Consider the following 57,671-nt stretch of genomic DNA (forward strand, 5'->3'; position numbering starts at 1 on the left):
TGACCACTTCATTGGTACCCTTCCGGATAACTGTAATATCAAAGGAATGACCGAAAGCTTTAATATTTTTCAGTGTCATAAAGTTCCAGTCTTTTGGTAATCTGGGGCATAGGGTAAATGAATGAAATCCGGTAGGTCTGATACCAAATAAGCCTTCGGTGAATATCCGGCAGTACAAACCACTTTCGGCAGAAAGATGTCTTTGGTTTCCTTCGGGATAGGCTTCAACAGGGTAGGGTACATGTTCGCCCAAAAGCCTGCGGTGTGAATAGTAACGTAAAAAAGTCATAGCTTGTTCAGTTGCCCCGGCCTGCAACACGCCGCGGAGCGCATAAAGCGTGGAGCGGTCCCAAAAGGTTTCCTGACCGGCTTGAGTGGCCAAACCGTCGGCAGTCCATAGCTGAGGTGAAAACAGGGCATCAATGGTGCCTTTGCTCCGGTCATATATACCCATAGTAAGCGGCATACAGATCCAGGCGCGCAAAACGTCATTGGTTTCGTAATATTTGTAGGTATGAAACCCTGCTATATCGGCACCGAAATATTTTTCAATATTTTCCTTAAGCCGAGCTGCTTGTTGGTTGTATTGGTCAGTTTGTTGTTTAGGTAATTGTAATTGCCGGCCAAGTACAGCCGATGATATCAACGCATCATAATAAAGGCAGTTGGTTGATAGATTGGCTTTGCCCGAGGGGAATCGGCCTTCTAATTCGTCACTTTTTGACTCTACAACGCCTTGTGAATTAATGTGTCGGCGACTATACTCCAGGCACCAGGAGATGAGTGGCCACAGGACTTTGGCTGAATCTGCATTACCATAAGTAAGGGCATACCTGGATGCTCCGTAGGCTATCATAGCCTGATCTCCACGATCACCGGCGCCTTTCCAAACGGTATCGCCCTCGGCCACGATAGAACTTGGCAAGGCATTATAATCCGAGTTCATATACCGTGCAAACATCCGGTAAGCATTCATCGCGGATAGATTCCCAATCTTGTCACCAGAAATGGCAAAATAAGGGTTGATATATTCTGCCTGGTCATTGGCCCAGATAGCTGCATAATAAGATAAGCCGCCAGGACCGTGCATATACCCTCCTTTGGTTTTAAAAATGCTTTCTGTAGCCCTGATCTTGGCAAAAGCAAACATGGCATTCAGTATGCTGTCAGGTGTTTGCAGCTGTAAAGGCGCCTCGATTTCATCTATACGGCTTTGACGTGCTTTTTCTTCCAATTCAGGATTAACAGGCCGAAGCGATGAGGGATGATCTGTAGCCCGGTAGCAAACTGAGAATGTGTACGATTGCCCCGATTGCAATACCCTGCTGCCATCATTTACAGATTGCATAATAATGGTGTGTGGTGCACCCTTACTTCTGATAGTATCGGTAGTAGCCTCGCGCTTCAAATGCTCCACGAAAATCGTCACCGGTTTATTACCGATATTGGTGAATTTATACTTTTCAATGGCCAGGGGTTTATCTACAGATGGGAAAAAAGCACGTTCTATCTTAACAGATTTCTGATCGCCGACCTGTTCTTCAATGCGCATGATACCATGCTGATTAATACTTTTTACTCGTATACCAATACTTGCTGCCGAAGGATCTGATTGTAACAACATGCCATCCACATACATTCTGGGCAAAGCGTTATCGTCAAATGTATAAGCGATATGACTGCGCGTATCATCAGGAAGCATACGAAAGGTAGGGAAAACTACAGTGCGGGTAATATGGCAAATTTTGGAAGTGTCTACACTATAAGCTACCCAGAGAGACACTTTCTCTCCAGACATTTCTATATGATCGGCATGTGGTAAATGGTTACTGATAATCCAGGTAATGCTGCCATCTGGTTGTAAAAGCCATCTGTCATCTTGCCGGGGCAATGATAGTTGCTGAGCGTAGGACTGGGATGCCTTTATAAGGAATGCTAACAGGACAAGCAAAAGTTTATGCAAGGAAGATTTCATTAAATGTTTTTGTATGAGGTGACTGATGTTTTATTATTTCACGCTGACTTTTACCTGCTGACCAGGTTTAACAACTACTTCTGCAAAGGATATTACCTTCCCTTGCGGATCTGTTTCTTGTTTGATCGTTACAGGTTTGTGGTCGGCATAAGCTTGATGATAACTGCCGTAAAACATGGCTTTCCATTTTAGTGGCTGTTTCCCGCTATTGGCCAATGCAGATTGATGTCTGTCAAGATGTGTGACATTTATTAGCGTATTCAACAGAGGCAGGTTACTGATAGCGGCGGTACCTATTTGTTCCGTTTTATAAATAGTGCTAATACTATGTGTACGCGCGTCCGGCGTAACACCCATCAGTCCCTGAACAATACCTTCTATCACTCCAAAAGAAACCTCCGGATATTCTCTCCTGGCAGTACTTTCATCTGAAAGGTACAGGATATAATTTCTTGCTTTATCCCAGGAGCCTTTGTTATAAAATATTAAAGGTAAATACGAGGTATTCTCCACATTCCAGATTTTGGAACTGAGGTGTGTTAATGTTTGTGCTACACGGGCATTATCCTTTAAAGCATCAAACCAAAGTAAAAAGGCTTCTCCTTCATCTTTACCAAAACGACCATCGTTGCTGTAATAGGTATAATATAATTTATCTTTTTCATCCCACCAGTTAGCCTCCAGTTGTTGCCTGTATTTTTCGGCTTTATTACTATATAATGCAGCTTCTTTAAGCCGGCCTTTTTCTGTCAACATAGCTGCGTAGGTTAGCAGACCTCTATATAATGCGGCTACCAGATCGGCACCTGTTTTTAAGTTAGGAACTCCTTCTGAATAAGAAGGTAAACCACGGCAGCGATGAAACGAGTCGCTTTCATTAAAAGGCACCGGTGCATTGGGGTGAGCGGGCCTGGTTAACATAGAATCGGCAGATAACACCCAGGTGTTTATATAATCATTTACCGTTTTTTCCTGAAAGTGCACAAATGCGGGATTGTTGATATAATACTTGTCGCCTGTCCATAAATAAAGCCTCCAGCTGGCATTCAGTACATCAAAATTGGCAGGCAGATTATACCAGAATTCGCGGTCGTTCCTATAGTCTTCTGGGGCTGGCTTTCCCGATTTATTGATTTCCCAGTAGGAACACCAGTTTTTTGATGCTGATATATTGCTCACAAACAACGTCAGCATGTTACGGTTCTCCTGTTTCAGTCCTAATACTTCAGCGCCAATACTTTGATGTGATACATCGCGCATGCAAAAAGCATCCCGGGGTGGCAATGCCGATTCATACCATGGACCTACTGGATCTGAAGCGTGGCCTTTATAGTGCAGGGCCATACTTTTAGCCCACACAAAAGCCTGCTCCATTTTTTTATCAGATGAAGTAAATTTGACACCATTATCCTGAGCCGTAGCCGGTGAAAAAGAAATGATGCCAAGCAACGCTGCAGAAGTAAATATTCTGTTAAGCAAGGAAACAGTTGAACTCATGTTAAATTAGATATGTTCTGGTCTATTCTGGTCTATTTTATAAAAATAGATATTTTTCTTTATTGTCCAAACTTATTTTGCAAGTACAAACGGAGAAAATAAAATAAACATCAGCACCATCAGCAATAATAGTATTCCGCTATAGATGTGCCGGTTCTCCCAGGGTTTCATATCTACTACATTATTAAGCTTTTGCCGGTAGGGTACAGGCATGGGATAAAGTTTACCTATAACCAGCATGAGTCCGCAGGTTATTACAAATAATATAGCCAGAATGTGCAGGAAATGAATGTGCATATCAAATACCAATTGAGTAAGACCATAGGCAACTATAAAAAATAACAAACCTATTTTGGCAGCTATAGCCGGGACTCTTTTAGTTACAAAGCCCATAAACATGATGGTAAAAATGGGCACATTGAAAAAACCATTGACAATTTGTACATAGGTATAAAAACCATTCTTAACAAAAATAATGAAAGGGGCTATGAACATGGCTGTTAAGCAAATGATGATCTCAAACCTCTTAGCTATGCTGATCATGCTTTTTTCGGTAGTTTGCCTGGAGCGCTTTTCCATCCAGGGCTTATAGATGTTTAGTACAAATAAGGTGCTTGAGCTGTTTAAACCCGCGTTGAAAGTGGTAAGTGCAGCACCAAAAATAATAGCCGCTATATATCCTGCTATAAAAGGAGGCGATACCAAACTATCCAGCTTGGGAAATACCTCGGCCGAATTATCCAGATGCGTAAATATATGTACTGCAATTAAGCCGGGTACATTTAAAAGTAATGGCGATATCAATTTGCCTAAACAGGCTACTGCTATACCTTTTTGGCAGCTTTTAAGATCTTTTGAAGCCAGAACCTGCTGAACTATATATTGCTCGGTGCCCCAATAATACAAGTTCACCAAAAGCATACCGGTAAACAGGGTAGCAAAGGGAATAGGATCAGATTTGGAACCTATACTGTTCAGATGTTCCTGATGAGTATGCAACAGGATATGTAAACCTTGCATGATACTACCTTGTCCAAGATACCTGAGACCGAAGAAAGGTAGTAAAAGCCCGCCAGCAAAAATACCCAGACCCAGTAGGGTATCCGAAATAGAAATAGCTTTTAATCCCCCTAGCAAAGAGTAGAGGCAACCAACAGTTCCCATGACCCAGATGAGTATCCAAATAGTTGTCCAGTAATCTGTATGCCAGATCTCCGAAAAATGAAATAACCCGTTAAATGCAACCGCCCCGCTATACAATACAGATGGTAACAAATTAATGATATAGCTGATCAAAAAAATAAAGGAAACCAATTTTCCTATTCCGGGGCTATACCTGGCTATAAGATAATCAGGTGTGGTGGCTATGCCCAGTTTAAGATACATCGGCATCAAAAATTCAGAAACCAGCAGCATGGCCAGTACCGATGTCATTCCCCAGGCCATTACCGACATGTTGTGGGTATACGTAAGTTCGTTTTCGCCAATAATGGTAGCCGTGTTGATATTAGTAAATAACAAGCCTCCACCCACCAGCAAAAAGCTTAAGCTACGATCGGCCAAGAATAAACCGTTTAGTGTATTGAGCTTACTTTTTCTTGATTTATACCAGGACACCAGCCCCACGATGCCGGTAAAAAAAAGAAAGCTGGTTAAAATAAGCCAATTCACCTTTGCGTAATTTAAGTGCTTTAAAGTGTATTCCGTTCAGATAAAATCATCGGAACCGTTAAACTGATCTTTTCTTTATTCAATATCGCTTGTCCAGCCAGTTTTCCCATATTCGAAAAATCGGCAGAGAAAGTAGTGATCCCTATGATCTCTTTAGCCGGTTCATCGTTGTGGGATAGTATACCCAGATCTTTCCCGGGGATTAGTTTTTGACTATTACAATCGCGCATGATCTGCCAAAGTGCAAAGTTGTCCAACGTAAAATAAACCTTTCCTTTTTCCACGGTACCGGGTGTATATTCATTTACGATACGGCCCTTGATATTAAAATCCTTCAGGAATTTTTTGAAAGACTTAACCATCTCCTTAGGATCCAATGAGGTAGGTGAGTGATAGAATATCATTTCATCAAACCGGCTTATTTTAGGCGCTAGCTGCGAAAAGATCTTATAGGATGATTGACCAAACTCCTGGGTTATATGGTTAAAATCGCCTTCCAGCGGTTCGTAACGGTCAAACATCAGGAACTTGTTACGTGGGATAGTATCCAGCAACTCTTTGGTTTTGGGATGGGGGATAGGTGCTATCACATACATCCCATATTTTCCTTTGATCTGGGTGAGGATAGTTTCAAATATCTCGATATCACCATGATGAAAATACGGATTTAGGCGAATGTTTTGGCCCAGCTCATGACGGAAATTACGATAAAATTGCTCTTCAAAAGTATCCAGGTTATACATGAGTAACGCCACATTCAGTGTCTGCTCCGTATTGCCATTGCCCACAAAGTATCCTAATCTGTTTTTAGATTCTACAATACCGCGACTAATCAGATCTTTATAGCCTTTAATAATCGTTTCCCTGGAGAAACCTAACTCTTTGATCAATCTGTTTACCGAGGGTAGCATCTCATCCTGCGCAATAGCTTTTTCGTTAATGGCATTGATGATTCCCTGTACAAACCGGTCATGTTTTGAATAAGATGGTATATCGGTGAGCTTTTTTATTTCTTGAAAAATTCTATCCATTTCACGTGTAGATTTTAGCCAAAGTAAGAAAAAGGCGACAAGCGGGTTACCCTTTTTCTTATTAATTTAATTGGGTTAGATTTAATTTTTTGTTCAACAATAATTTTAGTATAGCCGGTAAAATGATGAACTAAACGGTTCCAACAAATAGTTTAAAAACTTTTTAAACCCTAAATTTTAACACTTTTCGGTTCAAAAACTGGGTGAAAACTGCTTAAAAACGCGTGCAAAACATCGATTTTAACACTTTTTAACAAATTTTAACGCGGTTTTGATGTGTTTTCAAAACTTTAAAAAGTATTAATTTATTGATTGTCAAATAACTAAGTTTAAAATGGTCTGTTTTTGACCCTGTTTCTTCTTAAACTAAACAGCCCGCTTCTCTGATTAAAAGAGAACCGGGCTGTTTTCATATAAATATACGAAATATTTGCCCGTGTTACAATTTACATCGTATGATCATATTCTTTCAATCACTAAACACGTTGTTATTTTAATTAATAGCCAGGATTCTGCTTCAGGCTTTTGTTTAAATCTATCTCTGTCTGCGGGATTGGCCACAGGTAGTTTTTTGCCGGGTCAAATACGCGTGCGGCTCCTACTTTTATGGTTGTTCCAGGTGTTAGGGTAAGTGCGCCGGTTGTTTGGTTCACAGTGCCCAGTAAACTGCCTGTTACCTGCCCGTTCATTACCTGCTGGCCAATCTGCCAGCGTTGTATATCAAACCAGCGAAGACCTTCAACAGCCAGTTCAACCCTTCTTTCCCTGCGCAGTAATGTGCGGAGACTGTTCTGGTCGTTGTACCTGGACTGATCTACAGCGGGCAGGTTTACATCTGGTCGCTGCCGTACAGCATTGATGTCATCATATACCGAAGCATCTATTTTGTTACTTTCAATTTTGGCTTCTGCATCCATCAGCTTTATTTCGGCATAGCGTATCAAAATAACATCCATACCTACCTGGTCCAGGTTCGGGAAGTCGGCAATAAAAGGAGTGTACTTACGTAAGCCATAAGCCGAAGGACTGCAGTTGTTATCGCCCCAATGATCCAGGGTTTTGGGGCTGGATGAAATCGGGTCATAATAAAAACCATAAGGCAGTTTGCTGCTGTACTGTGCGCCAGGATAAAATACAGTTGCGGTAAGCCGGGGATCTCTGTTTTGATAGGGCTGGGCAGGATTGTATCCCGATGCCGGATCATCAATAGTTTTACCATTGGTTGTTTCATAAGCATCTACCAGGTTTTGTGTAGGAGCAATGGAGTTATAACCGCCTAATGAATTGATGGTCATATTTCTGGCCCAGCCAAAATTATTATCGCTTGCTTTAAACTGAACATCCAGTATTACTTCCTGATTGTCGGCAAAAGGCTGACGGAAAAGGTTAACATAACTAGGGTAGATGCTGTAAGTAAACGGCGCGGTCATTAGTTGCTGACAATCGGCTATACATTGCGGGTACATTTGGTTAAACAATTCTATCCTGGCTTTTAAAGCTATAGCGGCGCCGCGGGTAATACGCCCGATGTCTGAACCGGAATAACTAACCGGCAAATCCGGAGCAATAGCGGTAAGCTCGTTTAATATATACTTAACCACATCGGTTTTTGATGATTGAGTTACTTTGTTAGCCGCATCCGGTGTTAAATTATGCTCAACCAGCGGAACAGATCCGTATAACTGGCTCAACGTAAAATACTCATAGGCCCGTAAAAAACGAGCTTCGGCAATGGTACGGGCTTTAAGTGTTGCATCCATAGTGGCAGCGCCTACATTATCTAAAAACCAGTTACAGGTTTGTATACAGCTATAGTTCCATTTTGTATAGCCCGGATTGGTTGGCGTAGCGATACCTGCGGACAGGGCCAGCCAGTTTTCCCAGGGAAACTGGTCAAAGGTGTTATCGGAATTATTATCAGCAAAAATTCCGTAATAGCCGTTATTGCCGCCCCCCCATTTGGAGTAGCAGCCATTGAGCGCCGCGAGCACGTCGCCAGATGATTTCCATAATACGGTATTGGTATAAGAATCTAAAGGAGCCCTGTCAAGGAAATCCTTTTTACAGCCCGATGATGCCATCGTGGCTAAAATAATTATGGTTATGAATAGATATTTCATTGGAGTAATTTTTTAATAATTAAAATGTTACCTCAACACCCAGGGTATTTGTTTTTAGCTGCGGGTATGATCCGTAAGCGTTATTCCCGGCATTGGTTTCGGGGTCAACCCATTTGTAGAAGCTGGTGAATGTGAGGATATTTTGCCCGCTGTAATAAATCTTAACGCCTTTTACACCCAGTTTGGCAAGCGTGTTAGCCGGTAGCGTATAACTCACCAATAAATTCTTTAATCTTAAATAAGAAGCATTTCTTACCCAAAAGGATGATACAAAATTTTGCGGGTTATTTTGCGTATAGGTTGACCACAGACGCGGGAATGTGGCCGATGTATTGGTTGGTGTCCAGGCATTTAGTAAAGCTGTGGTTGGGTTGCCAATGTTAGCTTGTTGTAATGAACCCAATTCAAAACCCTGTACATAGTTCTTCACGCCTAATGCGCCCTGGAAAAAGCCGCTCACGTTAAATCCTTTCCAGCCGGCCCCCAGTGTAAAACCAAATGTGGTTTTTGGGAAAGGCGATCCCAGGTATACGCGGTCGTTACCATCAATAACGCCATCTGGCTTGCCATTTGGCCCGCTGATGTCTTTGTACATCAAATCGCCGGGGCCAATAACACCGCCGCTTTGTTTGGCGTGGTCATTCACCTGTTGTTGTGTCTGGAAAATACCTTCTACCTGGTATCCGTAAAATGCCTGGAGCGGGTAACCCACAACTCTTCCGCTTGAAATAGAGCCTGTACCTGCCAGATCGGTTATTTTATTGGTGATGAAGGATGCGTTAACAGCAATATTGTAGGATACATTACCAATTTTGTTTCTGTACGCCGCGGAGAGTTCCCAGCCTGAGTTACGTACCGCACCCGCATTTTGATAAGGTGTAGTAAAGCCATAAACACTGCTGGCAGGTAATTGCAACAGTATGCCATTGGTGTTTTTTACAAAATAGTCGGCAGTGAAACTTAAATTACTATTCAGAAGCTCCATATCTACTCCCACATCTGTCGTAGTCGTTTTTTCCCAGGTAATAGCCGGATTGGCGCCGTTGTTTAAGGCGATACCAGGGGCAAGGGTTTGGTTGAACGAGTAATTCTGCCCGCTTGATATAACCGAAACCGCCGGATAAGCAAAAGGGACATTAAGGCCGTTTGTAGTACCGAGCGTTTGATTACCTAGTTTACCCCAGGAACCCCGTAGTTTAAGCAGAGGGATAACATTTGATAAGGAACCGAAAAATGATTCTTTCGAAATATTCCAGCCGGCAGAGAATGATGGATAAACGCCCCATCGTTGTCCGTTGGCAAACCGGGACGAACCATCATCGCGCAGATTGGCTTCAAACAGGTACTTGTCATCATAAGAATACCTGGCACGGCCAAAATACGATAGGAGGGCTAGCTGACTGGAAGTGCCTGCATTTTGCTGCCCTAAGGATGGTGCCGCGTTTATTTGCGATAAAGAGCTGTTGAGGAAATTTTGCCTGTACGCATATAGATACTGATAGGTTGTTAATTCCTGTGAGCTACCGGCCAATATATCAATGCTGTGTTTGCCAAAATGCCTGTCATATTCTAATAATGCCTGCAGGTTGTAGTAGCTATTGATGGCATTAGTATTGGCTATAGAACTTTGGCTGATAGTTGCTTGCACCACGCTTGGATTCTTGGGGTCATAATAAATATCTGCGGGTTTAAACTCCTGGGCCGGGTTTGTGTTATAGCGGTAGGAGAATGATGGTTTAAAATGGAGTCCTTTAACAGGTTCCCAATCAGCCCCTGCGTTGCCGGTAAAAAGAGAGTTTTGGTTATTGTTATAGCCTGGTGAATTAAGCCAGGAAATTGGGTTACCAAAAGAAAGGTAATTATAAACACCATTTTTATATTGATTGACAACCGTGCTGCTCATGGCTGCTGTTGTACCAATAATACCGCCTATATCCCCGCCGCCTAAACCATCTGGTGCCTGGGTAGGGGCATATAAAAACGACAGGTTGGCATTTACACTAAAGTTTTTGGTGAGGGCCGAATTGAGGTTCATACGGGTGGAGTATCTTTTATAGTTTGATTTTTGTATGATACCATCCTGTTGAAAATAGCCCATAGAGAAAGCATATTGAGTTTTCTCATCTCCACCGCTGATGTTAACAGCGTGATTTTGCTGAAACCCGCTCCCTTTATACAAAAAGCCCTGCCAATCGGTATTAGGATGTGTATCCGGGTCGGTTTGGTTTTTAAATAAGGTAATGTCATTCGCCGTCCAGTACGGTGCCTGACCTTCGTTTGCCAGTGCCTGGTTATATAGGGTAGCTGCCTGCCAGGAAGGTAAAAAATCGGGCAGATTGGTAGGCTTTTGCTTGCCTGCGTAGGCGGTATAATTTACCTGCATTTTGCCGCCTTTGCCTCGTTTGGTAGTAACCAATATAACCCCATTGGCAGCCCGTGATCCGTATATCGCCGCCGAAGCCGCATCTTTTAATACAGAAACAGATTGTACATCATTGGGGTTTACATCTGATAAATTACCGATAATACCATCAATAACTACCATAGGGGTGCTGTTATTCAGTGTACCTATACCGCGTATATTAATGTTTCCGGTTGTACCAGGCTGTCCGCCTGTTGTGGTAACCGTAACCCCGGCCATAGTACCCTGTAACGCATCGTTCAGGTTGGTAACCGGCCGGTCCTGCAATTCTTTTGCCCCAATTGCCGATACGGAGCCGGTAAGGTTGGCCTTTTTTTGCGTGCCGTAAGCCACTACCACTACTTCACTCAAATTTCTGGTTTTTTTATCTTCTGTCATCACCACATTGCCATCCCAGCTGCCCGTAACCTTTATTGTTAGTTTTTCATAACCCAAAAAGGAGAACACCAGGGTAGCGTTTTCAGGTGCGCTGATTTTGAAAGATCCATTGACATCGGTAATGGTGCCTTGAGAGGTGCCGGCAAGACTCACGCTGACAGAAGGCATAGGCAGGCCCTGTTCATCTTTAACATGGCCCGAAATGGTTTTAAGTTGTTGGGAGAAACCTTGTTGAAAGCTGAGCAGCAAAACACAGCAAAGCATAACAAGTCCCAGGGTTTTAGGTACTTTTCTTTTCATAACAAGTTTAAATTAAGTGGTCTATTCTGGTCTATTCTAAAATAAAAGTAGTAACTTTTTAAATACAAACAAATTTATTTTTGAATGCTTTGGAGTTTTGACCCTGAACTCCATAAAAGAGGGCTTCTGAACGGGGCTTTTTTGCGCAAAAATGAAGGAGATATAAGCTGGTTATCTGCCCCAATAAGCTAATGGATTAACTTTTTACGTTACCTGTAAGGCATTACGTTAATATAACATCAACAGGGTGTTAGAAATTTGTAATGATTTGTTGAAATGAATAAAACCTTCATTATATTAGATAAAATTTTTTATCACTATTAACCCTATAAGACTCCTGCTGCTGATTTAATGAAAAGCGATATCCCGAAAACATATTCAGAGTTTGAATTCAGACGGGTATTTGAAACATACAACCGCCAGGTTTATGCCCAGGTTTATGCTTTAGCAAAATCGCATTACGCAGCAGAGGAAATTACCCAGGAAATATTTATCAGGATCTGGCAGAATCGCGAAGTACTTAATAGCGTAAAAAACCTGGATGGATACATTTATACTATTGTTCGTAACTACTCTTTAAATTATTTAAGAAAGGCCGCAAGCGATATGCGGCTCACCAACCACTTAATGCAGGTTGCTGTGGCTGGCTATAACGATACCGAATCGGCGGTGCAATTGTCTGAATGCCAGCAACTGATTCATGCGGCGGTGAGCAAATTATCACCGCAGCGCAGGTTGGTTTATGAACTGAGCAAAAACAACGATCTGAGTTATGACGATATCGCGTCGCAGTTAAACTTATCAAAACATACCGTCAAAAATCATCTGCTATCTGCATTAGCCTCTATAAAAGGATATCTTACGCAGCATGGTATCGATCCAACACTTATCCTTATTTTCATGATCGTTAAGTTATAGCTATCAAAAAAGAATAGATTTATTGATGGGTATGATTGCTTTTTTATTTTATCGGGAAGTAATTATGGATAGGTTATATTCTCTTGTTTTAATGCAGGGGGGAATAACATTTTTAGAATGTTAAAATAAAAAAAATAAAATTTTCATTTTGATTAGTCTGTTTGTGAGTTTGCTGTGTCTTTAATGTAATCACACCGTTAATGATGAACACTAAGCAAAGAAAAGCATACTTATTAAATCAATATATCAACAATGCCTGCACCCCGGAGGAGTTTGATGAGCTGATGCTGGCCATCAAAGCTTCGCCCAATAATGATGATTTTGATGAAGCACTGAAAGCCAATTGGGAAAGATCGGCACATTCGCCTGTTGAAAATAAATTAAAGTGGGCCGATATTTCCGCACGTATCAAAGAAAAAACGCCTAAACGTTATCATACACAAGTATGGTTAAAGTATGCCGCCTGTATTGCTCTGGCGCTCCTGATTTGTACCATCAGTTTTTATAAAAAAACAGATACCGGTATCCAGTATTTAACCGCTCAATCTTTGCCTGCTAAAACCAAAGTGATCATTTTAGCCGATGGCACCCATGTTACCCTGAACGCCAATAGCTCTTTACGTTATCCTGAAAAATTCAGCAACGGACAAAGAATTGTTTATTTAAAGGGAGAGGCTTATTTCGATGTGGTACATGATAGCAAGAAACCTTTTATCATCTACTCCGGAGCATTAAGAACACAGGTTTTGGGTACAACATTTACTGTTAGTGCTTACAATGAGCAAAAGCCCCAAAAAGTAACGGTTTTAACCGGCAAGGTTGGTGTTGTTGATGAAAGCAGCAAAGCCCATGCTTTACTTACACCAGGCTTATGTGCAATAACTGACCAAAAGAACCAAAGCTTAATAGTTAGCAGGATGGCCGATCCAACGGATGCTATAGCCTGGATGGATGATAAAATGATATTTGAGGACGCCACCCTAGCGGATGTGGCCGTTGCGTTAAGCAATAAATATGCAGTGAAGATAGAAATCAATAATCGGCGGATAGCCTCCAGGCATATTACAGCAATATTCCAGAATCAAAGCCTGCCTGATATTTTGAATGGAATTACCCGGCTTACGCATGCGCGGTACCATGTAGATAAAAGTGTATACACCTTATTTTAATAAACAGAATAATAACCGTTAAACCCGATTGCCTATAGAAATATACAACGACGACATAAAAAAGGTTGAATGTGATTCCAGCACATCCAACCCTACCGAGCCAAGGCTCAGATAATTCATAGCTCCCGCAAGGGCATTTAATTACTATAAATTTTCTTCAAATATATGACAAAAAAAATATTGTCCTCTAATCGGCTGCGTAAAGCTGTAAACAGGATAGTCATAATTACAGGTTTCCTATCTGTCTGTTTCTTCAAAACCAGCGCGGTTATCCACTCTATACAGGACCTGGACACTCCCATATCGCTAAAGGTGACAAACATGCCTGTAAAAAATGTACTAAAGCAAATAAATAAGGCCATTAAGCTGAGTTTTGTTTTTAGTAACGAAATAGTTACAGATCAAACGGTTACCATCGATGTAAAAAACGAAAAACTGAGCCTGGTATTATCCAAGATATTTGATCCCCTGGGCATGGAATATCAACTATCGGGCAATATGATCCTGATCGAAAAAAAGCAGACCTCAGCTATTCAGGTAATTCAAAAAAACCTGGCCCAGCAAGTGTCTGGCAGGGTTACTGATAATACCGGTCCGCTGCCCGGGGTAACCGTGCGGATTAAAGGAGCCACAATTGCAACCAGCACCAGCGCCGATGGAAGATATAGTATTAATGTACCCGATGGTAATACAGTGCTTATATTTTCATCAATAGGGTACCTGACCCAGGAAATTGTGGTTGGAAACCGTAAAACCATCGATGTTCGGCTGCAGGAAGAATCAAGTAAGCTCAATGAGGTGATTGTTACCGCTTTGGGTATATCGCGCCAGCGCAAAGCCCTGGCTTATTCTGTTACCGAAGTAAAGGGTGATGAATTTACACAGGCCCGCGAAAACAATGTGGCTAATGCGCTTACCGGTAAAGTTGCTGGTGTAAATGCCACTGGGCTGTCAACAGGCCCGGGTGGGTCAAGCAGGGTTATTATCCGTGGTAATGGCTCTTTGGGAGGCGGCAATCAGCCCCTGTATGTAATTAACGGAATGCCGCTGGAGAACTCGGTGCCTGGTGGCAGTGCCACAACCAATGGCAGTGCCGGTAACGTTGACCGCGGCGATGGTATCGCCGGGATCAACCCCGATGATATTGAATCTATCAGCGTACTAAAAGGTGGTACAGCGGCTGCGCTTTATGGCGCAAGAGCTGCTAACGGTGTTATATTAATTACCACCAAAAAAGGTCGCGCGCAAAAAGGTATCGGCGTTGATTATAATTCCTCTTATACTATGGAAACCCCCGCAGTTTTTCCCGACTGGCAATATGAATATGGGCAGGGCGATAACGGTGTAAAGCCAACTACACAAGGCGAGGCTATCCAAACAGGCCGCCGCTCTTTCGGGGCAAAGATAGATGGCTCACCATACGTTGCTGCGGATGGATTGACACACCCCTATAGTGCGCAGAAAGATAATATCAAAAACTTTTATCAAACCGGCTCTACATTTACCAATACGCTGGCTTTTACCGGCGGTACCGAAGCTATTAATTACCGTTTCTCCGCTTCGGATCTTAATAGTAAAAGTATACTCCCTAATACGGATTATAACCGTAAAACCGGCAACCTGAGCCTTAACAGTAAGTTGGGCAAACGAATCAACCTGGAGGCGCTGGCACAGTACAACGTTGAAAACGCGCATAACAGAGCTACTGCAGGCGATGCTTTAGGAAATCCCAACTGGACACCTTATATGATTGCCAATACGGCCGATATAAGGTGGTTAAAACCCGGTTATGATGCCAACGGTAATGAAATTGCCTGGAACGATGCCTCTATTGCATCAAACAGCTACTTTGTGGTTAACAAGTTTAAGGAAAATGACATCAAGAACAGGTTCATCGGGCAGGCGGGCCTTACCTACGAGATTGTTAAAAACCTATCCTTAAAAGGCGTGGTAAGCCGCGACTTTTATTCCTACAATTACAAATATATCCTGCCTACAGGTACCTTGTATGTCCCCAACGGGCAGTACAGCGAACTGAAAGTTGACGCTTCCGAAACTAACGGATTATTAACACTTAACTACAATGGCAAAGTAACCAAGGATTTTGCTTTAACAGCCTTTGTTGGCGGCAATCAGCAGCGTTCTGTTTATAATGAAAGCAACATCACGGGTAGCAATTATATCATTCCTTATTTCTACAGTTCAACTAATCTTTCAACCATTTCAACTACGCCCACCAATAACAAAACAGCCATCAATTCATTAATGGGATCGGCTGATATTGCTTACAAGAATTTTGCTTATCTAACCGTAACCGGTCGCCAGGATTGGTTTTCAACACTGAGCCCAAAGAATAATAGTCTTTTTTATCCTTCGGTTGGTGGTAGCTTTGTACTTTCGGAGGCATTTAAGTTGCCGCAGGTGATCAGCTATGCCAAACTACGGGCTTCCTATGCACAGGTGGGTGGTGGTGCACCAAGTCCATACCAGATCAATCAGGCATTTATTATGGTGCCAAGTTCAGGTCAGCCCATACAAAATGTTTCCAGTACAACCATTTCCAATTCAACGCTTCGTCCATATACGTCCACCACAACAGAAGGAGGTATTGAGGCACGCTTGTTTAACAACCGGTTAAGTTTTGATGTGACCCTGTATAACCGTAAAACCACCAATGATATTGTTTCAACAGCTATCTCTGGAACCACAGGCTACAACAACGTGGTCTTAAATGTAGGCGAGCTGAGCAACAAAGGTATTGAGGTGTTACTCAGCGGCTCCCCTGTAAAAGCCGGCAGTTTTAGCTGGAATACCAGTTATAACTTTGCTTATAACAAAAATGAAGTGGTAAGGCTGGCCGCGGGTCTTAATCAAATCCAGATGGCCTCATCGGTTAATGGTTGGGCATATATTAACAATATAGTTGGCCAGTCATATGGTTCAATAGTAGGCACCCGTATCCTGAAAAATGCTAATGGTCAAACCGTATTTAATGCTACTACCGGTTTACCTGTTGCCACAGGCCTGCAAACCCTGGGCAAGGGCGTTGCACCGATAACCATGGGTTGGTCTAATGACTTTCGCTACAAGCGGTTCTCCTTAAATGTACTGCTTGACGGTAAGTTCGGCAATAAGATATTCTCATTAATGGAGGTTTATGGTACCCGTTTAGGTTTAATGAAAACAACCTTGCCGGGCAGAGAAAACGGTTTGCAATTGAGCGGTGTTGACCAGGCCGGTAACCCATATTCCAGAACAGTACCTGTATCAAACCTGCGCAGTTATTATGACAATTATAAGTCCTACTCAGAATTGTTTTTGCACGATGGTGGCTTTGTAAAACTTCGTCAGGTTATATTCAGCTATAACATTCCGGCCGATCTCCTGAAAGCTATCAACGTTCAAAACGCCTCTGTATCATTTGTTGCGCGTAACCTGCTAACTATTTATAAGCAAACGGACAATTTCGACCCGGAATCGAGCTTTACCAATGGCTCCAGTCAGGGTTTCGAATCATTCGGTCTGCCCAGAACAAGAAGCTATGGATTAAATCTCATGGTTAAATTTTAATTCAGAAAAACCACCATTATGAAAAAATATTTTATTCCCAGATTGATAGTCTTACTATCGATAGTCTGTATTGGCTTGCAAGGGTGCGACAAAAATTTTGAGGCGATCAATACCAATCCCAACTCATCTGCTAACCCTACACCTGCTTTTGTATTTACCAAAGCCGTATTAGATGGAGCCGGCGATGTTCAGGTGCTACTGCAAGGTACCATGCAGTATACCACTAGTTATAATGATGTGGCCGGATTTGGCGCCAAGTACGTGCTGAGCCAGAGCTCACAGTCATGGGTAGTGTTTAACACTGCTTATCCTAAAGAGATTAACGAGATAAGCCAGGTAATTACGTCGGTTAAAAGCAATCCGGATCAAGTTAATTTGTTGTCTGCAGCCAGGATATGGCGTGCTTACTGCTTTAGCCGCATTACAGATCTGTACGGTGATATTCCATATTCTCAGGCAGGCAAAGGATATACCGATGCTATTTACATGCCTGCATATGATGAACAGAAAAATATTTATGCCGATATGTTAAAAGAACTGGACGAGGCCGCCGCAGCTTTTAATGCCGCTAAACCAACATTTGGCGCCGCAGACCTGATTTATAACGGCGATGTAACTAAATGGAAAAAGTTTGCCTACTCCCTGATGTTGCGCTGCGCTATGCGCATGACCAAAGTAGATATTGCCGGTGCCGAAACATGGGCACGCAAAGCCATCGCCGGTGGTGTGATCACTGCTGATGCAGATATAGCTAAAGTAAACGGTTATGTTTCTGCCGGGCAGGATATCAACAAAAACCCACTTGCCCTCAATATGCTTAACGCTGATTATATAGGCGCAAATGGTACCAGTAACCCCGAAGGCGGCAAATACCAGGATGTGTTTATTAACTATTTGAAAACCAATAAAGACCCCCGACTGGCGGCCGTTTCTGTGGTTTGGTTAAACAAAGTTGCCGATACCACAGCTGCGATACAAAAAGGAATGTCATCAAGCCTGAGCGCTAAACCTGCTGATGCTGTATTCGTAACTTATTCAGAACCTAATCCCAATACTATTTTACAGCTCAATAGTCCATACCTGTTACTCACCAATGCCGAAACCAACTTTTTACTGGCCGAAGCTGCCTTACGTGGCTGGTATACTACCTCCAGTGCCAGTACTTTATATGAAAACGGCATCAGTGCTTCGATGCGGCAATGGGCGCTGTTTGGGGCACAAGGGGTAATCAGCACTAATCAAATCCAAACTTACCTGAGTTATCACCGGTTAAATACCACTGCTTCGTTTAACGCACAGATGGAGCAAATCTATACGCAATTCTGGGTGGGGGTATTTCCTAATTCGCAGGAAGTATTTGCCAGTTACAGGCGTACAGGTTACCCGGCATTGGTGCCTAATAACTACGTAGGCAACGCTACAGGAGGTAAAATATTCCGGCGGATGCTTTATCCAACTACCGAGCAAAATTTAAATACAGCTAATTATAACGCAGCCATCGCACGCCAGGGTCCTGATGAATTCCTGACCCGTATGTGGTGGGATCGCCCTTAATACCAGGCGTCATTCAATTTTAAATTATACATAACCTAAAAAATAACATAACCATGGAAAGAAGATCGATCTTAAAAAAACTGCTGGCTTCGGCGGCAGGTATTTCACTATTTGGCTTTGCAAAAGCCGGAGTTGTAAACAATGATGAAAAAGAAGTGAATAACATTACCACACATCAGGATGTACCCCTGTTTTCGGGCTCAACCAAACTGGGCAATATGATTTTTATAGCGGGTAAAGGTGCCCATGTGGAACCTTTCGAGATCAAGGCACACACCGAAATCGTATTGCAGGAGCTGGAGAAAGAGCTCAAAAAAGCGGGCTCATCAATGGAAAAGGTTTTAAAAGTCAGCGTTTTTCTGAATGATATTGCCGATTACCAGGGCATGAATGATGTTTACAAGGGCCGGTTTGGTAAAAATCCGCCGGTACGCACAACCGTAGCTGTTGCCAAGGGTGGTGTACCAGGAAACTCTCTGGTTGAAATGGATTGCATCGCTTACATATAATCATGTCAGTATATGAAACGCAGAGATATTTTAAAAGGCCTCACTATACTCCCTTTAACCAGTGGATTGATAGGGAGAGCGGCGGCTTTACATACGACACCTACATCAAAACCTGCACCTAAACGCGATTTTTTTAAGGAACTTGATGTTACCCCGGTTATAAATGCCGGGGTAACCATGACCTTTTTATCGGGTTCGCTGATGTTGCCGGAGGTATTGGATGCTATCAATTCCACCTCGCATGATTTTGCCAACATGTATGAGCTGCAGGATAAGGTAGGAGGTAAAATAGCCGAAATGCTGCATGTAGAAGCGGCCATGGTAACTTCAGGTGCATCATGCGCTATAGTCTTAGGTACCGCAGCGGCTATAACGGGCACCGATCAATCGAAAATAAAGCAACTTCCCAATTTACCCGGAGCACGACCAGAGGTGATTATGCAGAAAACGCACCGCTACCTGTTTGACCAGGCCGTAAGTACCACAGGTGCCAGAATTGTTGAGGTTGATGGACCTGAGGGCATGGAAAACGCCATCAACAGCAACACGGTAATGGCCCTGTTCTTTAATGCCAGCGAAAAGAAAAGCAGTATTACCCATGAAGAGTTTGTACGGATCGCTAAGAAACATAACATCCCTACATTTATTGATGCTGCAGCAGACGTGCCACCGGTGGAGAATTTGTTTAAGTTTCAAAAGATAGGCTTTGATCTGGTCACCTTTTCGGGTGGTAAAATGATTCACGGGCCACAGAGCGCTGGTTTATTATTTGGCAGGAAGGATCTGATCACCGCGGCCAGACTCAACCATAGCCCCAATGAGGCACCGATAGGCAGACCCATGAAAGTGAACAAGGAGGAAATGTTTGGCATGTACGCGGCACTAAAAGCGTACCTGGAAAAAGACCATCATAAAGAATGGGACGACTGGCTGCAGCGGGCAAAGCGCATAGGTAATACGTTGGAAACAGTTTCGACGGTAAAAACCGAGGTGGTTGTAAACCCTGGTCCGGCGAATGCTTTTCCGAGCCTGTATGTAAGCTGGGATCAAACCAAAGTAAGAACCAACCCTAAGGATGTACTGGCCGCTCTAAAAAGCGGCACGCCAAGTATAGTTGCCAACAGGCATGATGACGCCTTGGTTATTGGAGTGGTGCTGTTAAGGCCCGACCAGATTGATGTAGTTGCCAATCGGGTAAAGGCTATTTTACAACAGGCGGTTTAAGCTGATTTACAATTATGTATTGCTTTACGGAGTAGGTATTTCTGCTCTGACAGGATAACTATTGCCCCAGGTTTCCTGCATTATTTAAATTAAAAATGATTTGAAATGCAAAAAAGAATATTCCTGGTAATAGCGGCCATGGGCCTGGCTATTACAACATTACAAGCACAGTCCTATAACGTGGTTATCAAAGGAGGCCATGTGATGGACCCTAAAAACAACATTGATGAAGAAATGGATATAGCGGTAAAAGATGGCAAAATAGCGCTGGTAGCTAAAAACATCAACCCCAAACTGGGATTGCAGGTGGTTGACGCTACCGGCATGTATGTTACGCCAGGACTCATCGATATCCACACCCACAATTTTTATGGTACGGAGCCCGATCATCAGTATGAAAACGGTAACCTGGCTTTACCGCCGGATGGTTTTACCTTTCGCAATGGTGTTACTACCGTAGTGGATGCCGGCAGTTCGGGCTGGCGAACTTTTCCAACTTTCAAGGCCCAAACTATTGATCAATCGCAAACGCGGGTATTGGCTTTTATCAATATTGTGGGCGAAGGTATGCGTGCTGGTTACGAGCAAAACGCCAACGATATGGACTCTAAAATGGCGGCGCTGGTTGCCCGCCGTTACCGGAACATTGTGGTTGGTTTTAAAGTGGCGCACTATGAAGGTCATGAATGGACACCGGTTGATCATGCCGTAGAAGCTGGCAACATGGCTGGCGGCCTGCCGGTAATGATAGATTTTGGCGGCAGTAATCCGCCATTGTCTATCGAAGAACTGTTTATGAAGCACCTGCGCCCCGGCGATATTTTTACCCACTGTTTTGGGCAGCTGGATAGCAGGGAGTATATTGTCGACCTTGCCACTCAGAAAATAAAGCCCTTTGTATGGGAGGCCCGCAAGCGCGGTATTTATTTTGATGTGGGCTATGGCGGTATCAGTTTTACCTTTTCGCAGGCTATCCCAGCAGCCAAAGAGGGCTTTTTCCCAAATTCCATCAGTACGGATATCCATACCGGCAGCATGAACAATGCCATGAAGGATATGCTCACTACGATGTCTAAATTCCTGAATATCGGGATGGATCTTTATGAAGTGATACGGGTGAGCACCTCCAATCCGGCCAAAGAAATTAAGCATGAAGAACTGGGCAACCTTTCTGTAGGCTCAGATGCCGATATTGCTATTTTAAGTATCAGGAAAGGTAAATTTGGTTTGTTTGACTATACCGGGTATAAAATTACTGCCGATAAAAAGCTGGAATGTGAAATGACCGTTAGGGCCGGTAGGATAGTATATGACCTGAACGGCATCGCTACACCGATCGAAGCTCCAAGAATACCCAATAACAAGTCACTTGCCAGAGTTCAATAACCAATGATAAACCTATAAACAAATGAGAAACATTTTTAAGATCTGCTTTGCTGTATTATTGTTTTACGCCGGCGGAGCGAGGGCGCAAACCATATCGAAAGAACAACTGATATTTTATACCTCTGAATGGAAAGGTGAGCGTTTTGAAGATGGCCGCCCCAAAATACCTGATGATCTGCTGGAACGGGCTAAACACATCGGTATTGAAGAAGCCTGGACCGTATTACGTAACGAAGGGTATAACAACCAATTTGAGGGTAATTGGAAATTGGTGAACGATGATGTACCCGTAATTGGCCGCGTGGTGACCGCCATGTTTATGCCCAGTAGACCTGATATCGAAAAAAATATCAAAGCACAGGGTGCAAAGGATGGCAGGAAAGGTAATACCAACGCCTGGCCAATTGATGTGCTCAAAAAAGGTGATGTATATGTAGCCGATGGCTTTGGTAAAATAAGAGGTGGCACCCTCATAGGTGATAACCTGGGTAATTCCATATTCAATAAATCGGGCAATGGGGTGATTTTTGATGGCTCTGCCCGCGATTTGCAGGGTTTGAAGAGTATTCCCGGGTTCAATGCCTTTGTTCGTGATTTTGATCCGTCCTACCTGGAAGAGATGGTATTGATGGGTTTGAATACCCCCATCAGAATAGGACATGCTATCGTATTGCCAGGTGATCTGGTTATTTCTGAAAAGGAAGGTGTGCTGTTTATTCCGGCTCATTTGGCCGAGAAAGTTGTAGCCACGTCCGAATTTATTGCCTTGCGTGACGATTTTGGACACGCCATGCTTAAATCAGGTACCTATAGTACAGGAGAAATTGACAGCCAATGGCCACCAGCCATCCGCGAAGCGTTTTTGAAATGGCTTGATCAAAGCGGGAGCAAAGTGAAAATGACGCGTGCCCAGCTGGATGCCTTTATGGAGAAAAGAACCTGGTAAAAAACACCTTAAACCGTAATCAATTGAATAGTTTTAATATCTATAAAATAATGGCAGGCTTATCGGTGATATGCCTGCTTATTTCGGCCATGCTTTTTTTTCAGGAAAACATGGAGGAAACGGGCCCTTTTCTGATCGCTTTTTTCGTAACGCTGGCCATTTCATTCCGGGGCTTTAAACAGCTCAAAGGGTTTTCTTATACGCTCATCATATTTGCGGCGGTTACTACTGCTTTATATTATCCGCAGCATTTTATACAGATAGGCGGGTTTAAGCTGGCCGCACTCATCACGCCGCTCATACAGCTTATTATGTTTGGTATGGGGACGTCTATGAGTATAAAAGACTTTGCCGGTGTTATCAAAATGCCCAAAGGAGTATTCATAGGTGTATTCAGCCATTTTTTGATCATGCCTACGCTTGGTTTTACCTTGGCTAAACTAAGCGGTTTTCCGCCCGAAATAGCGGCGGGCATTATCCTCATCGGTTGCTCGCCAAATGGTATGGCTTCTAACGTGATATCATACCTGGCAAAAGCTAATTTAGCTTTGTCAATCACTATCACTGCGGTTTCAACTATGCTGGCGCCGTTTTTTACTCCTATGCTCATGAAGTTTTTGGGCGGTACCTTTATCCATATAGATATGTATAAGATGATGTGGGATATTACCAAAATGGTGATACTGCCTATAGGCGCGGGTATTTTGTTTAATAAATACTTGCTCAAACGAGCTAAATGGCTGGAGTATGCCATGCCCATGGTGTCCATGTTCGGCATAGCTTTCATCATTGTGATCATTACTGCAGCGGGCAGGACTAGTTTGCTTAACATCGGCTTTATGTTGGTTTTGTTGGTGCTGATCCATAACCTGATGGGATATACGCTCGGTTACTGGGCTGGCCGTTTATTTAAAATGGATGAGCGCGACTGCCGTACTATGGCTATAGAGGTGGGGATGCAAAATGGTGGCCTGGCATCCGGATTAGCAAAAGAGATGGGAAAAATAGCTACCGTTGGTTTAGCCCCGGCTGTGTTTGGCCCCTTGATGAATATTACCGGCTCTTTATTGGCAAATTACTGGCACCGTAAACCAATTCTCAATCCGGAAGTTAAAGAGATAAAAACGATTACCTGAGTTTGAATTTATTCTGAAAGTATATCAAAAAACCTTAGTCATTTTAACAGATTTAAGAATTAAAGGCCTGTAAAGTATACTTTGCAGGCCTTTTTGAGATATGAAAATATATTTTGGGCAATATTATTATTGTTGTTAAATAAAAGGCGCTGTTTTGCTGCTCTCGATTGTTAAAGTCTCTCTTATAAAGCCTTATCTATAGTTTTTATAGATAAATCATTTGTTAAAAATATTGCTTGTTATATAATATTGATTATTTGGTAATATTCTGTATTTATATTGTTAACATTTTTAGTGTTTTTGATCATTTGTTTAAAATTTGTTAACTTTTTGTTGTTGTGCTAACAATGCTTGCATAATATCACGGCGATAGTTTTATGGTGCTAAATCAAAATCGCATTATGAAACAAAGTTTACTCAAAATTTCAAAGTGGTTACTTAGTATTGCAGTTTGCATATTTACTTACAGTAACCTTCAAGCACAAACCTTAACGATAAGGGGTATCGTTTTAGATGATTCCAATCAACCATTGCCGGGCGTGAGCGTAGGCATAAAAGACACCAAACAAGGTACAGCTACAAGTGAGGGCGGCCGTTTTACAATCTCTGTTAGCAAAGGTCAAATATTGGTATTCCGTACCGTTGGCTTCGCTACTCAAGAGGTAGTGATAGGTAATGAAACTAATATTTCCGTTTCCTTAAAAGCCGATACTCGTTCATTAACAGAAGTGGTAGTAACCGCCCTTGGTGTTAAAAAAGAAATACAACGACTCGGTTATTCAACAACACAAATAAAAGGTAGTGATATGACTACTGCCCGCGACGCCAACCCGCTTAATTCATTAGCCGGTAAGGTTGCCGGTTTAAATATAGGTGCCAGTGCCGAGTTTTTTGGCGCACCAACGGTAGTTCTGCGCGGAAGTAAGGATATATTATATGTGGTTGACGGAGTTCCGGTAAACTCAGATACCTATAATTTTAGCGCTGATGATATTGACACATATAACGTATTAAAAGGACCAAATGCTGCCGCCCTTTATGGTTTTAGGGGTATTAATGGCGCTATCATCATAACCACTAAAAAAGGCACAAAAGATAAAAAAGGCTGGTCAATTGATTTTAACAGCACGAATGAATTAGAAAAAGGATTTATTGTTTTGCCACAAGCACAGGTTGAGTACGGTCGTGGTACCAATTATGTATATAATTATGGTAACCAGTTATACGATTATAACCAACGCTTACCAGAATGGGGCCCTCGTTTTGAAGGACAGCCTATCCAACAATATGATAGTCCGTACAATCCTGTTACCAACGTCAGGACACCTACGCCGTGGTTAGCACGGGGAGCCAACAACTTTGAAAACTTTGTTCAAACAGGCGTAACAAGTACCAATAACCTGGCATTGGCTGCAAGTGGTTCAAACTACGATATCAGGATGTCCTATACGCATACTTATGCGGGTGGTTTGTTTCCCAATACTAAATTAAACCTTGACAACTTTAACATAAGCGCGGCATACGATGTAACGCCTAAATTGAGGGTTGAAGGAAATGTAAATACCAACATACAATATTCACCCAACATACCGGATGTAAGTTATGGTCCTAATAGCTACTCTTACATGTTTAAGGTTTATGGTTCAGCTGATTATGATATCAATGACCTGAAAGATATTTACAAAGGGCCGCAGGGTGTTCCGAATCTGGTTCAATATGCTCAGGAATACGGTCGTTTAAACAGCCCCTGGTTTATGGCCGAAAAATGGCTGCGTGGCCGTAATAAAACCGATGTATACGGTTCATTAAAGGCAACTTATAAATTCACAGATGATTTAAGTTTGAGTTTACGCACACAGTTAGATACTTATAATGAGCTAAATACTGAGCAAGTTCCTGCTTCTACCAACTTAAACCAATATACTACCTGGTGGTACGCCGGCTGGTATGGTGATTATAGACAGGATCAAAGAAAATCGTTAGAAAACAATACCGATCTTAACTTAACCTACAGCAAAAGTTTAAAAGGCTGGAATATTGGTGGATTATTGGGTGCCAGCGAACGCTCATTCACTTACAATTCATTCTGGGGAAGTACCAAAGATCTTTCTATTCCTAACGTATATAACTTGAATAACTCCATAAACCAGGGTTTCAATTATAATTTTGATTCAAAAATGCAGGTTTATAGCGGTTATTATTCATTTGATGTGGGTTACAAAAATTACATCAACCTGAACACTACCGGCCGTGTAGATAAACTTTCTACCTTGCCTTCAGGTCATGATACTTATTTTTATCCTTCAGTATCTTTAAGTACAGTTGTGTCAGATTATGTGACATTACCGCAAGCTATTTCTTTTTTCAAAGTCCGGGCATCATTTGCCGATGTTAAGGGTGGTTTAACAGCTACTACCATCGGTTCGGCTTACCAGGCTGTAACCGGGATATCAACTACCACACTGTTAGGTTACGGAACAGAGTTAATTACGCCATACAATGGGCCAACTTATCAAAACTCAAGCCCAATATCTCCATCAACATTTTATAACAGTACACCGTCTGTAACGCTTTCAAATACTATTGCTAACTCCGCTATTAAACCTTATGATGTTAAATCATATGAAGGCGGTATCGACTTAAAGTTTTTACAAAACAGATTAGGATTGGATGCGACTGCATTTTATACTACCAACGGTCCTAACATTTTCCAGTTACCTGTAGCCCCGTCTACAACTTTTACATCACAAATTGTAAATGGTGTAACAACGGTTAAAAAAGGTTTTGAAATCCAATTAAATGGTTCTCCTTTAAGAAGCGCTTCGGGTCTTAACTGGGATGTTAACGTAAACTATTCAACCTATAAAGAAACCTTAAAATCTATTTACGGTAACGAATCATTATTACAAAACGGCCACGTTTACAAAGTAGGTGAAAGATTGGATGCCATATACGGAACTAAATTTGTAAGGGATGGAAACGGAAATATTGTAAATAGCGGCGGCTTACCTTTAGGTGCCGGTGGCGGTGTTGCTCAAAACGGTTTGCTAGGTTACGCCAATCCCGATTTCTCTTTCGGTATAACCAACCGTTTTAGTTATAAAAATGTCACTTTCAGCTTCCAGTTTGATGGCAGGATAGGTGGCAAAATTTATGACAGAACTTATTATCAATCAAATAATGGCGGTACATCAATTGAAAGTGCCAGCGGTGCTTATGGGGTTGCCCGTTTAGCCGACTGGAATGCGGTAAAAGCTACCGGTAAGTTAGGTAATAACGGTGCCGGATCATACATAGGACAGGGTGTGAAACTGGTTAGCGGAACCCCCAAATTTGCCAACGGACAGATCACTAATATGAGTGAATTGACTTTTGCACCCAACGATGTACCTACATCTGTTCAAAGCTATATTTCAAGTGGTATAAGCAGCAATTTTGATGAATACTATATGATTAGCCGTACCTACGCCAAGTTGCGCGAAGTTACCTTAGGTTATAATTTACCGGCTAAATGGTTGCGTGGATCATTCGTGAAAAAGGCATCATTTGCTTTAGTAGGCAGAAACCTGTTATACTTTGCTGCGCGTAAAGATATAGACCTTGATCAATATGCTGCCGGTTATAACGCGTCTGACAGAACATTGGTGGGTGGTGCCGGCAGTGTGGATCTTCAAAGCCAGACAGCCCGTCGTTTCGGATTCAACATTAATGCAAGCTTCTAATCAATTCATTAGATAAAAAGATATTTTTATGAAAATAAGATCAATAATTGCCACAGCCTTAGTTTTATTAACCGGCCTGGCGTCTTTTACCGGTTGCCAGAAAGGCGATCTGGTTAATAACCCAAACGTAGCGAATGCAGGATCATTAACTCCTCTGCCTTTATTATTAAATCACCTTACCGCAACTCTGATCAAATCAAGCGAATTTCCTTTTGCCGATGCTAATAAATATGATCAGTACGATATAGCGAACTATGCTTACTACCGCGGAACCAATAATTATAGCACAGGTTTTACTAATACAATTGACAGCTATGATATTTTTAAGTACGCTCTTGCTTTACAACAACAGTCAATTACCCAGCTAAATAGTAAAACAAACGTGTATTATGCTATCGGCCAGTTTTTTGAAGCTTACGCGGGAATCTGGTTAACTCAAAGGGTAGGTGATATCCCGTTTTCAAGTGTAAACGGCAGTACTACTAATTTAACACCTAAGTATGATACCCAACACGATGTCTACAAAGCCTGTTTATTATTGCTTGATAGCGCTAATAATACGATCAATAATTTATATTCGTCGCCAAACCCTACTTATAAGTTAACACCATCAGCGTTGTTGAGCCCAACCGGAGATATTTTTGGGTTAACAAATCAACAATGGCAAAAGGTAATCAATACGTATAAACTAAGGGTTTTAATCAGCTTAAGCAAACGTGCTGTTGATAATGCAGATTTGAATGTTATCCCCCAATTTACAACGATTATCAATAACCCGGCCCAATATCCTATTATGACCGGCAACGTAGATAACCTGGTTTATAAGTTTAACACGGCATCAAACCCGTACTCATTATTTACATTAGGCTTTAACCCGTATAACAACTTTGCCAACGTAGGATCTACCTATCTTAACATTACTACGGCAACAAAAGATCCGAGAACATTTGTTGTAGCATCTCCGGCTCCTGCGCAAATTACAGCCGGTAAATCTTTAAGCGATTTTACTGCCTATGTTGGTGCTGATCCTGATTTAGCACAGTCTGATCTTTTAGCAAGAGCATCCGCAGGTCCTGATAATACCAATAATGCCTATTCCTTTTCAAATTTTAATCGTTACTATGTAGATAAATCTGGTGCAACCCAGGAGCCATTTGTATTTATCGGCTATCCTGAAATGTGCTTTAGCATTGCAGAGGCCATAAACCGCGGATGGATCAGTGGAGCCTCGGCTACCTGGTATACTAATGGTATTAATGCATCACTTGCTTTATACGGCATAACTGATGGCAAGGCACTAACTATCAATTATCCTGTAAAAGTGGGTACTAATGCCCAGGGAAATGTTTGGGGTACAGTTACCGCCGATGTTGCCACTTTTTTAACTACCGTAAAATATAAAGGTGATAATGCCGATGGCCTTGCACAAATATTGACGCAAAAATATGTTGCCTTAAATAACAACTCCGGATGGGAAGGTTATTATAATTATCGCCGAACCGGGATCCCTGCTTTTGCACAGGGTGGGGTAGGTATAGGAACACCTAATAATTTAATTCCACGCAGGTTTTTATATCCTCAAAATGAGGTTACTTACAATGCAGCTAACAACCAGGCTGCCGTTTCATCGCAATTTGGCGGTACCGACGATATCAGCAAGGATACCTGGTTAACTAAGTAAAAATAATTTTTTAAATGCAGCAGGGGAGACGCAAGCTCCCCTGCTTTTTCAATTTATATTATCATGAAAAAATATTTTTTATCGATCATCTTCATGGGTGTTTTATCTGTATCGCAGGCGCAAGTAGCAGATAGTGTTAAAAGGCATGTCGTTTTACAGGGGGCTTCTAATTTTCGCGATCTGGGCGGATATACTACAGCCGACGGGCATCATGTAAAATGGGGACAAATATACCGTAGCGCCGATATGAGTAAATTAACAGATGCTGATCTGGCTGTTTTAAAAGAACGGAAGATTACCTATGATGTTGACCTTAGAGGAACCCAGGAATCGGCACAGGCACCTGATCGTATTAACCCGGGTACAGATTATATCCTAAGTCCAGCAGGCAGCGATAATATGGACTGGATAAAAACTATAACTAAGCTAAAAGGCAATCAGGGCGACTCTGTGATGAATATGTATTACGGCAATACCCGATTTTTGGCCGAGCGTTATAAAATATTTTTTGATAAACTGCTTAAACTGCCAAATGATAATAGCCTGGTATTTCATTGCACCGCAGGTAAAGATCGTACGGGTATAGGAGCAGCCCTGTTGTTATACAGTTTGGGTGTGCCTTATGACACGATAGTAGATGATTATCTGGCCTCGAATTACTATCGCCGTGCTGATAACGTTAAAATGGTAAATCAGATGGTAAAATACGCGCATATTGATGAAGAGGTAGCTAAAAATATGGCAGGTGTAAAAAAAGAATTCCTGGATACCACTTTTAAGGCTATAACCAGTCAATATGGCTCTGTTGATAATTTCTTAAAAACGCAAATTGGCCTTGATGATCAAAAGATAGGATTACTAAAAAAGAAATTTTTAGAATAAGCAAACTGGTTTAACCAATATGAATATAAGAAATATAACAACCTGTTTTTTGCTGCTATCATCGGCTGTTACCGGGCTTAAAGCACAACAAGCTGATCTGGTATTACTAAACGGAAAGGTTATCACACTGCAGCACAAAGGCGACCGCTCACAAGCTGTCGCTATTAAGGGCGGTAATATAATAGCCGTTGGTACCAATGCCGCTATAAAAAAATATATTGGCACGCATACACAAACTGTGCAGCTGAATGGCCAAACAGTTATACCCGGATTTAATGATGTGCACCAGCATCCGGCGCCCGTTTACGCATTTGAAGAACCTTATGCTACACTGGAGCTTGATACGGTTAGCTCTATGAAAAACCTGATCAGTTTGCTTAAGAGGAAGGCTGCTATTACGCCAAAAGGAATGCTGATACGCGGTGTGGGGTATAATGAAACTCAATTAGGCGGTCAACCCATCAGAGATAGTTTGGATAAAGCTTCAACAGAACATCCTATCATTATAAGCCATGTAAGCGGTCATCTTTCGGCTGCTAATTCCTTTTTGATGAATATCAATGGTATAGATGAAAGCACCAAAGACCCTGCCGGTGGAGCTTTTGAACGATATAAAGGTTCTGATAAACCTGATGGTATTTGCAAAGAAGCAGCAGCAGGGTATTTGCACCATTCCAAAAATATTCAATATCCACCTCAGCCAACTCCCGAACAGGAAATGGCCGGTTACCGTTTATATTTTAACAAAGTACTTGCCAGTGGCTTAACCAGTATTGGTGATGCATGGACTACACCCGAAAAGGTGGGTGTTTACCGTAAGCTTGTAGCCGAGGGTTTCCCGATGCGTTTTAACCTGATTATAGGGTTTGATTACCTGGATCAGGTATTGAGCGGCAAAATACCACAGATGAATACCGACTATTTGCGGATATCAACCATCAAGGTTTTTCATGGCAATTCCTTAAGTGGCAAAACCTGCTGGCTATATCAGCCTTATGATATGATAAACCCGATTACCGGAAAAAAAGATTATTATGGTATACCACCCGCCCGTAGTCAGGCTGGTTTGGATAGTTTGTTTTTTACGATCCACCATGCCGGCTGGCAGATAGCTTGTCACTCCAATGGCGACAGGGAGATAGATATGGTAATCTCCGCGATTGAAAATGCGCAGAAGATTGATCCGCGCCCCGATCCGCGCCACCGGATAGAACATTGCAGCCTTACCAACCAGGGTATACTTGACCATATTAAAAAAGATGGCATCATACCTGTTTTCCATTGTTATATGTATGAGCTTGGCGAAAAAATGCAGGTTTATGGCCCTGAACGAATAAGTATGCTGCACCCTACTAAAACAGCAATGGATATGGGAATTATTTATGCTTTGCATTCAGATGCACCAATATCTCCTTATCCGGCCATGATACGGCTTGGAAGCGCTGTTACCCGCAAAACAAAAGAAGGGGTTGTTATTGGTGCTAATCAACGTATTGATGCGGAAGACGCCATCAAAGCATACACTTATGGTGGTGCTTATACTACTTTTGAGGAAAACAAAAAGGGAAAAATACAGAGCGGGCAATTTGCTGATCTGGTAGTGCTTGACGCCGATCCTACAGCTATAAATCCGGATAAAATTCGTGATATTAAAGTAAATATGACTTTGGTTGGAGGTAAGATCGTTTACAAACGCTAATCTATTGGTGAATTTAAATAATGACGGGGTAGATTGCCGGGGCATTCCTAACAAAAAAACAGAATATGAATTTGAGTCTGGATATTTTAAAAAATAATAACCGGCTTTTTCACATAAGTGAACGAGCCGGTATAAACGAATTTAAACCCAGGCTTTCCCCTTCATATTTTGCCGGAATAACCGGAGATGTGGTCTTTGCCATAACTGAAAACCTATTACATAATTATTTACTTCCTAGGGATTGCCCGAGGGTAACTTATTATGCATCAGAAAAAACAACACCTGCCGATATCGATAAATTTATGGGTAATACAACTGCAGGTCATATGATAATAGTAGAATCGAGCTGGTACGAGGTTATTGCATCCACTACTTTATTTTGTTATGAACTTCCAACCGAAACTTTTTCTTTGATAGATGAATGTGCAGGTTATTACATATCGTATCAGCCGGTTATTCCTTTAGCAGTAAGGCCGGTAGTAAATATTATTCCAGCCATACTTAGCCGTAACATTGAATTACGTTTCGCGCCCTCGTTAACCGAAATTGCGAGGGCTGTAAGCTTATCCAGCCTTAATTTCTCGCTTATCAGGATGCGTAATGCCCAACATTAACTGTATACAGAATAATTTTATAATCTATTTTCTGCGCGCTGTCCGGGTAGCTTTTTAAGTAATAATAAAAATTAAAAATTTGTTAACACAAATATAATACGCAGTAAGTGAACAAATATTAAACATTGTTTAGTTTTGGTAAACAGTGTTTGTATCGTTTAAATGCAATTTCAACCTAACTCCAAACGTCTGCAAAAAGTGTTTGCAAATCCCGCCTGGTCATTGATCGCGGCATTTGGTACCTATTTTTGTATGTATGGATACCGAAAACCTTATACGGCGGCAGCTTTTGCCGATGTTGGTTTATGGGGCTTAAGTTATAAGTTCGGAATGATCATTGCCCAAACGATAGGCTATGTGTTGGCGAAATGGATAGGTATCAAATTCGTTTCGGAAATTAAGCCAGAAAAACGCATCGGAGCAATCCTTACGCTGATTGGATTTGCAGAGGTTATGCTGCTGTTTTTTGCTATGATACCACGTCCCTGGAATTTGGCATGTATGTTATTGAATGGTCTTCCACTAGGGGTAATATTTGGTTTGGTACTGAGCTTTTTAGAAGGGCGCAAGCAAACAGAGTTTCTGATTGCCGGGCTTTGTGCAAGTTTTATTTTGTCAGATGGCGTATCCAAGTCGGTAGGAGCCTTGTTATTAACGGTTGGTGTTGGTGAAAACTGGATGCCGTTTGTTGCTGGTCTGGTATTTTTGTTGCCCCTGCTATTGTTTATCACTATGCTGGCCTGTGTGCCACGACCAACTATTGCCGATGTTAACACCCGTTCGGCAAGGGACCCAATGACGGCTACCGATCGTTGGTACTTTTTTAATAAATACGCGCCAGGTTTAATAGCCATTGTAGCTATTTATCTGTTTGTTACTTTGTTGCGTAGTGTAAGAGCAGATTTTGCCGTTGAGCTATGGGAAGGTTTGGGTTATCATCAAACGCCTGCCTTGTTTACCCAATCGGAGCTGTTTGTTTTATTAGGTGTTATCGTTATTACTGGTTTTGCTGTTTTAATCCCCGATCATTACAAAGCCTTCCAGTTTTCCTTACTTACCAGTTTAACAGGCTTTGTGGTTTTGCTTGCCTCTGTATTAGGTTTACAGAGCGGACTTGGTAAATTCCCTTTCATTGTACTGATTGGTCTTGGTGTTTATATGCCCTATGTAGCAGTTCATGCTGTTGTATTTGAACGCCTTATTGCTATCACCAGGGAGCGGGCAAATGTTGGATTTTTAATGTACATAGTCGATTCTGTTGGCTATACAGGTTACATTGGTTTGATGTTCCTGAGATACCTGGTACCTTCTAATTATTCCATATTATCTATCTTTTTAAAGATCTGCGTTTATCTTGGAATAGCTGGTGTGCTGATCATTACATTTTGTTACTTATATTTTAAAACCAAACTAAAAACAAATGAAGAACGAGTTAACCAGCTTTCCATCGGGCAAAGCAGCAATATTTAACGGTACCGGTATCCCGTTTGAATTTATTGAAAAGGATGTGCCTCAGCTTAAAGATGGTGAAATCCTGGTTAAAAATCTGTATACAACGCTGTGTGGCAGTGATATTCATACCTATTGCGGACACAGAATTGAACCGGCACAGGTAGTTTTAGGACATGAAATTGTAGGCGAAATATTGAGCATGAGTGAGGCCGATATTGTTAATGATTTCAGAGGTGAACCCATAAAAGTAGGCGACAGGATAACATGGTCTATTTTTGCTGTGCCTGCAGGTATAGAAGCACCAAGGCCCGATATGCCTCAAAAAAGTGATCATTTGTACAAATATGGGCATACACTCGCTTCAGAAAATAATATATTCAGTGGCGGACTGGCTGATTATTGTGTACTGCAGCCTAACACTGCTTTTATTAAAATTTCTTCTTCTGTACCTGTTAAAGTAGCGGCAACTATAAGTTGTGCGCACTCAACAGTTATGGGTGCATTGCGTGTAGCGGAACAAATTGAAAACAAAAGAGTGATTGTTTTTGGTGCTGGCTTACTTGGGCTGTCATGCGTAGCTATGTGTAAAGAAGCAGGAGCTCAATGGATCGGTTTAATTGACAATGATCAAGCCCGGTTGCAATGGGGAAGTAAATTTGGCGCGGATGAGGCTTATCTCTCCATAACTGAAGACCACGCCGGCGATTTACCCTGGCCGGAAGCTGATGTGGTTTTTGACATGACCGGAAATCCCGGAGCAATGAAAATAGGTATTGATTCCTTAGCGCTTGGAGGATGTGCGGTTTGGATTGGTGCTGTTTTTCCGGCAAAGCCGGTGCAGGTTGATGCACAAAAAATAGTTCGTAAACTATTGCAGATCCGTGGCTTGCATAATTATAATTATGATGATTTTGTAAATGCTACCAGGTTTATCGAAGATAATTACTCGAAATATCCTTTTGAAGATTTGATAGAAAAAGAATATTCACTGAATGATATTGAAGCAGCTTTCAAATATGCCAGTGAAAGCAAACCGGTAAGGGTGGGTATTAAAATAAGTTAAATGATCACTATATTTTTTCTTTTCACAATTAATTAGATAACAATGAATAGTACAATTAAAATGGTTGTTTTTGATATGGCCGGTACAGTAGTAAACGAAGACAATGTTGTTTATAAAACGCTGCAAAAAGCCATAAATGAAGCAGGATATAATTTCACTTTAGATGAAGTATTAGCACAAGGAGCAGGTAAAGAAAAATTACAGGCTATCAAAAGCATTTTAAGTGTTTATGCCAAAAATGATGATGAGGCACTTGCCGATAGCATTTTTACAAATTTCATGGCTCAGCTTAAAGATGCTTATGCTGAATTGAATGTTTTACCACAGGATAACGCAGCTGAATTGTTTGCGGCCTTAAAAGAAAGGAAAATACTGACAGTATTTAACACTGGCTACAATAGAGCAACGGCTCAATCACTTGTTGATAAATTGGGCTGGAAAAAGGGCGTTGAATTTGATAGTCTGGTAACTGCTACAGACGTATCTGAAAACAGGCCTAATCCTGATATGATATTATTTGCAATGCAGCAGTTTGGAATTACAAACGGTAATGAAGTTGTTAAGGTGGGTGATTCTATTATTGACATTGAAGAAGGCAGGAATGCAGGCTGTATCTACAGCATTGGTATCACTACCGGTGCACATACATTTGAACAGTTACAATCAGCTAAGCCAGATTATATAATTGGTAACCTTCTGGAGCTGTTGCCTGTTTTAGATGATCATATATCGAAATAAGCTATTCAACATTACCAAGTTGTGCAGTGGGCTGATTCAGTATAACTGAAGAGCCCACTGTTTTTGGTATAGCCTCCATCTTTTTTCTGTAAAAGTAAATATAGGACAAGCTTATCCCTGCCATACCAATAATGCTTACCAGGCCTGCGCCGTGCACAAAGAAATTACCCCATGATAAATGGGTATGACCAAATTGTTTGAATAGCAAGATACAAACGCTGCCCAGGTATCCTGTAGAATCGGCCAGATAGATCATAAAACCTACATTACTCTTGTATTTAAATGTGGCGATTAACCGCTCGAAGAAAATAATAGAATAAGGCACATAAGCCAGGTACAGTCCCAAGGTAACTATATACATATAAGCCAAGCCATGGATCGTTCCGCCAATAAATGCCCATGCACTAATACCTATAAGCAAAAATCCAAAACCTATACTACTGTGGGCAAGTGTAAATGCCTTGAAATTTTGCTTTACTAATATAATGAGCGACATCAATATCAATACAACGATAGAAATGGGGATATCAACTTGACTATAGATGGCCGGGTTGTTTTTATAACCAAAATCTGACCAGATCTCTACCTCAAAATTATCCCTGAAATCGCGCATTACAGTCAGCAAAACATAAATGGAGATATTAAAGACCAGGCCGGGCAGAAAATAGTTTACAAAAGCTTTGCGTTCTCCGGCTGTCATAGGCAAGCGCTTGGTTCTTTGTTTGATATCCTCTGCCGTTGGCGGAGGTACCTGCTCTAGCAGATAAACAAAAAACAAAAGGGGTAATACAAATAAAGCCCCTACCATAAATGGCATCCATTTTTCGGATATGTGCCCATGGGCCATCATAAAACGTCCGATGGTTTTAATAACTCCAGATGAGAAAATGAAGCTGGTGCATAAAACAGCGCCAATAAATTCTGCGCTTTTTCTTCCTTCTATGTAGGTGAAAATTAGTCCCCAGATAAGTCCTAAAGGTATTCCATTAATGAATAGACAAATGATATTATATGGGGCCGGAATGATGGCAAAACCAAACATCGCGAACCAGGCTATCAGCAATAAAACAATAATGGCCCTGGCTCTGCCTTTTGGTTGTATTTCTGAAATAAATTTAATGCCGATGAATTTACTCAACGCATAACCGGCAACCTGTGCCATCACCAACCACACCTTAAAATCGATCCCCAATAATGGCGATTCCAGATAAGTGCCCGCTGTGAAACCTTTACGAAATGCATAAGTACATACGTAAATACAAAACGTAGCCATTGCGCATAATACCGCAGTATAGGCCTGTGGCAGTTGCGTGAACTTAGTTTTAATCGGGCTTGTTTTTTTCATAGCGTTATTTTATTGACGGGTGGCAGGATTGTTTATGACTGTAGCTTCAGCAGGTAACTGTAGGTCATGTCCTTCATTTGCTGAATGTCTGAGGCAAGTACGGGCTTATCAGTATCTTTCCCCAAATCGTCCCATTTGCGTATTTTAACATACATGGGAGCCAGAGGATCCTTTTCAAATTCTGCAGCTTCTTCCGGTGTCATCTTACCTCCTTGAAATTCAAGTGTTTTTTTGCTTGCTTCAGATAGCTCATTATAATAAGCAGGCTCGGCATAAACGAGGTATTTTTTAGCAATAACATGGCTTGATACCAGGTTGGCCATTCTTTGTGGGAAACCCATATCCATAAGGCATTTACCGCCCAGGTCGTCGTGATTTTGCGTTCCGTATATGCCCATTTTTTCCTCATTTTCGAAAAAATGACCAATATCATGAAAGAATGCAGCCAGTACAATCTCATCGTCTTCGCCAGCTGCCTGAGCTAATTGAGCGCATTGCATCATATGCATGAGCATACTCACCCGTTCGCCATATTCCTGTGCTCCATGAGCTTCATATAGGCTAAATATGCGCTCTACAGTATCGTATATCCGTTGTTGTTCCATTGCTAATTCGTTTATATAAATATTAAACCAGTTGGGATATTACTTTGCGTTTTAACACGCAGAGTTTGCTTAATAGGCCATCCCTGTCGGCATAGGTGCCTTGTAAGAAACGCTCACCGGCAGATCCGTCATAAGCACTGCGACCATGCATTACCCTTTCGTTATCCACAATGAAAAGGTCAGTAGCTTCCATCTTGAACTGAACAAAATAACGTTCATCATCAATCATCTTAGCCAGTTGCTGGTAGGCGGCATAAAATGCAGGCATGTTATCTTCATCCACCTCAAATGCCTGTACAGATCTGTTGTTAAACCTAATGGCATTTACTTCACCAAAAACATCAAGACCAATAATTGTATCTGTTCTTTCAATCCACTGATCTTGATTTTCAAACCGGAAAGTTACCGGTGTGGTTGACAGCAAGCGGAACATTTGAGGTGAATACGCTTTCAGATCAGCAATAACTTTAAAGCCATCAACCACTACAGAATTACCACCAACGGCACTGGATTGTAAGCAATGTAGCAATTGCAGTGTAGGTGTAGGGTTACGATAGGGGTTATCGGTATGGGCGCTCAAGCCTAGCGATGTAAATGCCAGATTATTAGGATTAACGGTGGTTTTAACATCAAAAAGTTTCCCATAATTAGTTTCGCGTACATAACCAAATAATTCCACCACCTTGCTTACCATACCTAATTCTGCTGGCACATTACGCAAAACCGCAAAACCATACCTGCTTACATTTGCCAGCCATGAGCACAAAGCTTCATCGCTAACCGATATGGCTCCATAATCACCAACCGGAAGGTGCTGATTTAAGGTAGCATTCCATAATTCAACAGGTTCATGTGCCATATGCTGTTGACGGCGTTCGGCAATGGCTGCTTTTGACAAACGATGGTCAAATAACCATTGTGCACTAAATAAGCTGGTATGATCTTCAGTATCCCAATTGATCAGTACCTCCGTACCATTACGCAGTTCGCTGTTTTGGGCGCTTATAGCTGCATTGATGCATGAAGTTTCAATCAATTTCTGCCCATTGCTATGTATAGTTGATGGCGAGGGACAGTTGTCTCTCAGATACAGATATGGATACTTGGATATTTCTCCGTTTTCCCAGTGAACCACCAGGTTACCCGGAGTTTCAACTATTTTTTCGATTGGTGTTTGTGCGCTCATGATCGTACTATTTTATTATTGGGGTATTAAAATTGATAATCTGTTATTTGGCATTGTTTGGATCAATTCCGTATTTGTTTTTTCTTGAGCATGCGTAGTTTACTCAAAAGTCCATCCCTGTCAGCATAGGTGCCCTGAAGGTGCCTTTTTCCTTCTTTGCTGTCAAAACTTGTGCGGCCATGCAGGATCCGCTCATTATCAACTATAATAAGCTGCCCGGGTGTCATTTTAAATTTTACCTGGAAATCCGTATTATCAAGCATACGCGCAAAGGTCTGGTAGGCCTTATAAAACAGTATAATGAGCTGGTTGTCTATCTCAAAAGGTTGAATTGCTCTATTATTGAACCTTAAGGAAGATATTTCTTTTTGCGGATCAAGACCAATAATAGTGGCCTTCCGTTCTATCCAGTGATCTTTATCCCGGAAACGGAAGTTTACCGGTACGGTACTTAATAAGTCAAAAAGATAAGGATATTTTATTCTGAACTCTGCAGCTACCCTAAAGCCATCCACTACGATGGTGTCGCCACTTTGTACCTGGTTATGTAAACAATGTAATAATTGAAGCGTAGGTACAGGATCGCGATATGGATTATCTGTACTTGGGCTCAATGCCAATGAAGTATAAGTGAGATTATTGGGCTGAAGTACTGTTTTTTCATTATAAATACGGCCATAGTTTGTTTCGCGCACATAACCAAATAAACGCGCAACCTCAGCAACAGCGCCATGTCGAACAGGTACATTATTTAAAACCGCAAACCCATACCGGCGTACATATTCCAGCCAAACTGTAAGCGAGGAGTTATCCTCAATAACCTGCTGATATTCTGCCTGCGGCACTCCAATATCGAGGGTGCTGTTCCATAATTCAACAGGTTCAAAAAGTCTGTGCTTCATTTCGCGCTTTTCAATTTCCTGTTTTGAAAGACAGTGATCCCGTAACCATTTTGCCGTGAACTCACTCTGATGCCCGTCTTGTTCCCAGGTAATATTTATCATGTCGTTGTGTACAAGATCAATATGTCTGGGTCTTATATCGGCGTCAAGTTGTGCAGTTTCAGTTATTCTTTGGCCGTTTTGATGAATATTTAATGGAGAAGGGCAGTTATCTCTTAAATAGATGTAGTAAAAGATGCTGGTATGCCCATCTCCCCATAAAATGGTAAGCCCAGTTTTATCAATTGAATAACTAACGATAGTATACTTGTCCATAATGGGCTGATCAACAATATTTACTGGGTCAAAACTGAGTAAACAGTATGATCAAATATTTAACGCTATGTTAAGTATTGGGCCTATTTGTTAACAAAAAGTAATGTACTTAAGATAAAAAAGGGGAGAGTAATCAGGAATAATATCAGAAAAAGAGATTGAAAAGTATGATTATTTAATTATTGAATAATGTTAAAGTAATATTGTGTGTTTTAGTATTGAGGCTTTGTGAATTTATTACAGCTAAATGTATTAGATAAACTAAAAACTGGTACCACCGCTGTGTTATCCGAATGGATTAAATTAACTATAAAGCAGGTAATTGTAAATCTGAAAATACTTATTAAATTTATCAGCCAATTTTTAAACTTTCAACCACTTGTATAATCAGCTCCTATACAAAGAAGATATTAAACGATTAATTGCCGGAGACGAAACCGCATTTAGATTAGCGTATGGTGTTTATAGTGAAAAAATTTACAAGCTAGCTTATAGATTTCTAAAGGATCCGGATTTGAGTGCCGAAATTGTTCAGGAGACTTTTATAACATTTTGGATAAACAGAGACAAACTGGATCCGGATGTAGATTTATGGCCCTATCTACATGTTATCACCAAACGACTTTCAATTAATTCATTAAAACAGATCTACAAATCGACTGATAACCTGAAGTTGTTAATTCAGCGTACTATTCTGGAACATAACTATACAGACGAGCATGTGGCTGCAGATGACCTTAAAATATTTACCCAAAAGATCATTGATCAGCTTCCCCGGCAGCAACAATTGGTTTTTAAGCTGAGCAGGAACGAGGGTTTATCCTACAAAGAAATCGCGGACAGGCTGCAAATTTCACAACATACGGTTAGAAATCATATGATTCAGGCATTAAAAACGCTGAAAACCCACCTGAAATCTGCCGACCTAATTTTCTTTTTGGTCATGATCATCCGCCATTAAATTTTTTTTTCATATTGACTAGACTTACCCCTTGAGTTATTTTGTACTGTATATATAAACCAGCCGTTCCCGGCAAATTATAAACAAACAGAACAATGAATAAAGCAAGGCTGCACAACTTGTTGCATCAATATTTAAATGGCCTTATAAGTGAGGATGACTGTATCGAGTTATTAGATTACATCGATCATGCAGGCACTGATGAAATTGCTGATGCAGTTACCGTTGATCTGGTTGATTTGGAAAAATCTCCTCAATTTGGAGAACAGCAGACAGGTGAAATCTTTCAGCGGATCCAATCTGATTTCCGTTTCAAAGAATCATCTCAGGTAAAGAAAGATCAAACTCCTATAGTCAAACTGTACAAAAACAGATGGCTTCAAATAGCAGCCGCCTGTTTCCTTTTGTTAACGGGAGGGGTATTATACTTTTCGCATCAAAATAAACCTAAAACAGACGCAAGCCAATTAATGGCTTCCCGTAAAACGCTAATTGTACCTGGATCTAACAAAGCGTTCTTAACTATGGCCAATGGCAAAATTATCTTGCTTTCCAATGCAAGCAATGGCGTACTGGCTAAAACAAACTCTGGCAACATATCGAAAATCCGTAACGGACAAATAGTATATAATACGACAGGTGCCGGAAAGATAAATGATGGTCAATCCATCGGGGATAATATATTAACTACGCCTAAAGGGGGCGAATATGAGGTGGTTTTACCCGATGGTACTAAAGTATGGCTAAATGCAGCCTCATCCTTAAATTATCCGGTTGCATTTACTGGCAATGATCGTCAGATTAAATTGATAGGTGAAGCATATTTTGAAGTGGCAAAAAATAAAGATAAACCCTTTTATGTAAACATTAATAATGTACAGGTACGGGTATTAGGAACTCATTTCAACGTTGAGGCATATAACGATGATGAGAATATCAAAACCACTTTATTGGAAGGATCCGTACAGATAAGCAAGAACAATACTCACTCCATTCTTGCGCCGGGTCAGCAGGCAGTTATCAATAAGAATTCCAACAACATTGTTGTATCTACCGCTGATATTGATGATGCAATGGCCTGGAAAAATGGGTATTTTATTTTCGATCATGATAATATCCAGGGTATTATGAAAAAAGTATCACGCTGGTATGATGTTGATGTTACCTACCAGGGGAATTTTACCGACTTAAAATTTGGAGGCACTTTTTACCGGTCAAAAAGTGTCGAAGAGTTATTACAACATCTGGAAAGTGTAGGGAATATTCATTTTGCTATAAAAGGAAGGAGGATAATTGTGATGAATTAACTTATTATTCAACCAACAATTATCTGTTAAAGTTAACCAGGAGCGCTCCAACGCCCCTGGTCATATGCCAGATAATAAAACATTGCAGCTAATACAATTTCTTACTTAATCTAACATTCAAATGTATAAAATTTTTACAAATTTTATTTACAGCAAGCTTCCTTGCGGTATTTATAAACCTCTGCTCGTCATGAAATTAACCCTTATTTTGCTCTCGGTAACCTTTCTACAGGTGTCCGCGACAACTTATGCTCAAAAGGTTACTTTAAAGCTTAAAAATGCAACTATTAAAGAAGCTTTCAAGAAAATACAGGCACAAACCAAGTATGATTTTTTGTATACCGAAGATGAGCTCGTATTAGCAGAACCGGTCACTTTAGATCTGAACAATATAAGTTTAAAGGAAGCTTTGGATATCTGTTTCCGCAACCAGCCCTTGGGTTACAGGATTGTAAATACAACCATTTTGGTGAATAAAAAGCCTGTAATATCAAAAGAAAAGGTAAACCGAAAAACTATTACCGGGCAGGTAACAGATGATAAAGGGGGAGTCCTGCCTGGGGTTACTGTTAGAGAAAAAGGCACCTCTAACACAGTTGTGACAGATACGGAAGGAAAGTACAGCATTTCCGTAACTGATGATAATGCCTTGTTGGTATTTAGTTTTATTGGGTTTGATACACAGGAGGTAACTGCCGGTGGCAACACTTTAATTAATATAAAGCTCAAGGAAAATAACACGAGTCTTAGCGAGGTTGTTGTTGTTGGTTATGGTACACAAAGTAGGGTAAACATAAATGGTGCGGTAAGTACAGTTGGCGCTAAAGACATCGGCAGTAAACCCGTCCTGAATACTTTTCAGGCCTTGCAGGGCGAATCACCCAATTTAATTATCCAGCAAAGCTCGCTTGATCCGGGCGCTGATGCCGTTGTAAACATAAGAGGCGTGGGCACAACCGGCAGCAATGATCCTTTAGTGGTGATTGATGGAATTGTAACCCAGGGCAGTAACAGCTTAAATACAATCAACCCCAATGACATAGCAAGCGTTACTATACTAAAAGATGCCGGTTCGGCCGCCATCTATGGTTCGCGCGCGGCTAATGGGGTAATATTAGTTACAACCAAAAGTGGAAAACTGAACCAAAAACCTACTATAAGTTATAACGGAAGTTACGGCACACAAGTACCTGATATATTGGTGCATAAAATAAGCGCTGCCGATAACGCTTATGATAAAAATATGGCGTTGGTAAATTCAGGCCTGGCGCCGGCCTATTCACCAGAGCAAATACAAGAACTACAGGCCGAAGGCAGAGGAACCTGGGATGTAAATCATTTGGTGTACAATGCTCCTTTACAATCGCACAATTTAAATATAACAGGAGGTGGCGAAACAAATTCTTATTTTATAGGAGCCGGTTACCAGGATCAAATGAACAGTTTTGTTGGTAATGGTGGCTCAGGCAGTAAATTTGGATATCAAAAATATAACCTGCGTTTAAACCAAACTTCAATAATTGGTAAATTTAAATTTAATGTAATACTAAATTATACCAAAACCCGTAACAAAACCACAAGTGGCAGTGAAGGTTTTATTATTGCGGATGCCAATCGTGTGCCTGCAAATTATAACTGGCAGGATGCTAATGGTAACTACCTGACCAATCCGGTATCCTCTCAACTAAATTCATTAGGCTTACTACAAAAAGGAGGGTTTAACCAAAGCGATAATGATGAAATTTTCGGGAACTTGAATGGTACTTTAAGCATTACCAAAGACTTAAAGTTAACCGGTGTATTTGGCGGTACCCTCAATAACAATGGTAGTTTTTATAATGACAAAGTAGTTAACTTTTTACCGGTAGGAGCATCAGCAAATAATGATCTCACGGTTGCTGATGGGAATTACAAAAAGAACCTGTTCAACACACAGCTATATTTAAATTATGGCAAAAGCATAGGTAAGCATACAATTAACGCTACCCTTGGTGTTTCGAGCGAAAGCTATAGCGGAAGAGGGTTTAACTTATCTAAAAGCCTTACAGATCCTACATTAGGAACTCCTACAACTGGTACTACTATAAGCCCTACCGGCTCAAATAATAGTGTTGGTATTGACGCCAATAGTCTGCTTTCGGCCTATGGTCGCGTAAACTATAATTATCAAAACCGGTACTTTCTGGATTTTGTATTTCGGGAAGATGCTTCATCTAAGTTTGCACCGGGTAAAAGAGCGAGTTTCTTTCCCTCTGTAAATGCAGGCTGGCTGTTATCAGATGAGAAGTTTATGAAACAGTTTAGCAATACTCTCAACTATTTTAAATTAAGGGCATCATACGGTATATTGGGTAATCAAAATGTTGGCAATTTTCAATACCAGACAACTTATTTTAACTATACGGCGGCCTATGGGTTTAATAATACATTGGTGGGTGGCGCCGGCACTTATCAATCCAATCCAGATCTGACATGGGAAAGCGCAGCAACATTTAATGTTGGTGTTGATTTTAGTTTATTTAACGATAAACTTACCGGGTCATTTGATTATTTCAACAAAGTAACCCGTAATATTTTACAAACCCCTCAGGATGTACCTTCTATTTTTGGAGCCGGACTTGCAGATGCTAATGTGGCTAAAGTTAGGGATGCGGGATGGGAGGCCCAGCTAACCTATACCTTAAGAACTAAAGGCGTTACCCAAAGCTTTAGTGCCAACATAGCAGATAATCAAAACACCTTATTAAAATTAACTGGAACGGCAACCGAGCAAATTACACAGCCGGATGTTTATGGATTAATAAGAAAAGTAGGTCAGCCAATAACAGAATATTATGGTTATGAAACAAATGGCCTGTACCAGAACCAGGCTGATATCAATGCTTCTCCAAAAATAGCTGGACTCGCAGTGCAGCCAGGGGATTTGAAGTTTAAAGATTTAAATCATGATGGCGTAATAGATTCCAAAGATAAAACCGAATTGGGGAACCCTTTTCCTCGATATACATTTGGATTTACCTACCGGATAGCTGCCGCCGGCTTTGATCTGATGGTATTTATACAAGGAGTTGGCAAAAGAGACGAGTTTTTGAGAGGCGAACTGGTTGAACCCTATCAGGGAGGATATGGAGCTACTCTTTATGATCACCAAACTGACTTCTGGACGCCCCAAAATACAAACGCTAAATATCCACGATTAGCCACCTCAGGCCCTTCAAATGTTAATAACTGGCAAACCGGATCTGATCTTTTTAAATATAATGCCGCTTATGCCAGATTAAAAAATGTAAATATTGGCTATACTCTTCCCAAAAGTGTTACCAGAAGATTGGGGATCGAAAAGTTGAGGGTATCTCTTATCGGGCAAAACCTGGCAACCCTTACTAAGCTGAAATTTGCTGATCCGGAAACATCGGAGTTTAATAGCAACCTGAACTTAAATGCCAGTTCAAACAGCCCCCGGAGTTATCTGCTATCTGCATTTTATGGAGCAGGGATCGATTTAACATTTTAACGATAATATTTAAAAATAGAAATATGAACCTTTTAAAAAAGATCTTCATTGCAGTTTTAATAATAACAGCAATTGCGGGATGTAAAAAATTGGATATTGTTCCAACGGATCGGTTTTCAGATGCTACCTTTTGGAAAGTTGATGCCAATGTGTACAATGCACTATATAACAACTACCACCTAATTTATAACGATGGTTTATATTTTAGCGCCGAAGCCCTGTCTGATAATGCCTATTCGCGGGCCGGTGATGTGGCTATTATATCCGGCGGAAACGCCACTGCCAGCACCGGGAAGTTTGCGGGAGATTGGAGCAACTATTACTCAGACATCAAGTCGTGTAACGAGTTTTTAACTTTTGTAAATCAAAACACAACATTATCAAAAGATGTGTTAAACAGGATGATAGCCGAAACACGTTTTTTGCGTGCTTTTGCACATTTCAATTTAACAAAATGGTATGGCGATGTGCCCCTGGTAACCGACAATATTACTCCTGATGAAGCAAAGGTGATAGCCAGAACACCGAAAGCTGATGTTATTAAATTCATTCTTTCTGAACTGGATGCAGCCCTTCCTTATCTGCCTTCAAAAGATCAACTCGCTGTAAGTGAAAATGGAAGAATCACAAAAGGGGCAGCACTAGCCCTGGAAGCACGGGTGCTGCTATATCAGGGCGATAGGATGGCCGATGTGGTGACCGTTTGCGAAAAACTGATCAATAACCAAACAGCCAATGGCACCTACTCACTAAACCCCAGTTATACTGCCTTGTTTAGTGATAAAGTGGTAAACAAAACCAATAATGAAACGATACTTTCTTTGCAATACGTGCCTACTACGCCCCTTTCCTGGTCAGATTTTTTTGATTTCGCACCTTTATCTGTAGGCGGTCGCGTAATTTCCATGTCGCCAACACAGGAACTGGTTAATGATTATATCATGCTTAATGGTAAAGCCATTACCGATGCTACATCTGGTTATGACGAAAACAATCCTTATGTAAACCGTGATCCAAGGTTTACGGCAACCATAGTTTATGATGGTTACAAATGGGATAACGGGGGTGGTGTTAATGGTACAAGTAAAACCATTTACATTAAACCAGGAAGCGATCCTTCGGATAAAAACGGTATACCCGGCGGACCTGATGAGTATGTTGGAGACAGGGAAAGCTCCTCGCCAACAGGTTACTACTGGCGTAAATATTTTGACCCAAACGCACAGGCCAGCTATGTATCAGGTTTAAACCTTCATTTATTCAGGTATGCCGAAATATTACTTGATTATGCGGAAGCAAAAAACAGCCTGGGTCAAATGAATGCTACTATCTGGAACCAAACCATCGGCGCGTTAAGGGCTCGTGCAGGCTTTACAGATCCGGGTGCGTTAAACTATCCAACCACCGGTGATATGACGGCCATTATCAGGCGTGAAAGAAGGGTTGAACTTGCTTTGGAGGGATTGAGGGTTGATGATATCAGAAGATGGAAGATAGCCGAGGTGGTGATGAACGGTTATGCCCATGGCGCCAGGTTTTCCGGCGATTTTACTACCGATAATGGATATATCAGAGCTCAGAAAAGGCAATTTAATCCATCAAGAGATTATTTATGGGCAATACCCGCCAATGACCTTAGCCTTGATAAAAATCTTACTCAAAATCCTGGTTATTAATTTATTATTATAAATAAGTAAAATGAAGACTTTTATAAAATTAAGCTTCATGATTATTTTAATCATGATAGCTTTTACATCCTGTAAAAAGGATACAAGGGCACTGAATACTGATGTGGCGCCGGTTGCTGCATTGAATGCACCTGCAAATCAGGCGAGTTTTAACTTACAACCCACAACCGGACCGAGCGTGTTGTTTACATGGACTGCCAGCACAACACAAGATCTGGTACTGTATGAAGTGGCATTTGATAAAGCCGATGGTGATTTTAGTAAACCAATCTATAAAGTGCTTTCTGATGGTTCTGGTGTTCAGCCACAGGCCACAATAACCCAAAAGGTTTTAAATACGGTTGCCTCGTTGGCGGGCATCGCCTCATTAAGTACCGGGACATTTAAATGGGCGGTTATTACTTCAAAAGCAACCAATGCAAAAGTTAGTGGCGAGAGTCATACTATTCAGGTCACAAGGCCAGCTGGTTTTGCGGTGCTTCCTAACACACTTTACCTTACAGGTACCGCTACAGAGCAGGGTGACGATATCACAAAAGCCATCGCTTTCAAAAAAACCGGCGACGGAACTTTTGAACTTTACACTTCTCTGCAGCCAGGCAGCTATACCTTAGTGGATAAAAACAGCGGGACTCCAACTGTATACTCGATACAAAATAACACCTCAGTTATAGCCGGTGGAAGTACAGCGGTAACGGGTGCTAAAAATGTTTATCGAATCTCTATAGATCTGAGTAATGCTGCCGCAACGCTTACGCAGATTGTTTCTGTTGGCTTTTTCTCTGCACCGGATAACAAAGTTTACTTTACCTTACCCTACATAGGCAACAGCCAATGGGAAATCGCTAATACAACTATAGTCATTCCAAAAGAATCCTATGGGTTGGACAGCCGGTATAAATATAAATTTGTGGTTATGGACGCTGCCGGAAACCAATCTGTGGAGTGGTATGGAAGCGTAAATTCAGATAACCCCGATCCATCTGCCACTTCACCTTTGTCGTATTATTATATGTATCCGGTTGATAACTCGCAGTATAATTTCTGCTTCAAGATTCTTCCTGCTGCCAATAATCAAAACTGTAATGTTAATGTGAATTATAGTCCGGGCATTGCCAATTATACCAATACCATCATTATAAAATAAATTTTTAAAAGGCTGCGCTTTATAAAGCGCAGCTTTTGTTAATAAAACCGATATACCTATGAAAAAGAAATGGACTCTTGATATAACAACCATATTTATGGTGTGGATTGTACTGGCAGCATGTTCCTGCTCAAAGAAGAACGACCCTGTAACATCTCCTAAAGTGCCTGATACAACTGTAAAAAGCGTGACTTATAATTACTTATCGCTGGCTGATTCATTGCAAAGCACTACTTATTCAACCTTTATATCAGCCAATGGGAATTACTTTATCCAAAATAACGCGGGTAATACTAACTTTAATTACTGGCCCAATGCGCACATGCTGGATGTTTTGACTGATGCGTATTTAAGAACTCAAAGCTCTGTTTATACCCAACGTATGAAAGCGCTGTTAAACGGAATTAAAATAGCGAACGGTGGAGGCTATCCCAATGAATTTTATGATGATATGGGCTGGCTGGCCAACGCCAGTCTGAGAGATTATTTAATAACCCACGATGCTGATTATCTGAATGTGGCGCAGCAATTATATACTGAAATAAAAGGGGGATCAAATACCATTGCAGGAGGCGGGATTGCTTGGCAACGATCTCAACTCTATTATAAAAACATACCTTCAACCGGGAATGCAACTATTCTGGCCGCCCGTTTTTATGAATTGCAAAACAAACCGGAAGATCTTGCTTTGGCTAAAAGCTTATATAGCTGGATGAAAAGCAGTCTGGTTAACCCAACATCTGGCCTGGTATTGGATGGTATTAACCGGAACCAGGACGGGCAGGTTGATAACTGGATATTTACCTATAACCAGGGCTTATTTATTGGTTCGGCTGTTGAACTTTATAATATTACAAAGGATCCTATGTATCTTCAGGATGCCATACGTACCGCTAACAACGAAATCGCTGATCCGAACCTTACAGTAAATGGAATACTCAAAAATGAAGGACAAGGAGACGGTGGTTTATTTAAAGGAGTTGTGGTACGCTATCTAACCCTGTTGGTTGAGCTGCCTGATCTGGATGCGAATAATAAAGCTAAATATGCCAACTTTTTGCAACAAAACGCCCAGTCGCTTAGTGCTAAGGGTATAAGCAGGCCATCCATGATGATAAGCCCGGATTGGACTAAACTTCCATCTGGTAGTACCGATCTTACCACCCAGTTAAGTGGTGTCATGATGATTGAATCAGCAGCTAAATTAAAAGCTGAAGGAAAAATTCAATAAAAGTACACTCGCAATTTTGGATCAATTGATTTAATCAAGCTATTTTTAAAGATGAGAAATTTTGCTAAAAGCATTTTAAACGTAATAATGGCCATTCTTCTTGCATCAACTGTCGGAAGCGCTCAAACAACAACTTATACAAAATATGTAAACACCTTTATTGGCTCGGAGGGAGTTACCGATCCTAAGATTCTGGGTTATGAGTTACCAAAAGGCTGGCGGGCATGGTCTGGGCTTACCTTTCCTGGCAGTTCGTTGCCTAACGCCATGGTGCAATTAAGTCCGATGACAAAATTTCAGCCCGCTGGTGCCGGATATGAGTATGAGGATTCAGTTATCGTAGGCTTTACGCATACCAATAAAGGCCATTGGAATTTGGGTAACATTCCCATTCTGCCGCTTTCAAACCCGGGTACACAATTTGGCTCAAGGTTTACGCACAAAAACGAAAGCTCTTCTCCCGGCTTTTACCAGGTATACCTGGATGATTATCATGTTAACGTGAGTCTAACATCTACATTAAGGTGCGGGTACCACAAGTACGAATATAAAAACAATACAGACAGACAAATACTTTTTGACTTATCAAAAGCGCTTAGTCATGTATCAACCTGGAAGATTGACCAGGCTGGGGATTTTGCTTTACAGGGTTTCCAGAGCGGTGAAAACGTGTACTTTTATGCAATACTGAATACCAAAATTGAAAAATTAGAAAAGAAAGATGAAGGCCAACACACCGGCTTTGCCATAGTTCATTTGGCTAATGGTAGTACAGGTCCCGTGGAACTAAAAATAGGCCTGTCATTTGTGAGTGTAGAAAACGCCAAACAAAATCTGGAAAAAGAAATAGGCAATAAAACATTTGAAGTAGTTCGGAAAGAAGCCAACCAAAAATGGGAGATGTTATTATCATCTATCCAGGTGAAAGGCGGAACTTACAAACAAAAGCAAATGTTCTATTCGTGTTTTTACAGATCATTTTTGTGGCCGGCATTGCGTAGCGATGTAAATGGAGAATTTAAGGATATCAAAAATAATGTGGTAAAAACTGGCATTACCTATTATACAGAGCCTTCTTTATGGGATACCTATCGTAATAAGGATGTACTTTTAGGTCTTATCAGCCCCGATGTTACACTTAATGTTATTAAATCGCTGAAAGATAAGGGGGATAAAACAGGCTTTATACCCACTTTTTTTCATGGTGATCATGCTGCGTCTTCTATTGCGGGTGCTTATCTCAGAGGCATTGATGATTTCGATATCAAAGGCATCTATCAGTTATTGCTAAGAAATGCCAATATAGAAGGTGGGACGCGTCCATTCATAACAGAGTATATCAAAAAAGGCTATATATCTGACCCTGATATTACTAATCCTAATGTAGAGAGTAAGGGTAAAGCCGGAGTATCCAAAACCTTAGAATATGCCTATGACGATTATTCTGTAGCTCAGATCGCCAAAAAATTGGGTGATACCGCCAATTACAGGATCTTAATGGCAAGATCCAAAAACTATAAAAATGTATTTGATCCCTCAACAAAATTTATGAGGGGCCGGTTAGAAAATGGAGAATGGGTGAAAAACTTTAATCCTGAATATCCTTACTATGAATATATGTACAGGGAGGCGAATGCCTGGCAGGTATCCTTCTTCGCCCCTCATGATATGCCCGGATTGGTTAAACTATATGGCGGATCGAAAAACTTTGAAGCGAAGCTGGATTCGTTTTTTACCATGCCATGGAATCCTCATTACATTGCCAGAAATGTAGAAACTATGGTGGGCCAATATTGCCAGGGTAATCAGCCCGATCATGAGGCGCCTTTTGCCTATTATTTTGTTGGCAAACCATGGAAATCACAAAAGATCCTTGATCATATATTAAATAACTTATATGGCATTGGAGAAAGAGGATTGGAGCTTAGCGGAATGGATGACGCAGGGGAAATGTCAGCGTGGTATGTATTCAGCGCTTTAGGCCTTTATCCTTTTTCGGCCACTGACCCCGAGTATTTGGTTACAGTTCCGCTTTTCGATGAAGTAAAATGGAAAACAAATACAGGTAAAATATTAACCATAACAAAACCCGGAAAGGGGAGAGCATTAACAGCTATAAAAGTAAACGATAAGGAAATTAAGGGCTATTTTGTGCCAAATAACCTATTTCATAGCGGCGGCAAGATTGAGGTTATGACAAAGTAGTTAACCTGCCAGGAAGTTATCGTAGGATTCATTTAACTCTCTTTTGGACAAAAGCCTTATAGTCAATAAATTTAACCCCATTAAAAAACTAAGAGCATTTTCTTTAGCCGGTTGGATGTATTTGTTTTTCAACCGGCTTTAATTTTATCTCAACCACCACTTAAGGTATCATCAAAACCTGTATTTATTCAATAAATAATCCATCCCAATGGTCAATTAATACAATTAAGGTTAAAATATGGTTATAACTCAGCAATTTTCGAGTAGGATGCATGGCCAGCTAGTTATAGATTTGATCCGCGCCAATAGCTAAAACCAATACAAATTATCTGAATATCTTTTATGAAAAATGTATATTTTCTATTCTATCTATTTTGATTTTTAGCAATGGTGTTGTTAAGGCGCAAAATCAATATTTAAATGACCGTTACTATTAATTTGCTATTTATATCCAGGCAAATTAAAAAGCACTCGTCTGATTAGCATTTTTAAAAACTTGAACTTTATTATGAAACAACTATTGTACATGATAATATTTTCGTGCTTACTGCCTTTTAAACTGCAGGCGCAAAAAATTATTATTGACACTAAGGCATTTGCCATCGTATATCAGCGAGATGTTGAAGGCCATTTGCAGCAAATTTACCTGGGCAAAAAATTATCAGATACTGCAGGATACAGAAATATCAATTCGGCCCTAAGTCCCGCCTATGCAACCGGCGGCTCAACGTATCTTAACGAACCCGCTTTAGCTGTTAAGCATGCCGACGGCAATATGTCCCTTGTTTTGGATTATGTGTCGTCGAGAACGAGCAATGCGGATAACAATATTGTAAATACAGAGATTGAGTTAAAAGACCCTCAATATCCGTTTTTTGTGACACTGCATTACCGCACCTATCAAACGCAAAACATTATTGAAGCCTGGACAAGTATCCGTCATACCGAAAAGTCAGATGTTATACTTAACCGGTATGCATCGGCTTTTATTAATATTCCTTCGCAGCAAAATTACCTCACTCATTTTTACGGAGAGTACAATTATGAAATGCAAGTGCATAAATTCCAGCTTGCTCCGGGCATATTCAGCATTCAGTCAAAACTTGGGGTAAGAACGGCTTGTAATTATAATCCATCCTTTATGGTATCGCCCAATAATGACGTTACCGAAAATGCAGGGGAAGTTTTTGCCGGAACTCTTGCCTACAGCGGAAATTTCGATATTCAGTTTGAATCATTAAAGCTGAATATGGATATGGGCAATTCTTTGAAAATTATCCCGGGCGTCAACGCTTATGCATCAGACTATTCATTAAAGCCAAGAGAAAACTTTGAAACGCCACATTTTATATTCACTTATACTACTAATGGCGAAGGACAGGTAAGTCGTAACTTTCATAACTGGGCCATTAATTATGGAATATGGAACGGACATCAAAAGCGGCAAACCTTATTGAATAACTGGGAAGCCACTTATTTTACTTTTAACCAGGATACACTGGTGAATTTATTCGACGGGGCTAAAAAACTGGGTGTCGATATGTTTTTGCTGGATGATGGGTGGTTTGCCAATAAATATCCGCGCGATAATTCACGAGCGGGGCTGGGTGATTGGGATGTGAATAGAAAAAAATTACCAGATGGTATTGTCTACCTGGTAAAGCAGGCAACAGCAAAAGGGCTGAATTTTGGGATATGGATTGAGCCCGAAATGGTTAATCCTAAAAGCGAGCTGTATGAAAAGCACCCTGATTGGGTATTGAAGGCTCCAAATAGGCCAGAGCATCTTTATCGCACACAATTAGTGTTAGATCTTACTAATCCTGCTGTTCAGGACTTTGTATTTGGAGTTATTGATAAGCTGATGAAGGAATCTCCCAATATTTCCTACATGAAGTGGGACTGTAACCGTTCGATGGATAATGCTTATAGCCCTTATCTTGGAAAAGATCAGGACGCTATGTATGTACGTTATACGCAGGGTTTTTATAAAGTACTTGACCGGGTGCGCGCAAAATATCCTAATCTGGATATGATGTTGTGTGCTAGCGGGGGAGGCCGCGTTGAGTATGGCGCGTTAAAGTATTTCCAGGAATTTTGGCCAAGCGATAATACTTACCCAATGGACAGGATAAAGATTCAATGGGGGTATTCTTATTTTTATCCTGCGCTTGCTATTTGTGCACATGTTACTGCTGCGGGTAGTGAATCGCTGAAATACAAACTGGACGTGGCCATGTCATGTAAGCTGGGTTTCGATATTATGGTAAAAAAAATGAGCGAGCCTGATATTGCCTTAAGCCACACAGTCACTGACAATTATAAACGGCTTCAAAATGTAATCAATTATGGCGATCTGTACCGGCTTGTATCCCCGTATAAAACAAATTTTGCGTCGCTTATGTATGTCGACAGTACAAAAAATAAGGCTGTAGTTTTTGCCTATAATCTTGAAAGTATTGAAGCCGATACTTATCCTGAATTAAAAATGAATGGTCTTGACCCGAATAAGAAATACAGGATTACGGAAATAAATTTAAACAGTGGAGCTAAGGCAAAATTCCCTGAAAATGGTCAGATATTCAGCGGCGAAACATTAATGGAACAGGGACTGAAGTGGTATTTGAAATGGGCGCGTACCAGTTCAGTATTGGAATTGGAAGCTATTTAAAAGACAACATTGGTCACCCAACAAAGCCATAACCTCTCTTATAACAAAGGTTAGGAACCTGTAAGGGAATCTAAGAATTTTGATTTCTTTCGATATTGAGACGGCGTAAAGCCTGTAATTGATTTGAAAAACTTGTTAAAGTTGGGGAGATTATTGTATCCGCTTTGATAACATGCATCTGATATGGAATAACTTTCATTCTGGATCAATTTGCAGGCATGGCCTATTCGCAATTCATTCAGGAACTGTGTAAATGATTTTTGGGTGCGGCTTTTAAAAAAACGACAAAATGAATTGGTTGTCATATTGCATAAATCAGCTACCTCTTTAAGCTCAATATTGTGATGAAAGTTGTGCATTGAAAACTGATATACATCATTTATTCGCTTGGTGTCCTTTTCGTCATACTGATTTTTAAAAGAGAGGCTCGCCAAATAGTTGTACTCCTGCGAGGTTGACAAAATTTCAATAGCTTGCAAAAAATAAATGATCTTTTTAAACCCATTATTTTCCGACATATCTGCAAGTATCTTTGTTACCCTTTTGTTGGTGTCCCCATAAAACCTTAAGCCTCTGGCTGATCTTTTGATGAGTTCTGCTGTAGGGGTTAGAATATTTTGCTCGTCTGTTAAATTCAACAAAAAATCTGGAGGGAAATAAATAACAGTTGATTTAACATTACCCTCTTTCATTTCCTGCTGAAATGCTTCATCATTTTTCCATATATGGGGTAGGTTTGGACCCATTAATACCAGATCACCGGCTTCAAAATTGTCTATATGGTCACCAACAATACGCTTCCCAAAACTTTTTTCTACCCATACCAACTCACAAAGCTGATGAAAGTGTAACGGTGATGTGAGGTAAGCGGTGTCCAATTTCTTTATTTGAATGGTCCTACTGCCAGGTAAATTAATATCTATTAACTGGGGTTTCATTTGCAGATGTATAAGTGTTTAAAATAAAACTAAATTAACTGTTATTTATAATTATAAATTAAATAATGATAAAATAGTTTATTAACTGGCTAAATAGCTTTTTGAAAGTGGATTAGTATACGGTCTATATTTATCCTCAATAAATCAGGATACTTAGCATACTCAATAATCAATGGCAAATAACAATAACTCGGAAGCACTTTGGTCGGACGATGATGAACTTTTTCAATTAATACGTACAGAACTTTATACAGCCGTAGTGGGTGATATTATGGATAAAATGGGTTTTCTTCACCAGTTTTTATCGCCCCAGATCAAACCATTAAGGCAAGATATGTATATTGTAGGAAGAGCAATGACTGTATTGGAAGCAGATGTGATTTCTGAAAGAAGCGAACATAATCCTATCCTAAATAAACCTTTTGGCCTGATGCTGGAAGCTTTGGACGATTTAAAAAAGAATGAAGTGTATGTCTGTGCAGGAGCTTCGCCTACTTATGCTTTGTGGGGCGAGTTAATGAGTGCCAGGGCTATTAAGCTGGGGGCTGCCGGGGCAATAGTGGATGGATATTCAAGAGATAGCAAAGAGATATTAGAGTTGAATTTTCCAACCTTTTCTTACGGTAGCTATGCGCAGGATCAGGCACCACGTGGAAAGGTGATTGATTTTCGGGTGCCAATTAAAATCAATAGAGTTAAAATAAATTCTGGAGACATTGTTTTGGGCGATATCGATGGCGTTTGTGTTGTGCCCAGGGAAATTGAACAAGAGGTATTTAAACTGGCCATTGAAAAAGCCAGGGGCGAAAAAACGGTGCGGAAAAAAATCGAAGAAGGGATGAGTGCAAAGGAGGCATTTGAAAAATATGGTATCCTATAGTAATCGACTTTGTTGGTTGTTTTTGGCCTTTTTTTGTCCTGTTTATTGTTTTGGACAGAGCGCAATCAATGGTTTTGAAATTCCCCGGATTTCACCTTTACCGGCAAGCACAACAGGAACTCAGCAGGTTCAAATTTTGTTAAATGGTAAATGGGATTTTCAGGTGCTGGGGCATGCAGCAAAGCATAACATTAACGTACCCGGCGAATGGGAAATGCAGGGGTTTACCGTAAATGAAGGCGAAACGGCTTTATACAGCTTGAAATTGAATATTCCAGCTGATTGGAAGGGCCGGCAGATAAAAATACGCTTTGATGGTGTAAGTTCTCATGCGGTTGTAAAGATGAATAATATAAAGGTAGGTGAGCACGAAGGTAGTTTTGTTCCATTTGAAGTAGATGTTACCAAGGCTCTTAATTCTGATGAGAATTTATTACAAGTGGAAGTGCAGGCATTAACCATTAGCGATAGGCTTGCATGTACCTCTCAATATGCTGTACACACGGTTGGTGGTTTATTACGTAAAGTAGTTTTGTTTTCAGTGCCTTCAATAAACATTGCTTCTGCTGTAACCACAACAACCTTTGATGCGCAGTTTAAAAATGCCACATTAAAAATACAATCGAACATAGCTAATGAGGCCGTACAATCAGCATCTGCTCAGCTTCAATATGTTTTAACGGATGCAAAAGGTACGGTGATTTTTCAAAAGCTCTCGGCATTGGAAAAAAATGTCGCACCCGGTAGCATGGCTAACTCGCAAACCAGTATTAATGTACATCAACCAGAGCAATGGAATCCTGAACATCCTTACCTTTATCATTTAAAAAGCACTTTATTGGTCAATGGTAAAGCTGTTGAAACAATAAATCAGAACCTGGGATTCAGACAGATTAACATAAAAGATAATCAATTACTGATAAATGGCAGGGTTATAAAATTACACGGCATAAACAGACATTCCATATATCCGTTAACAGGCAGAAGTATTAGTCCTGAATTGGATCGTAAGGATGCTGAATTATTTCGTGCTGCCAATTGTAATTATATCCGCACATCACATTATCCGCCCTCCGAAGAATTCCTAAATGCAGCCGATGAGTTAGGTTTATTTGTAGA

The 57,671-nt window shown here is 40.9% G+C and carries 38 protein-coding genes (2 of these 38 cut by a window edge); 27 read left to right on the forward strand and 11 right to left on the reverse strand.

Going from position 1 to position 57,671, the window contains the following annotated elements; genetic code table 11:
• The 6 genes from G7092_RS00930 to G7092_RS00955 form a co-directional block, all read right to left on the reverse strand.
• A protein-coding gene (locus tag G7092_RS00930; protein WP_166085271.1) for a hypothetical protein crosses the window boundary here: on the reverse strand, window positions 1–1,975 show its 5' portion. 77 nt of this gene lie to the left of the window's left edge; 1,975 of the gene's 2,052 nt are visible here — the first part of the coding sequence; its start codon is at window positions 1,973–1,975; its stop codon lies beyond the left edge, outside the window.
• Window positions 1,976–2,008: 33 nt separating this feature from the next.
• Window positions 2,009–3,472, reverse strand: a complete 1,464-nt coding sequence (locus tag G7092_RS00935) for a glucosidase family protein (RefSeq protein WP_166085274.1) — start codon at window positions 3,470–3,472, stop codon at window positions 2,009–2,011.
• A gap of 72 nt (window positions 3,473–3,544) precedes the next feature.
• Window positions 3,545–5,143 carry a solute:sodium symporter family transporter gene (locus G7092_RS00940; protein ID WP_166085276.1) on the reverse strand — a complete coding sequence of 533 codons (1,599 nt, stop codon included), beginning with the start codon at window positions 5,141–5,143 and terminating at the stop codon, window positions 3,545–3,547.
• A 20-nt stretch (window positions 5,144–5,163) separates the two neighbouring features.
• Window positions 5,164–6,174, reverse strand: coding sequence for a winged helix-turn-helix domain-containing protein (locus G7092_RS00945; RefSeq protein ID WP_166085278.1), 1,011 nt, complete (start codon window positions 6,172–6,174; stop codon window positions 5,164–5,166).
• A 497-nt stretch (window positions 6,175–6,671) separates the two neighbouring features.
• Window positions 6,672–8,294: a RagB/SusD family nutrient uptake outer membrane protein gene (locus G7092_RS00950; protein ID WP_166085280.1), complete on the reverse strand. Its 1,623-nt coding sequence runs from the start codon at window positions 8,292–8,294 to the stop codon at window positions 6,672–6,674.
• A gap of 19 nt (window positions 8,295–8,313) precedes the next feature.
• Window positions 8,314–11,394: a SusC/RagA family TonB-linked outer membrane protein gene (locus G7092_RS00955; RefSeq protein ID WP_166085282.1), complete on the reverse strand. Its 3,081-nt coding sequence runs from the start codon at window positions 11,392–11,394 to the stop codon at window positions 8,314–8,316.
• 351 nt (window positions 11,395–11,745) lie between these two features.
• On the opposite strand from G7092_RS00955, the gene G7092_RS00960 reads away from it, so the two are divergent.
• From G7092_RS00960 to G7092_RS01040, 17 genes are all read left to right on the forward strand, one after another.
• On the forward strand, window positions 11,746–12,312 hold the full coding sequence (locus G7092_RS00960; protein WP_166085284.1) for an RNA polymerase sigma factor: 567 nt from the start codon (window positions 11,746–11,748) through the stop codon (window positions 12,310–12,312).
• Window positions 12,313–12,512: 200 nt separating this feature from the next.
• Complete coding sequence (locus G7092_RS00965) at window positions 12,513–13,481, forward strand: FecR family protein (RefSeq protein WP_166085286.1); 969 nt, start codon at window positions 12,513–12,515, stop codon at window positions 13,479–13,481.
• 165 nt (window positions 13,482–13,646) lie between these two features.
• Window positions 13,647–17,051 carry a SusC/RagA family TonB-linked outer membrane protein gene (locus G7092_RS00970; protein WP_166085288.1) on the forward strand — a complete coding sequence of 1,135 codons (3,405 nt, stop codon included), beginning with the start codon at window positions 13,647–13,649 and terminating at the stop codon, window positions 17,049–17,051.
• A gap of 18 nt (window positions 17,052–17,069) precedes the next feature.
• Entirely contained in the window at window positions 17,070–18,605 is a 1,536-nt protein-coding gene (locus G7092_RS00975; RefSeq protein ID WP_166085290.1) for a SusD/RagB family nutrient-binding outer membrane lipoprotein, read from the forward strand.
• Window positions 18,606–18,658: 53 nt separating this feature from the next.
• On the forward strand, window positions 18,659–19,114 hold the full coding sequence (locus tag G7092_RS00980) for a RidA family protein (RefSeq protein WP_166085292.1): 456 nt from the start codon (window positions 18,659–18,661) through the stop codon (window positions 19,112–19,114).
• A 12-nt stretch (window positions 19,115–19,126) separates the two neighbouring features.
• Window positions 19,127–20,338 carry an aminotransferase class V-fold PLP-dependent enzyme gene (locus G7092_RS00985; RefSeq protein ID WP_166085294.1) on the forward strand — a complete coding sequence of 404 codons (1,212 nt, stop codon included), beginning with the start codon at window positions 19,127–19,129 and terminating at the stop codon, window positions 20,336–20,338.
• A gap of 105 nt (window positions 20,339–20,443) precedes the next feature.
• Window positions 20,444–21,724 carry an amidohydrolase/deacetylase family metallohydrolase gene (locus tag G7092_RS00990; RefSeq protein WP_166085296.1) on the forward strand — a complete coding sequence of 427 codons (1,281 nt, stop codon included), beginning with the start codon at window positions 20,444–20,446 and terminating at the stop codon, window positions 21,722–21,724.
• Between the two features lie 22 nt (window positions 21,725–21,746).
• Window positions 21,747–22,670: an RraA family protein gene (locus G7092_RS00995; protein WP_166085298.1), complete on the forward strand. Its 924-nt coding sequence runs from the start codon at window positions 21,747–21,749 to the stop codon at window positions 22,668–22,670.
• A gap of 50 nt (window positions 22,671–22,720) precedes the next feature.
• Entirely contained in the window at window positions 22,721–23,806 is a 1,086-nt protein-coding gene (locus G7092_RS01000; RefSeq protein ID WP_166085300.1) for a bile acid:sodium symporter family protein, read from the forward strand.
• Between the two features lie 401 nt (window positions 23,807–24,207).
• The gene (locus G7092_RS01005; protein WP_166085302.1) at window positions 24,208–27,528 is read left to right on the forward strand and encodes a SusC/RagA family TonB-linked outer membrane protein; all 3,321 of its coding nucleotides are present in this window, start codon (window positions 24,208–24,210) and stop codon (window positions 27,526–27,528) included.
• A 28-nt stretch (window positions 27,529–27,556) separates the two neighbouring features.
• Complete coding sequence (locus tag G7092_RS01010) at window positions 27,557–29,209, forward strand: SusD/RagB family nutrient-binding outer membrane lipoprotein (RefSeq protein WP_166085304.1); 1,653 nt, start codon at window positions 27,557–27,559, stop codon at window positions 29,207–29,209.
• 63 nt (window positions 29,210–29,272) lie between these two features.
• Window positions 29,273–30,091, forward strand: a complete 819-nt coding sequence (locus tag G7092_RS01015; protein ID WP_166085306.1) for a tyrosine-protein phosphatase — start codon at window positions 29,273–29,275, stop codon at window positions 30,089–30,091.
• 19 nt (window positions 30,092–30,110) lie between these two features.
• Window positions 30,111–31,790 (forward strand): amidohydrolase, encoded by a 1,680-nt coding sequence (locus tag G7092_RS01020; protein ID WP_166085308.1) that lies wholly within the window; start codon window positions 30,111–30,113, stop codon window positions 31,788–31,790.
• A 65-nt stretch (window positions 31,791–31,855) separates the two neighbouring features.
• Window positions 31,856–32,404 carry a DUF6886 family protein gene (locus G7092_RS01025; RefSeq protein ID WP_166085310.1) on the forward strand — a complete coding sequence of 183 codons (549 nt, stop codon included), beginning with the start codon at window positions 31,856–31,858 and terminating at the stop codon, window positions 32,402–32,404.
• 162 nt (window positions 32,405–32,566) lie between these two features.
• Window positions 32,567–33,874: a DUF5690 family protein gene (locus G7092_RS01030; protein ID WP_166085312.1), complete on the forward strand. Its 1,308-nt coding sequence runs from the start codon at window positions 32,567–32,569 to the stop codon at window positions 33,872–33,874.
• Complete coding sequence (locus tag G7092_RS01035; protein ID WP_166085315.1) at window positions 33,825–34,919, forward strand: zinc-binding dehydrogenase; 1,095 nt, start codon at window positions 33,825–33,827, stop codon at window positions 34,917–34,919. Before G7092_RS01030 ends, G7092_RS01035 begins: the two co-directional genes overlap by 50 nt.
• Window positions 34,920–34,961: 42 nt before the next feature.
• On the forward strand, window positions 34,962–35,657 hold the full coding sequence (locus G7092_RS01040) for an HAD-IA family hydrolase (protein WP_166085317.1): 696 nt from the start codon (window positions 34,962–34,964) through the stop codon (window positions 35,655–35,657).
• A 1-nt stretch (window position 35,658) separates the two neighbouring features.
• On the opposite strand, the gene G7092_RS01045 is transcribed toward G7092_RS01040, so the two are convergent.
• The 4 genes from G7092_RS01045 to G7092_RS01060 form a co-directional block, all read right to left on the reverse strand.
• Window positions 35,659–37,002, reverse strand: coding sequence for a DUF5690 family protein (locus tag G7092_RS01045; RefSeq protein ID WP_166085319.1), 1,344 nt, complete (start codon window positions 37,000–37,002; stop codon window positions 35,659–35,661).
• A gap of 32 nt (window positions 37,003–37,034) precedes the next feature.
• On the reverse strand, window positions 37,035–37,607 hold the full coding sequence (locus G7092_RS01050; protein WP_166085322.1) for an HD domain-containing protein: 573 nt from the start codon (window positions 37,605–37,607) through the stop codon (window positions 37,035–37,037).
• Window positions 37,608–37,629: 22 nt separating this feature from the next.
• On the reverse strand, window positions 37,630–38,793 hold the full coding sequence (gene tmpA, locus G7092_RS01055) for a 2-trimethylaminoethylphosphonate dioxygenase (protein WP_166085325.1): 1,164 nt from the start codon (window positions 38,791–38,793) through the stop codon (window positions 37,630–37,632).
• A gap of 62 nt (window positions 38,794–38,855) precedes the next feature.
• Window positions 38,856–40,010, reverse strand: a complete 1,155-nt coding sequence (locus G7092_RS01060; RefSeq protein WP_166085327.1) for a TauD/TfdA family dioxygenase — start codon at window positions 40,008–40,010, stop codon at window positions 38,856–38,858.
• A 379-nt stretch (window positions 40,011–40,389) separates the two neighbouring features.
• Between G7092_RS01060 and G7092_RS01065 the strand changes: the two genes are divergently transcribed.
• The 8 genes from G7092_RS01065 to G7092_RS01100 all read left to right on the forward strand — a co-directional run bounded on the left by G7092_RS01065 (window position 40,390) and on the right by G7092_RS01100 (window position 54,734).
• Window positions 40,390–40,971, forward strand: a complete 582-nt coding sequence (locus G7092_RS01065; RefSeq protein WP_166085329.1) for an RNA polymerase sigma factor — start codon at window positions 40,390–40,392, stop codon at window positions 40,969–40,971.
• A 95-nt stretch (window positions 40,972–41,066) separates the two neighbouring features.
• Window positions 41,067–42,278: a FecR family protein gene (locus tag G7092_RS01070; protein ID WP_166085331.1), complete on the forward strand. Its 1,212-nt coding sequence runs from the start codon at window positions 41,067–41,069 to the stop codon at window positions 42,276–42,278.
• Between the two features lie 190 nt (window positions 42,279–42,468).
• Window positions 42,469–45,792: a TonB-dependent receptor gene (locus G7092_RS01075; RefSeq protein ID WP_166085333.1), complete on the forward strand. Its 3,324-nt coding sequence runs from the start codon at window positions 42,469–42,471 to the stop codon at window positions 45,790–45,792.
• 23 nt (window positions 45,793–45,815) lie between these two features.
• Window positions 45,816–47,468 carry a RagB/SusD family nutrient uptake outer membrane protein gene (locus tag G7092_RS01080; RefSeq protein WP_166085335.1) on the forward strand — a complete coding sequence of 551 codons (1,653 nt, stop codon included), beginning with the start codon at window positions 45,816–45,818 and terminating at the stop codon, window positions 47,466–47,468.
• A 49-nt stretch (window positions 47,469–47,517) separates the two neighbouring features.
• On the forward strand, window positions 47,518–48,627 hold the full coding sequence (locus tag G7092_RS01085) for a SusE domain-containing protein (RefSeq protein WP_166085337.1): 1,110 nt from the start codon (window positions 47,518–47,520) through the stop codon (window positions 48,625–48,627).
• Window positions 48,628–48,685: 58 nt separating this feature from the next.
• On the forward strand, window positions 48,686–49,858 hold the full coding sequence (locus G7092_RS01090; protein ID WP_166085339.1) for a glycoside hydrolase family 76 protein: 1,173 nt from the start codon (window positions 48,686–48,688) through the stop codon (window positions 49,856–49,858).
• 51 nt (window positions 49,859–49,909) lie between these two features.
• Window positions 49,910–52,063: a GH92 family glycosyl hydrolase gene (locus tag G7092_RS01095; RefSeq protein ID WP_166085341.1), complete on the forward strand. Its 2,154-nt coding sequence runs from the start codon at window positions 49,910–49,912 to the stop codon at window positions 52,061–52,063.
• A gap of 508 nt (window positions 52,064–52,571) precedes the next feature.
• The gene (locus tag G7092_RS01100) at window positions 52,572–54,734 is read left to right on the forward strand and encodes an alpha-galactosidase (RefSeq protein WP_166085342.1); all 2,163 of its coding nucleotides are present in this window, start codon (window positions 52,572–52,574) and stop codon (window positions 54,732–54,734) included.
• A gap of 50 nt (window positions 54,735–54,784) precedes the next feature.
• On the opposite strand, the gene G7092_RS01105 is transcribed toward G7092_RS01100, so the two are convergent.
• Entirely contained in the window at window positions 54,785–55,672 is an 888-nt protein-coding gene (locus G7092_RS01105; RefSeq protein ID WP_166085344.1) for an AraC family transcriptional regulator, read from the reverse strand.
• Window positions 55,673–55,844: 172 nt separating this feature from the next.
• Here G7092_RS01105 and G7092_RS01110 point away from each other — a divergent pair, with 172 nt between their 5' ends.
• A complete protein-coding gene (locus tag G7092_RS01110; RefSeq protein WP_166085346.1) occupies window positions 55,845–56,552 on the forward strand; it encodes an RraA family protein in 708 nt (235 codons plus the stop codon).
• Window positions 56,553–56,688: 136 nt separating this feature from the next.
• Window positions 56,689–57,671: the 5' end (the start) of a glycoside hydrolase family 2 TIM barrel-domain containing protein gene (locus G7092_RS01115; RefSeq protein WP_166085348.1), read on the forward strand. 1,789 nt of this gene lie beyond the right edge of the window; only the first 983 of its 2,772 coding nucleotides appear in the window; it begins with the start codon at window positions 56,689–56,691; its stop codon lies off the right edge, out of view.

It is taken from the genome of Mucilaginibacter inviolabilis (assembly GCF_011089895.1).
Lineage (GTDB): Bacteria > Bacteroidota > Bacteroidia > Sphingobacteriales > Sphingobacteriaceae > Mucilaginibacter > Mucilaginibacter inviolabilis.

Excerpts from the sequence above, each read along its gene's own strand:
- G7092_RS00935 (WP_166085274.1), bottom strand. The coding sequence starts at position 3,472 with ATGAGTTCAACTGTTTCCTTGCTTAACAGAATATTTACTTCTGCAGCG.
- G7092_RS00945 (WP_166085278.1), bottom strand. The coding sequence starts at position 6,174 with ATGGATAGAATTTTTCAAGAAATAAAAAAGCTCACCGATATACCATCT.
- G7092_RS00950 (WP_166085280.1), bottom strand. The coding sequence starts at position 8,294 with ATGAAATATCTATTCATAACCATAATTATTTTAGCCACGATGGCATCA.
- G7092_RS00955 (WP_166085282.1), bottom strand. The coding sequence starts at position 11,394 with ATGAAAAGAAAAGTACCTAAAACCCTGGGACTTGTTATGCTTTGCTGT.
- G7092_RS00960 (WP_166085284.1), top strand. The coding sequence starts at position 11,746 with ATGAAAAGCGATATCCCGAAAACATATTCAGAGTTTGAATTCAGACGG.
- G7092_RS00965 (WP_166085286.1), top strand. The coding sequence starts at position 12,513 with ATGATGAACACTAAGCAAAGAAAAGCATACTTATTAAATCAATATATC.
- G7092_RS00970 (WP_166085288.1), top strand. The coding sequence starts at position 13,647 with ATGACAAAAAAAATATTGTCCTCTAATCGGCTGCGTAAAGCTGTAAAC.
- G7092_RS00975 (WP_166085290.1), top strand. The coding sequence starts at position 17,070 with ATGAAAAAATATTTTATTCCCAGATTGATAGTCTTACTATCGATAGTC.
- G7092_RS00980 (WP_166085292.1), top strand. The coding sequence starts at position 18,659 with ATGGAAAGAAGATCGATCTTAAAAAAACTGCTGGCTTCGGCGGCAGGT.
- G7092_RS00985 (WP_166085294.1), top strand. The coding sequence starts at position 19,127 with ATGAAACGCAGAGATATTTTAAAAGGCCTCACTATACTCCCTTTAACC.
- G7092_RS00990 (WP_166085296.1), top strand. The coding sequence starts at position 20,444 with ATGCAAAAAAGAATATTCCTGGTAATAGCGGCCATGGGCCTGGCTATT.
- G7092_RS00995 (WP_166085298.1), top strand. The coding sequence starts at position 21,747 with ATGAGAAACATTTTTAAGATCTGCTTTGCTGTATTATTGTTTTACGCC.
- G7092_RS01000 (WP_166085300.1), top strand. The coding sequence starts at position 22,721 with ATGGCAGGCTTATCGGTGATATGCCTGCTTATTTCGGCCATGCTTTTT.
- G7092_RS01005 (WP_166085302.1), top strand. The coding sequence starts at position 24,208 with ATGAAACAAAGTTTACTCAAAATTTCAAAGTGGTTACTTAGTATTGCA.
- G7092_RS01010 (WP_166085304.1), top strand. The coding sequence starts at position 27,557 with ATGAAAATAAGATCAATAATTGCCACAGCCTTAGTTTTATTAACCGGC.
- G7092_RS01015 (WP_166085306.1), top strand. The coding sequence starts at position 29,273 with ATGAAAAAATATTTTTTATCGATCATCTTCATGGGTGTTTTATCTGTA.
- G7092_RS01020 (WP_166085308.1), top strand. The coding sequence starts at position 30,111 with ATGAATATAAGAAATATAACAACCTGTTTTTTGCTGCTATCATCGGCT.
- G7092_RS01025 (WP_166085310.1), top strand. The coding sequence starts at position 31,856 with ATGAATTTGAGTCTGGATATTTTAAAAAATAATAACCGGCTTTTTCAC.
- G7092_RS01030 (WP_166085312.1), top strand. The coding sequence starts at position 32,567 with ATGCAATTTCAACCTAACTCCAAACGTCTGCAAAAAGTGTTTGCAAAT.
- G7092_RS01035 (WP_166085315.1), top strand. The coding sequence starts at position 33,825 with ATGAAGAACGAGTTAACCAGCTTTCCATCGGGCAAAGCAGCAATATTT.
- G7092_RS01040 (WP_166085317.1), top strand. The coding sequence starts at position 34,962 with ATGAATAGTACAATTAAAATGGTTGTTTTTGATATGGCCGGTACAGTA.
- G7092_RS01045 (WP_166085319.1), bottom strand. The coding sequence starts at position 37,002 with ATGAAAAAAACAAGCCCGATTAAAACTAAGTTCACGCAACTGCCACAG.
- G7092_RS01050 (WP_166085322.1), bottom strand. The coding sequence starts at position 37,607 with ATGGAACAACAACGGATATACGATACTGTAGAGCGCATATTTAGCCTA.
- tmpA (WP_166085325.1), bottom strand. The coding sequence starts at position 38,793 with ATGAGCGCACAAACACCAATCGAAAAAATAGTTGAAACTCCGGGTAAC.
- G7092_RS01060 (WP_166085327.1), bottom strand. The coding sequence starts at position 40,010 with ATGGACAAGTATACTATCGTTAGTTATTCAATTGATAAAACTGGGCTT.
- G7092_RS01070 (WP_166085331.1), top strand. The coding sequence starts at position 41,067 with ATGAATAAAGCAAGGCTGCACAACTTGTTGCATCAATATTTAAATGGC.
- G7092_RS01075 (WP_166085333.1), top strand. The coding sequence starts at position 42,469 with ATGAAATTAACCCTTATTTTGCTCTCGGTAACCTTTCTACAGGTGTCC.
- G7092_RS01080 (WP_166085335.1), top strand. The coding sequence starts at position 45,816 with ATGAACCTTTTAAAAAAGATCTTCATTGCAGTTTTAATAATAACAGCA.
- G7092_RS01085 (WP_166085337.1), top strand. The coding sequence starts at position 47,518 with ATGATTATTTTAATCATGATAGCTTTTACATCCTGTAAAAAGGATACA.
- G7092_RS01090 (WP_166085339.1), top strand. The coding sequence starts at position 48,686 with ATGAAAAAGAAATGGACTCTTGATATAACAACCATATTTATGGTGTGG.
- G7092_RS01095 (WP_166085341.1), top strand. The coding sequence starts at position 49,910 with ATGAGAAATTTTGCTAAAAGCATTTTAAACGTAATAATGGCCATTCTT.
- G7092_RS01100 (WP_166085342.1), top strand. The coding sequence starts at position 52,572 with ATGAAACAACTATTGTACATGATAATATTTTCGTGCTTACTGCCTTTT.
- G7092_RS01105 (WP_166085344.1), bottom strand. The coding sequence starts at position 55,672 with ATGAAACCCCAGTTAATAGATATTAATTTACCTGGCAGTAGGACCATT.
- G7092_RS01110 (WP_166085346.1), top strand. The coding sequence starts at position 55,845 with ATGGCAAATAACAATAACTCGGAAGCACTTTGGTCGGACGATGATGAA.